The sequence below is a fragment of the Escherichia sp. S10b genome (genome assembly GCF_028421345.1).
In the GTDB taxonomy this organism is placed as follows: domain Bacteria; phylum Pseudomonadota; class Gammaproteobacteria; order Enterobacterales; family Enterobacteriaceae; genus ECMA0423.
On the sequence record NZ_JAHZSO010000097.1, the window covers coordinates 57,672 to 115,342 of the forward strand.

Sequence of the window (57,671 nt, forward strand, 5' to 3'; positions counted from 1 at the left end):
GAAACGCGCGATGGTGATGGCGACGCGAGCGTCCGGGGTAGCAACGTTAGCTTCAATAATGTTCATTTTCTTCCTTCGGGTTCGAGTATGGCCCCGCAGGGGGGCGGATTTTAGCATAATATTTCGTGCGCTGCTTCCCTTTCGAGCCGGGAGATCATGCACCCACTAAATGCAGGCAAACATCCGGGCCTACATGACGTATCTCTTTGAATTTAAATTGGGGGGCGTCGGCTAATTTCTCAAGCCCTGGCAGCGTGCATAATCCGCGGGCGTCGCTGCCTAATAGTTTAGGTGCGATATAGACAATCAGCTCATCGACTAAACCCGCCTGCAGCAATGCGCCAGCGAGCGTTGGCCCCGCTTCCACCCAGATGCTGTTAATTTGCTGTTTACCCAGTTGCATCATCAGTATAACCAGATCCAGATGACCTTTATGCTCTGGAATCAGCAAGGTACGCACCGTTTCCGGCCACTCACTAGAATCTTCCTGCGTACGCGCGAACCAGGTTTCGCCGGGCTGCTGCACAATGCGATGTTCCGGCGTCACGCGATTTTGGCTATCAATCACAATACGTACTGGCTGGCGGAGATTTTGTTGCGGGTAGAGCGCCTGAGTTTGTTCATCCAGTTCAGACCAACGCACTGTTAAGGCTGGATCATCCGCCAGCACCGTGGCGCTGCTGGTTAAAATGGCATGACTTTGTGCGCGCTGTCGTTGTACGTCGCGCCGCGCCTGAGGCGAAGTGATCCACTGGCTTTCGCCGCTCGCCATCGCCGTGCGGCCATCAAGCGATGCGCCAAGTTTTAACTGAATATAAGGAAAGCCGGTGCGCATCCGCTTGAGAAAGCCTTTATTCAATTGCTCGGCTTCACTCATCATCAGCCCGTGGCTGACGTCAATGCCAGCCTGTTGCAGACGGTAAAGTCCACGCCCAGCGACCTGCGGGTTAGGATCTTGCATCGAGGCAACCACGCGCGCTACGCCAGCGGCGATGAGTGCGTCACAGCACGGTGGCGTACGACCATGATGGCTACAGGGTTCGAGTGTGACATAGGCGGTCGCACCTTTGGCTTTTTCACCCGCCATACGCAACGCGTGTACTTCGGCATGTGGTTCACCCGCACGTTGGTGGTAACCTTCACCGACAATTTCGCCATCTTTGACAATGACGCACCCGACATTCGGGTTGGGATGCGTGGTAAAACGTCCTCGTTGCGCCAGCTTTAGCGCCCGCGCCATGTAATACTCGTCCTGCACGGCTTAGTCCTCCAGGCGCGCGATCTCTTCGCCAAATTCTTTGATATCTTCGAAACTGCGGTAGACAGAGGCAAAACGGATATAGGCGACTTTATCGAGCTTTTTCAATTGCTCCATCACCAGATTGCCAATCATCTTGCTCGGCACTTCGCGCTCACCGGTGGCGCGCAGCTGCGATTTAATATGATTGATTGCCATTTCGACGTCATCGGAACTCACCGGACGTTTTTCCAGCGCCCGCAGCATTCCGCTACGCAATTTCTCTTCATTAAACGGTTCACGCACGTCGTTGCTTTTTACAACACGCGGCATAACCAGCTCCGCCACTTCAAAGGTGGTGAAACGTTCATTACACACCAGACACTGCCGACGGCGGCGTACGGATGAACCCTCGCCCACGAGACGAGAGTCAATTACCTTAGTGTCCACGGCGAAACAGAATGGGCAATGCATACGGCGTCCTGACCAGGTGGTTAACAGAAATCTATTTTACCCTGAACTGACGATACAACAAAGGCGCAACGCTTTTGAGATAAAGGATCGATGCTTTCGCTGCTTTTACCCTCTACCATTAGGCTAATTGCGACGAGAAAGGGACGACCTATGAATACTAACGTTTTTCGACTGCTCCTGCTGGGAAGCCTGTTCAGCCTTAGCGCCTGTGTGCAGCAGAGCGAAGTGCGACAGATGAAACACAGCGTCAGCACGCTGAACCAGGAGATGACGCAACTCAATAAAGAAACGGTCAAAATCACTCAGCAAAACAGGCTGAATGCAAAATCCAGCAGTGGGGTTTACCTTCTGCCTGGAGCGAAAACACCGGCAAGACTGGAAAGCCAGATCGGTACTTTACGTATGTCGCTGGTGAATATTACGCCTGATGCAGATGGCACCACCCTGACGCTACGTATTCAGGGCGAGTCGAATGATCCCTTGCCCGCATTCAGCGGAACTGTTGAATATGGGCAAATTCAGGGAACAATAGACAACTTTCAGGAAATCAATGTGCAGAATCAATTGATTAATGCCCCTGCCAGCGTCCTCGCCCCCAGCGATGTTGATATTCCGTTACAATTAAAGGGGATTTCTGTGGATCAGTTAGGCTTTGTACGTATCCACGACATTCAACCTGTTATGCAGTAAACGTATTTCGGGACGATTTTGTGCGTCCCGCAACATATTTACCCGTCATTTTGTTACTCTGCTTACATCACCTGGATTGATAGTAAAAGTTTGCAACAAGGGCGAAAGTCAGTACAATCCCCGCCCGAATGTGTGTAAACGTGAACGCAATCGATTACGTAAATGATAGAACTGTGAAACGAAACATATTTTTGTGAGCAATGATTTTTATAATAGGCTCCTCTGTATACGAAATATTTAGAAACGCAATTTGCGCCTTTTTCACTCCCGCAAGGGATTTTCAAACAGTGGCATACATATGAAAAAAACATTACTGGCAGCCGGTGCGGTACTGGCGCTCTCTTCGTCTTTTACTGTCAACGCAGCTGAAAACGACAAACCGCAGTATCTTTCCGACTGGTGGCACCAGAGCGTTAACGTTGTCGGAAGCTATCACACCCGTTTTGGACCGCAGATCCGCAACGATACCTACCTTGAGTACGAAGCATTCGCTAAAAAAGACTGGTTCGACTTCTATGGTTATGCGGATGCGCCGGTATTCTTCGGCGGTAACTCCGATGCCAAAGGTATCTGGAACCACGGCTCTCCGCTGTTTATGGAAATCGAACCACGTTTCTCCATCGACAAGCTGACCAATACTGACCTTAGCTTCGGTCCGTTCAAAGAGTGGTACTTCGCGAACAACTACATTTACGACATGGGTCGTAATAAAGATGGTCGCCAGAGCACCTGGTATATGGGTCTGGGTACCGACATCGATACTGGTCTGCCGATGAGCCTGTCCATGAACGTCTATGCGAAATACCAGTGGCAGAACTATGGCGCAGCGAACGAAAACGAGTGGGACGGTTACCGTTTCAAAATTAAATACTTTGTGCCGATTACCGATCTGTGGGGCGGTCAGCTGAGCTACATCGGCTTCACCAACTTCGACTGGGGTTCCGATTTAGGGGATGACAGCGGTAACGCAATCAACGGTATTAAGACCCGTACTAATAACTCTATCGCTTCCAGCCATATTCTGGCTCTGAACTACGATCACTGGCACTACTCTGTCGTAGCTCGTTACTGGCACGACGGTGGTCAGTGGAACGACGATGCAGAACTGAACTTCGGCAACGGCAACTTCAACGTTCGCTCTACCGGCTGGGGTGGTTACCTGGTTGTAGGTTACAACTTCTGATTATGAAAATGCCGGGATTTATTCCCGGCATTTCAGATTGTTAACAACGTGCGCTTTGTTCATGCCGGATGCGGCGTAAACGCTTTGTCCGACCCACAAAAGCACGTAAATTCAATATATTGCTGAAATAACGTAGTCCTGATAAGCGTAGCGCATCAGGCAATTTTACGTTTTAATCACTTCTTCTTGTTCATCATCGCTTTCAGGTCAGCGAATGGGTTGTACTTCGCTTCACCGACATCTTTCTGCGCATCTTCCCCTGCGATAACGGTCGTACCATACTGATCCGCTTCGGTATATTTCGAATGCTCATGATCGTGGCAATAGAGACAAAGCAATTCCCAGTTACTGCCATCTTCCGGGTTATTGGTATGGTCGTGATCAATGTGGTGAACAGTAAGTTCACGCAGGTTGGAATAGACAAACTCGCGGGAACAGCGACCGCAGACCCACGGATAGATTTTTAATGCTTTTTCGCGATAGCCGCTTTCTAACCGCGCATAGTTTTTTGGGATGATAGCCATGAAAAGTTACCTGGATGAAATGTAGGGTTACGCGCAGTTTCCCAAGATGCGGGGATTTTCGCAATCTCCATACATCAAAAAAAATCCCGATCTTCTGACCGGGATTTTCAACATCAACGGGAACTTGATTAAGGCAGAATTGACGGCTGATCCGCCCCTTCTTTTTCCACTTTCTGCTGCAACATGTGTTCGCGCTTCATACCCAGTTTCAGAGCCAACGCAGATGCCACATAGATGGAAGATGCAGTACCGATGGAAACACCGATAAGCATGGTCAGCGAGAAGCCTTCCAGTACCGGACCACCGAAGAGGTACAGCATCAGGATAACCATCAAGGTAGTACCGGATGTGATCAAGGTACGGTGCAGCGTCTGGGTCAAGGACACGTTAAAGATTTCGTAAGGCGTACCGCGACGGATCTTGCGGAAGTTTTCACGAATACGGTCCGATACCACGATACTGTCGTTAAGCGAGTAACCGATAACCGACATCAACGATGCCACAATGGTCAGGTCAATCTCGATATGGAATAACGACAAAATACCCAGCGTAATGATAACGTCGTGCGCCAGCGCAATAACCACCCCTGCCGCCAGTCGCCACTCAAAGCGGAAACCTACGTACACGAGGATAGACAGCAGCGCTGCCATCAACGCCATCGCACCGGTTTGCGCAAGGTCTGCCCCCACGCTCGGACCGACGAACTCAATACGCTTCACTGCTGCATTCTGATTGGTGGATTCGTTAATCACCTTCAGAACCTGGCTGCCCAGCACCTGACCGCCGGTTTCGCCTTCAGCAGGCGGCATACGGACCATGATGTCGTGGCTGCTACCAAAGTTTTGCAGCATTGGCTCTTCAAAACCGGCTTTTTGCAATGCATCACGCATTACGTCAATTTCAGCCGGTTTTTCGAGCGTAATTTCGATAACCGTACCACCGGTGAAATCCAGCCCCCAGTTAAAGCCGCGCACGCCCATAATAACGATAGCGGCGATTAACAGCAGACCAGAGATGCCGAAAGCCCAGTAGTCCCAGCGCATAAAGTCATAGACTTTACGGCCGTGGTTTAGTTGTTCAACAGTATATTCCTGTGCCATATCGCACTCCTCAGATTGACAGCTTCTTGACGCGCTTGCCGCCATATAGCAGGTTTACGATGGCACGCGTACCGACAATCGCGGTAAACATCGACGTCGCCACACCGATACCGGTAGTAATCGCGAACCCTTTAATTGCCCCGGTACCCACTGCGTACAGGATGATGACTTTAATCAGCGTGGTGATGTTCGCATCGAAGATAGAACTGAATGCGCCACGATAACCTTCATCAATTGCCTGTTGAACAGTACGTCCGTTGCTCAACTCTTCTTTAATACGTTCGTTGATCAGTACGTTCGCATCGACCGCCACCGCAAGGGTTAAGACGATACCCGCGATACCTGGCATACTCAGCGTTGCGCCTGGCAACAGCGACATAATGCCGACGATTAAGATCAAGTTGGCAATCAGAGCACTGGTCGCAATCAGACCAAACTTCTTATAGAAGATGATCATGAACAGAATAGAAACCAGCAGACCGGCAAGGCAAGCCTCCAGCCCCTGTTCAATGTTCTGCATACCCAGGGTTGGGCCAATGGTACGTTCTTCAACAATCTGAATCGGCGCGATCAACGCACCGGCACGCAGCAGCAGTGACAGCTGACGGGCTTCGTTCGGGTTGTTGATGCCGGTGATACGGAAGCTGTTACCCAGACGAGACTGGATGTTGGCGATGTTAATCACCTCTTCCTGTTTCACCAGAACCGCACGACCATTTGCATCTTTCTTACCGCTGTCTTTGTACTCCACAAACAGGGTTGCCATCGGTTTGCCGATGTTGTCCTTAGTGAAGTTAGACATGATGTTACCACCAGCGCTATCGAGCGAGATGTTAACCTGCGGTTGGTTGTATTCGTCCTGGCTGGAAGTGGAGTCGGTGATATGGTCACCGGTCAGAATTACGCGTTTGTACAGCACAACTGGCTGACCTTCGCGGGTCTGTTTCACTTCAGAGTCGCCCGGTACGCGACCGGATGCCGCAGCGGCCTGGTCAACGTTGGTGTTTACCAGACGGAATTCCAGCGTTGCCGTCGCACCCAGAATCTCTTTCGCACGCGCAGTGTCCTGAATACCTGGCAGTTCAACAACGATACGGTCAGCACCCTGACGCTGAACCACCGGCTCCGCCACGCCAAGTTGGTTTACACGGTTACGCAGGATATTGATGTTCTGCTGCACCGCATATTCACGCGCTTCACTCAGACGAGCATCGCTCATTACCGCACGCAGCTGGTTGCTGCCCTGGCTACTAATCACCAGGTCCGGATGGCGCTTGCTCAGATACGCAATGGCTTCATCACGAGCTTTAGCATCGCGGAAAGTAATGCTCAGGCCGTAGTTGTTTTCTTTACGAACGGTGGTATACGGGATGCCCTTTTCACGCAGATCGCTGCGCAGGCTATCGATATTTTGTTCCTGGAGTTTGCCAAGCGCGGTGTCCATATCCACTTCCATCAGGAAGTGAACGCCGCCACGCAGGTCAAGGCCGAGCTTCATCGGCTCAGCGTGAATAGCTGCCAGCCAGCGCGGCGTTGCCGGGGCAAGGTTAAGCGCCACGACGTATTTGTCACCCATAACGCCCATTAATGCTTCACGAGCGCGCAGCTGGGTGTCAGTGGAGTCGAAGCGCGCAAGAATAGCGCCCTCTTCCAGTGCCACAGACTTAGCAGTTATTTTTTCTTCTTGTAACGTTTTCTGGACCTGGATCAGCGTTTGCTCACTGGCGGCGACTCCGCGCGCACCAGTGATCTGAACAGCCGGATCCTCACCAAACAGGTTGGGAAGCGCATACAGCAGACCGATGACAATCACCACGATCAGCATGACGTACTTCCACAAAGGATAACGGTTTAACACGGCAATTCCCTTAGGGAAAAATTTTAATTACAGCGCCTTCATGGTGCCTTTCGGCAGGACGGCAGCTACGAAGTCACGTTTAATAACTACTTCAGTGGTGTCATTCAGCGCGATAGCAATGTAGCCGTTTTCCGCTACTTTGGTTACGCGACCAACCAGGCCACCGTTCGTCAGAACTTCATCACCTTTGGCAATGGAGTCCATCAGCTTTTTGTGTTCTTTGGTGCGCTTCTGCTGTGGACGCAGGATCATGAAATAGAAAATCAGACCGAATACCACCAGCATCAAAATCAAAGACATCGGGCTACCTTGCGCCGGTGCACCCGTTGCCGCTACCGCATCAGAAATAAAAAAGCTCATTAAATTTCCCTCATTATTAATATTAATCAACGTTCAAAGGTGGTACTTCTCGCCCCTGACGCTGGTAAAAATCAGTTACGAAGCTCTCTAATTTACCCTCTTCAATAGCCTTGCGTAAACCCGCCATCAAACGCTGGTAGTAACGAAGGTTATGAATGGTGTTGAGTCGCGCGCCTAATATTTCGTTGCAACGGTCAAGATGATGCAAGTAAGCGCGTGAATAATTGCGACAGGTGTAGCAATCACACTCAGGATCGAGTGGGCCAGTATCGCTCTTATACTTCGCATTGCGGATTTTCACCACGCCATCGGTCACGAACAAATGACCATTTCGGGCGTTGCGGGTTGGCATTACGCAGTCAAACATATCGATACCACGACGTACGCCTTCAACCAGGTCTTCTGGTTTACCAACGCCCATCAGGTAACGCGGTTTGTCTGCCGGAATTTGCGGGCATACATGCTCCAGAATGCGGTGCATATCTGCTTTCGGCTCACCCACAGCCAGACCGCCGACAGCGTAGCCATCAAAACCGATATCTACCAGGCCTTTAACAGAAATATCACGTAAATCTTCGTAAACGCTGCCCTGAATGATACCAAACAGCGCATTTTTGTTTCCGAGACTGTCAAAACGCTCACGGCTACGCTTCGCCCAACGCAGAGACATCTCCATGGAGCGTTTTGCGTAATCCCAGTCAGCAGGATACGGCGTACACTCATCAAAGATCATGACGATATCCGAACCAAGATCGTACTGAATCTCCATTGATTTTTCAGGATCGAGGAAAATCGGATCGCCGTTGATCGGGTTACGGAAGTGCACGCCCTGTTCGGTGATTTTACGAATATCGCCAAGGCTGAAGACCTGGAAGCCGCCGGAGTCGGTGAGGATCGGCCCCTTCCACTGCATAAAATCGTGCAGATCGCCGTGCAGTTTCATGATTTCCTGGCCCGGGCGCAGCCACAGGTGGAAGGTGTTGCCGAGGATAATTTGCGCGCCAGTGGCTTCAACTTCTTCCGGCGTCATCCCTTTTACGGTGCCGTAGGTGCCAACAGGCATAAAACAAGGCGTTTCCACTACGCCACGATCAAAGACCAGGCGGCCACGGCGTGCGCGACCGTCGGTGGTGTCCAGTTCAAATTTCATTTTTTCTCCACTACGTCAGAAAAACAGTCCAACGTTTTAAACCAGCGCCGCGGAATTACTCCCCGACGCGCTCATTAATTGCCTGCGGATTGTACGTGATAAACATCGCATCACCGTAACTAAAAAAGCGATATTTCTCTTCTACCGCTGCTTTATAGGCGTTCATGGTGTGTTGATAACCGGCAAAGGCCGAAACCAGCATAATCAGCGTCGACTCTGGCAAGTGGAAGTTCGTCACCAGCGCATCGACCACTTTGTACTGGAAGCCCGGATAGATAAAGATTTGGGTATCGTCGAAGAACGGTTCAATGAGATCGTTTTTCGCTGCCTGAGCCGCGCTTTCCAGCGAACGTACTGAAGTGGTGCCAACCGCAATCACCCGGTTACCGCGCGCTTTCGCCGCCAGTACCGCGTCTACCACATCCTGCGGTACTTCAGCGTATTCCGAGTGCATGATGTGATCTTCAATGGTGTCGACGCGCACCGGCTGGAAGGTGCCCGCACCAACGTGCAACGTCACAAACGCCATCTCCACGCCTTTGGCGCGCAATTTTTCCAGCAAAGGCTCGTCAAAATGCAGACCAGCGGTCGGGGCTGCAACCGCGCCCGGTTTTTCGCTATAAACGGTTTGATAAAGTTCGCGGTCAGCGTCTTCGTCCGGACGGTCGATATACGGCGGCAGCGGCATATGGCCGATACTGTTGAGGATATCCAGTACCGAACGATCATCATTGAATTCGACTTCAAACAGTGCGCCGTGGCGCGCGGTCATTGTTGCGTTAATACTTTCGTCATCGCCCAGCAGCAGTTCTGCGCCAGGTTTTGGCGCTTTCGAGGCGCGAATATGCGCAAGAATGCGTTTGTCGTCGAGCATCCGTTCAACCAGCACTTCAATCTTGCCGCCGCTGGCTTTACGCCCAAACAGGCGCGCCGGGATCACGCGGGTATTATTAAAAACCAGAAGATCGCCGGGGTTGAGCTTATCAAGTAAATCGGTGAAAGTACCGTGCGTCAGCGCGCCCGTCGGCCCGTCCAGCGACAGTAAACGACAGCTACTGCGTTCAGGCATGGGATAGTGGGCAATCAGGGATTCGGGCAATTCAAAGGAGAAATCGGTAACGCGCATGACACTGACTCAGACTAAAATAAGAGGCGGGTAGTCTAGTGCCGGGGCGCTCTCCCTGCAACCTTTACCCCCTTTTGGATAGAATATAATCGATGAATTTTTTAGCTCACCTGCATTTAGCCCATCTCGCGGAAAGCTCGCTTTCCGGCAATTTACTGGCTGATTTCGTACGCGGAAATCCTGAAGAAAGTTTTCCGCCCGACGTCGTGACTGGCATTCATATGCATCGACGTATCGACGTATTAACCGACAATCTGCCGGAAGTCCGCGAAGCACGGGAATGGTTTCGTAGTGAAACTCGCCGCGTTGCGCCTATTACGCTGGATGTCATGTGGGATCACTTTCTTTCCCGCCACTGGTCGCAGCTGTCGCCGGACTTTCCGCTACAGGAATTTGTCTGTTATGCCCGCGAGCAAGTGATGACGATTTTGCCGGACTCACCGCCACGTTTTATCAATCTGAACAATTACTTGTGGTCAGAGCAGTGGCTGGTGCGCTATCGCGATATGGATTTCATCCAGAACGTGTTAAACGGCATGGCAAGCCGCCGCCCACGTCTGGATGCCCTGCGTGACTCCTGGTACGATTTAGACGCTCATTATGACGCCCTCGAAACCCGCTTCTGGCAGTTTTATCCGCGGATGATGGCGCAGGCGTCACACAAGGCGTTATAAAACGTTAGTTCATCCATACCGTAGCCGAAATGGCAGGCAAAGCCAGAATCCCGTCAGTCAGTTGCCCATGCCCTTCTTTGCATTGCCATTGCACGGCATTGAGCAACGGTGACGCGGGTAGCACGACTTCACAAGCTTCGCCACGGTTGATTGCCACCAGTACACGCTGCTGATTCAGCACGCGGACAAATACCACCACGTTATCTTCCGCATACAGCACCTGACAGCCGCCATGACGTAGCGCCTGACTTTTCTTACGCAGCGCAATCATTCGCTGGTACAGCGCGAATAACGCCGTATCCTGCTTTTCCACCTGCCAAGGGAACGGTTTACGGCAAAACGGATCGTTTTTGCCATCCAGTCCTACTTCATCACCGTAATAAATGCACGGTACACCAGGCCAGGTGAACAGCCAGACCACCGCCAGCGGCAGGCGCGCAATATCCCGACCGAGCAGCGTTTTAAATCGCGCAGTATCGTGGCTGTCGAGCTGATTAAACATACGTAATTGTTGTTGATGAGAAAGCCCTGCGCGGTAATTATCCATCCAGGCCATACAGGTTTGGGCATCAATTTGCTGCGGATCGTAAGAGATATCGGTATTGGCAAGAAATCCCCACAACGGGAATGTGAAGCCACGATAGTTCATGGCGGCATCTTCCACATCGGCCTGTAACCATTGCCGTGCATCGCCAAAATGTTCGCCGACAATATACGCTTCCGGCTGGGTTTCTTTCGCCGCTTCGGTGATCCCAGCAACGTGCTGCATATTATTGCGCGCCCCACCCGCCTCCCCCAGCATATGCACCACATCCAGCCGCCAGCCGTCCATACTCCACGGCGCTTTCAGCCAATGGCGGACAATACTGTCTTCCCCGCGATAAATTTCATTCACCAGACTTTCCGACTGATAATCCAGCTTCGGCAAGCTGGCATAGCCAAGCCAGTCGAGCGCCGTGCCATCATCACTAAACGAGTACCAGTCGCGCCAGGGCGATTCAGGGTTGTGACAAGCTCCCCCCGTGCCACGATTGTGCCTGTCAAACCAGGCATGGGAATCGCCACTGTGGTTAAACACGCCGTCCAGCACCAGCCGCATTCCCAGCTGCTGCGTATTGTGTCGCAAACGCAGCAACGCCCCATCACCGCCAAACTGCGGATCGACATGGCGATAATCCTCGGTATCGTATTTATGTACGCTGGGAGCTTTAAACACCGGATTGAGATACAGCGCCGTCACGCCAAGCTTTTTCAGATACGGCAGTTTTTCGCTTATCCCGTCCAGATCGCCGCCATAGAACGTTGATCCGCCCGCCTGCGCCGTGACCGGTTCATCCCAGTCACGCAAGATGATCTCTTGTCCGGCTGCATGATGGTAATAGACATGATCCTGTTCAGCTTCACGAGGAAGACTACGCGCAAAACGATCAGGGAAGATCTGATAAAAAATCTGATCCGCAGCCCATTGTGGGCCGATATCCGGTACATCGACGGCAAACTGCTCCAGTCGTGCCGGCGGCATTCGGCTGAAGCCCTGCGGTGTAAACCAACGCTGGCGATCGTGCCACAGCAGTTTGAAACTGTAACGCCGCCGGGGTTGTCCGCTGGAGAGATCAATCGCCGCACGCCATGCGGTGACGCCAGGCTGCTGCTGACTGCGCTGCTTATGCATCGATACTGACATTTCTTCGTTATCGTGTTCTGTACGCAGCATAATGCGCTGCGGTGGGTCTTCGCCCGTCAGCCACAGTGTAATGAGCAGTTGATCTTTGCTTTGTTTAACAAATGGGGGCACCGGCAGGTGCCATGCATTTAACATCATAATTCCCCTGTGATGAAAATCTGATCACCTTGCCATAGCCTAATGCAGGATCACTCATCATCTGAAGGATATTTGGGGGAGGAGGACGGGGGCGGATAACTTTCGGAATAGCCGGATCAGGATTTCCTCCTGAACCGGCTTACAGAACGCAAGTATTATTGGTTTTCAGCCAGCTGACGATCGTGGCGGCGTTTAAACATCCAGCCAATCAACAGCACAACAATCCACGCGAAACCGACATACAGCGAGATACGCGTATCCGGGTGATAACCAATCAACCCGATAATAAAGAGCAGGAAAATCAGCCCGCCGATGGTCGTTGCTACCCCACCCGGCACTTTAAATTTCAGCGCCTTAACTTCTTCTGGCGGCAAACGGCGACGGAAGGCAATTTGCGACAGCAGGATCATAATCCACACCCACACCGTGGCGAAGGTTGCCAGCGAAGCGATCACCAGGAAGACGTTTTCCGGCATGATGTAGTTCAGATACACCGCAAACAGCAGCGCGGTAGTCATCACCAGCACCGTAACCCACGGAATACCGCGACGCGACGTTTTGCTGAAAATTTTCGGCGCGCTGCCCTGCTCTGCCATACCGTGGAGCATACGGCCTACGCCAAATACATCACTGTTAATTGCCGACAGCGAAGCAGTCAGCACAACAAAGTTAAGAATGCTGGCGGCAAAGGTAATGCCCATATGCTGGAACGTCAGCACGAACGGGCTACCGGCAGTGCCAACCTGATTCCACGGGTAGATAGACATAATGACGAACAGCGTACCGACGTAGAACACCAGAATACGCATCGGCACGGAGTTAATCGCACGCGGTATCGATTTCTCAGGATCTTTCGCTTCACCGGCGGTAATCCCGATAATTTCGATCCCACCGTAAGCAAACATCACCATTTGCAACGACATTACCATGCCAAGCCAGCCGTTACTGAAGAAGCCGCCGTTGCTCCACAGGTTATGAATACCAGTCGGTTGCCCGCCGTTGCCAATCCCCCAGATGATGATGCCGAAACCGGCGACAATCATGATGATGATGGTGGCGACTTTAAAGAACGAGAACCAGAATTCCAGCTCACCGAATACCTTCACGCTCATCAGGTTTACGGCGCAAATGATCAGCACCACGCTCAGTACCCAAATCCAGTGCGGCACCGTCGGGAACCAGACACCCATATAGATACCAAAAGCGGTCACATCGGCGATGGCGACAATAAGGATTTCAAAGCAGTAGGTCCAGCCGGTAATGTAACCTGCCAGCGGGCCGAGGTTTTCCTGCGCATAACGCGAGAAAGAGCTGGCGGCCGGGTTATGTACCGACATTTCCCCCAGCGCACGCATAATGATATACGCCGCGATACCACCGATAATATAGGCCAACAACACGCTCGGACCGGCCATTTTGATGGCGTCTGCCGAACCGTAAAACAGCCCGGTACCAATTGCTGAACCCAGTGCCATAAAGCGTATGTGGCGGGTACTTAGCCCACGCTTTAGCTTGTTCTTACTTTCCATCAATTCCTAACCCATCAACACAATAAAAAACCACGGGGCATCGCAGCCCCGTGGTTAAAACAAATGTTCAGTGATTTAGTGAGCGCTGGAGGTCACCTGACGACCTGCCGCGCGATCCCAGATAATGGCCAGAACCACCATCACCACTGTTGGCATTAACCACGCCAGACCTTGTTCGGCCAGCGGTAAACGCTGCGCCCAGGACGGTAAGATATCGCTGAATGCAGATGCTTTGATCCCGTCGAGAATACCAAAAAGCAGGCTGATAAACATCGGCGGAGCAATCACGCGGGACGAATTATGCCACCATGAGCGTGTAAAACTTAATACAACCAGTGCGATACACGGCGGATAAATAGCGGTCAGCACCGGTACGGAGATCTGGATCAGCTGGCTTAAGCCGAGGTTAGAAACCACCATCGAGAAGCCGCCGAGGATAAACACCAGCGTACGATAAGAGAGCGGTACGTACTGGGCAAAGAATTCTGCACAAGCACAGGTCAGGCCAACTGCCGTTACCAGGCAGGCGATGAAGATTAACGCCGCCAGCAGGAAGCTACCGCCGCCGCCAAAGGTGTGCTGAACGTAAGCATGCAGAATAGCAGCGCCGTTTGCAGACTGATCGACCAGCGACGCGCTGTCTGAACCCAGACGGAACAGCGCCAGGTACAGCAGAGTCAGACCAACACCCGCCATCAGGCCAGCCCAGACGGTATAACGGGTCAGCAGACGCGCTTCGGTAACGCCACGAGAACGCGCCGCGTTAACAATAACGATACCAAACACCATTGCGCCCAGCGTATCCATGGTCAGATAGCCGTTAACGAAGCCGTTAGAAAACGCAGCGTTTTGATAAGCCTCAGTCGCCGTGCTGATAGAACCCGCCGGCCAGACAATCGCGGCAACAGACAGGATGACCAGCGCGATAATTTTCAGCGGCGCAAGGAAGTTGCCCACGGTATCCAGCAGCTTGCCCGGATAGAGCGAAACCAGAATAACGATAGCGAAATAGACCAGGCTGTAGATAAACAGCGGCAGCGCGGAATCACCCGTCAGCGGCGCAATCCCCACTTCAAAGGAAACGGTAGCTGTACGCGGCGTAGCGAAAAGCGGCCCCACCGCCAGGTAACAAACCGTTGCCAGCAGCACGCCAGCGACTTTACCGATTGGCGTGCTGAGGCTGTCAACACCGCCGCCAACTTTTGCCAGCGCCACTACCGTTAATACCGGCAGGCCAACGGCAGTAATGAGGAAGCCGAATGCCGCAGTCCAGACGTGTTCGCCTGCCTGCAAGCCGACCATTGGAGGGAAAATAATGTTACCTGCGCCGACGAACAACGCAAATGTCATAAAGCCCAGAGCGATGATATCGCGCGATCTTAATTGATGGGTCATAAATCATACTGCCTGTGGATGTGGTGTTGTAACGTTAAATTTTTGTGCCAATCCCTGGGGATGATACAGCGGTATATTTAAACAATTTTAGCGGGAAATACTCCCAACCAGGCGCGGCGAAGAATAGTTTTTCGATTTACCGCGTTAATGCAGTCAGTATGACAGCACCTGAAGCGCAATTTAAACGCTTATAACGTTTTAAAGCAAGGAGGGATCTAAAAACCAGAGGTATATAGCGATAAGAAATCACCAACCAGTATAAAACACTATTTCCGTGAAAAAGACATGGCTAATCATGCGAACAAAAAATCACCAACCGTTGTAAAATCTAACGCCCGTATTTTGACTGCAAAGAAAATAAGCCAGCATCGACTGGCTTATGGCAATAAAAGATGACAAAGGCGGATTAATCGCTGTTTTTGGCAATTAAACGTTCCGGGATAACAAAACTGAAACGTGTTCCTTTTCCTACTGTACTCTCAATATTCAGGCGACTTTCGTGATGATTCACAGCATGTTTCACGATCGCTAACCCTAATCCGCTACCGCCGGTTTGCCGGGAACGCGCTTTATCAACGCGATAAAAACGCTCGGTCAGGCGCGGAATATGCTCCGGTGCAATGCCCGGTCCGTTATCTTCAACGCTAAATTCGGCACCGTGCGGCACTCGCTGCCAGCGTACGGTGATATGCGTGCCTTCTGGAGTATGATTCACGGCGTTATAGACCAGGTTCGAAATCGCACTGCGTAGCTGATCTTCGTTGCCAGACACTTTGAGGCCGTTATCTATCTCAAAGGTAAATGTCTGTTTTTTCTGACTCAGAGTCTGAGCCTCACGCTCAACAACGCGCAGCATCATCGGCACATCAACCTTTTCATTGAGCAAATGCGTCGGTGCGGCTTCTATTTTCGACAGCGTCAGCAACTGCTTCACCAGCCCTTCCATCCGCTGGGTCTGCTCGCGCATGGTGTGCAACGCTTTTTCGCGTACCGCGCCTTCCAGCGGCTGCTCATCCATCATCTCCAGGTAACCCTGTAACACGGTCAATGGCGTGCGTAACTCATGGCTCACGTTGGCAAAAAAGTTACGCCGCGCCCCTTCCAGTTGATGCATTTGCGTGACATCACGCGCCACCATCAGCAACTGTTTGTGGGTATAAGGCATGACGCGAATTTCCAGATGCCGCCCGGTGTTGAGCACCAGATTGAGCGGGCGAGAAAAATCACGCGTTTTCAGATATTGCGTAAACTCCGGGTAACGCAGTAGGTTAAGGATGTTCTGCCCGTTATCTTCCGGCCAGCGCAAACCAAGAATCTGTTGCGCCAGACCGTTACACCAGAAAATACCGCCCTCTTCCGTGGTCAGCACCACCGCGTCGGGCAGCGACTCCGCGCCGCTACGAAAGCGTTTAATCAGATTGCCCAGTTCGCGGCGGCGTTTTTTATTTCGCAGCTGCATCTGGTGTAAGCCGTATAGTAGCGGTTCCCAGCTACCACGCCCCGGTGGCGGGGTCATACTGCGATCCACCCACAGCCACCATGAAAGGCGCAATAAATTCCAGAAATGCCAGATAAGCAGTCCTGTTACCGATGCCAGCAAAAACCAGGGCAGGTAACCAAAAAATGCACCCAGGATGAAAGCCGGGAGGCAGCAAAGTAGCAGCTCCAGCACCAGCCTTTTCCACGACAGCCGTTCCAGCACGTAAGATACTCCAGTTAAGAAATCATAAGCCCTGCTCTGCGTCCGATGAGCAAGGCGTTAAAAGCGGGTTGAAAAACGATATCCTGTACCGCGCACGGTCTGCACCATGCGATCATGCCCGCCTGGCTCCAGTGCTTTACGCAGGCGACGAATGTGGACATCGACCGTACGATCTTCCACATACACGTTGGTTCCCCAGACGTGGTTTAACAGCTGCTCGCGGCTGTATACGCGCTCAGGATGCGTCATAAAAAAGTGCAGCAGTTTAAATTCTGTCGGCCCCATCTCCAGCGGCTCTTCACCCGCCATCACCCGGTGAGATGTCGGGTCGAGACTTAGCCCCTGCATCTCGATCACCTCTTCCACCGCCATTGGCGAAATACGGCGCATTACCGCTTTGATTCGCGCCACCAGCTCCTTCGGCGAAAACGGCTTGGTGATATAGTCATCCGCCCCGGTTTCAAGGCCGCGCACGCGATCTTCTTCTTCCCCTCTGGCGGTCAACATCACCACTGGAATATCCCGGGTCATCGACTCGCGCTTGAGGTGTTTGATGAACTGGATACCGGAGCCGCCAGGTAACATCCAGTCAAGGAGAATTAAATCCGGCCAGGGTTCATTCAGTTGATTCACAGCACTGTCATAATCTTCCGCTTCGACCGGCTGAAAGCCATTTTGTTCGAGCACGAAGCAGACCATTTCGCGAATTGGAGCTTCATCTTCTACGACCAGAATACGTCTCGCCATGATTTGCCCTGTTGTAATAAATAGGTTGCGATCATTAATGCGACGTCATTATGCGTCAGATTTATGACAGATTTATGAAAAGCTCGTCGCACATATCTTCAGGTTATTGATTTCCGTGGCGCAGAAAAAAGCAAATGGCACATCTGTTTGGGTATAATCGCGCCCATGCTTTTTCGCCAGGGAACCGTTATGCGCATCCTTCACACCTCAGACTGGCATCTCGGCCAGAACTTCTACAGTAAAAGCCGCGAAGCTGAACATCAGGCTTTTCTTGACTGGCTGCTGGAGACAGCACAAACCCATCAGGTGGATGCGATTATTGTTGCTGGTGATGTTTTCGATACCGGCTCGCCGCCCAGTTACGCCCGCACGTTATACAACCGTTTTGTTGTCAATTTACAGCAAACTGGCTGTCATCTGGTGGTACTGGCAGGAAACCATGACTCGGTCGCCACGCTGAATGAATCGCGCGATATCATGGCGTTCCTCAATACTACCGTGGTCGCCAGCGCCGGACATGCGCCGCAAATCTTGCCTCGTCGCAACGGGACGCCAGGCGCAGTGCTGTGCCCCATACCGTTTTTACGCCCGCGTGACATTATTACCAGCCAGGCGGGGCTTAACGGTATTGAAAAACAGCAGCATTTGCTGGCGGCTATTACTGATTATTATCAACAACACTATGCCGATGCCTGCAAACTGCGCGGCGATCAGCCTCTGCCCATCATCGCCACGGGACATTTAACGACCGTGGGTGCCAGTAAAAGTGACGCCGTGCGTGACATTTATATTGGCACGCTGGACGCGTTTCCGGCACAAAACTTTCCACCAGCCGACTACATCGCGCTCGGGCATATTCACCGCACACAGATTATTGGCGGCATGGAACATGTTCGCTATTGCGGTTCCCCCATTCCACTGAGTTTTGATGAATGCGGAAAGAGTAAATATGTCCATCTGGTGACATTTTCAAACGGCAAATTAGAGAGCGTGGAAAACCTGAACGTACCGATAACGCAACCCATGGCGGTGCTGAAAGGCGATCTGGCGTCGATTACCGCACAGCTGGAACAGTGGCGCGATGTATCGCAGGAGCCACCTGTCTGGCTGGATATCGAAATCACTACTGATGAGTATCTGCATGATATTCAGCGCAAAATCCAGGCATTAACCGAATCATTGCCTGTTGAAGTATTGCTGGTACGCCGGAGTCGTGAACAGCGCGAGCGTGTGTTAGCCAGCCAACAGCGTGAAACCCTCAGCGAACTCAGCGTCGAAGAGGTGTTCAATCGCCGTCTGGCACTGGAAGAACTGGATGAATCGCAGCAGCAACGTCTGCAGCATCTTTTCACCACGACGTTGCATACCCTCGCCGGAGAACACGAAGCATGAAAATTCTCAGCCTGCGCCTGAAAAACCTGAACTCATTAAAAGGCGAATGGAAGATTGATTTCACCCGCGAGCCGTTCGCCAGCAACGGGCTATTTGCCATTACCGGCCCAACCGGTGCGGGGAAAACCACCCTGCTGGACGCCATTTGTCTGGCGCTGTATCACGAAACTCCGCGTCTCTCTAACGTTTCACAATCGCAAAATGATCTCATGACCCGCGATACCGCCGAATGTCTGGCGGAGGTGGAGTTTGAAGTGAAAGGTGAAGCGTACCGTGCGTTCTGGAGCCAGAATCGGGCGCGTAACCAACCCGGCGGTAATTTGCAGGTGCCACGCGTAGAGCTGGCGCGCTGCGCCGACGGCAAAATTCTCGCCGACAAAGTGAAAGATAAGCTGGAACTGACGGCGACGTTAACCGGACTGGATTACGGGCGCTTCACCCGTTCGATGCTGCTTTCGCAGGGGCAATTTGCTGCCTTCCTGAATGCCAAACCCAAAGAACGCGCGGAATTGCTCGAGGAGTTAACCGGCACTGAAATCTACGGGCAAATCTCGGCGATGGTTTTTGAGCAGCACAAATCGGCCCGCACTGAGCTGGAGAAGCTGCAAGCGCAGGCCAGCGGCGTCGCGTTGCTCACGCCGGAACAAGTGCAATCGCTGACAGCGAGTTTGCAGGTACTTACTAACGAAGAAAAACAGTTACTTACCGCGCAGCAGCAAGAACAACAATCACTAAACTGGTTAACGCGTCTGGACGAATTGCAGCAAGAAGCCAGCCGCCGTCAGCAGGCCTTGCAACAGGCGTTAGCCGAAGAAGAAAAAGCGCAACCTCAACTGGCGGCGCTCAGTCTGGCACAACCAGCACGAAATCTTCGTCCGCACTGGGAACGCATCGCAGAACACAGCGCGGCGCTGGCGCATATTCGCCAGCAGATTGAAGAAGTAAATACTCGCTTACAGAGCACAATGGCGCTTCGCGCGAGCATTCGCCACCACGCAGCGAAGCAGTCAGCAGAATTACAGCAGCAGCAACAAAGCCTGAATACCTGGTTACAGGAACACGACCGCTTCCGTCAGTGGAACAACGAACTGGCGGGTTGGCGTGCGCAGTTCTCCCAACAAACCAGCGATCGCGAGCATCTGCGGCAATGGCAGCAACAGTTAACCCATGCTGAGCAAAAACTTAATGCGCTTGCGGCGATCACGTTGACGTTAACCGCCGATGAAGTTGCTAGCGCCCTGGCGCAACATGCTGAGCAACGCCCACTGCGTCAGCACCTGGTCGCGCTACATGGACAGATTGTTCCCCAACAAAAACGTCTGGCGCAGTTACAGGTCGCTATCCAGAATGTCACGCAAGAACAGACGCAACGTAACGCCGCACTTAACGAAATGCGCCAGCGTTATAAAGAAAAGACGCAGCAACTTGCCGATGTGAAAACCATTTGCGAGCAGGAAGCGCGCATCAAAACGCTGGAAGCTCAACGTGCACAGTTACAGGCGGGTCAGCCTTGTCCACTTTGTGGTTCCACCAGCCACCCGGCGGTCGAGGCGTATCAGACGCTGGAGCCTGGTGTTAATCAGTCTCGATTACTGGCGCTGGAAAACGAAGTTAAAAAGCTCGGCGAAGAAGGTGCGGCGCTGCGCGGGCAACTGGATGCATTAACGAAGCAGCTTCAGCGCGATGAAAACGAAGCGCAAAGCCTCCGACAAGATGAGCAAGCACTTACTCAACAATGGCAAGCCGTCACGGCCAGCCTCAATATCACCTTGCAGCCACAGGACGATATTCAACCGTGGCTGGATGCACAAGATGAGCACGAACGCCAGCTGCGGTTACTCAGCCAACGACATGAATTACAAGGGCAGATTGCCGCGCATAATCAGCAAATTATCCAGTATCAACAGCAAATTGAACAACGCCAGCAGCAGCTCTTAACGGCATTGGCGGGTTATGCACTGACATTGCCACAGGAAGATGAAGAAGAGAGCTGGTTGGCGACACGTCAGCAAGAAGCGCAGAGCTGGCAGCAACGCCAGAACGAATTAACCGCGCTGCAAAACCGTATTCAGCAGCTGACGCCGATTCTGGAAACGTTGCCTCAAAGTGATGATCTCCCGCACAGCGAAGAAACTGTGGCGCTGGATAACTGGCGGCAGGTTCATGAACAATGTCTCGCATTACACAGCCAGCAGCAGACGTTACAGCAACAGGATGTTCTGGCGGCGCAAAGTCTGCAAAAAGCCCAGGCGCAGTTTGACACCGCGCTACAGGCCAGCGTCTTTGACGATCAGCAGGCGTTCCTTGCGGCGCTAATGGATGAACAAACACTAACGCAGCTGGAACAGCTCAAGCAGAATCTGGAAAACCAGCGCCGTCAGGCGCAAACGCTGGTCACTCAGACAGCAGAAACGCTGGCACAGCATCAACAACACCGACCTGACGGGTTGGCTCTCACTGTGACGGTGGAGCAGATTCAGCAAGAGTTAGCGCAAACTCACCAAAAGTTGCGTGAAAACACCACGAGTCAAGGCGAGATTCGCCAGCAGCTGAAGCAGGATGCAGATAACCGTCAGCAACAACAAACCTTAATGCAGCAAATTGCTCAAATGACGCAGCAGGTTGAGGACTGGGGATATCTGAATTCGCTAATAGGTTCCAAAGAGGGCGATAAATTCCGCAAGTTTGCCCAGGGGCTGACGCTGGATAATTTAGTCCATCTCGCTAATCAGCAACTTACCCGGCTGCACGGGCGCTATCTGTTACAGCGCAAAGCCAGCGAGGCGCTGGAAGTCGAGGTTGTTGATACCTGGCAGGCAGATGCGGTACGCGATACCCGTACCCTTTCCGGCGGCGAAAGTTTCCTCGTTAGTCTGGCGCTGGCGCTGGCGCTTTCGGATCTGGTCAGCCATAAAACACGTATTGACTCGCTGTTCCTTGATGAAGGTTTTGGCACGCTGGATAGCGAAACGCTGGATACCGCCCTTGATGCGCTGGATGCCCTGAACGCCAGTGGCAAAACCATCGGTGTGATTAGCCACGTAGAAGCGATGAAAGAGCGTATTCCGGTGCAGATCAAAGTGAAAAAGATCAACGGCCTGGGCTACAGCAAACTGGAAAGTACGTTTGCAGTGAAATAACTATTCAGCAGGATAATGAATACAGAGGGGCGAATTATCTCTTGGCCTTGCTGGTCGTTATCCTGCAAGCTATCACTTTATTGGCTACGGTGATTGGTAGCCGTTCTGGTGGTTGTGATGGTGGTATGAAAAAAGTCATTTTATCTTTGGCTCTGGGCACGTTTGGTTTGGGGATGGCCGAATTTGGCATTATGGGCGTGCTCACGGAGCTGGCGCATAACGTAGGAATTTCGATTCCTGCTGCCGGGCATATGATCTCGTATTATGCGCTGGGGGTGGTGGTCGGTGCGCCAATCATCGCCCTCTTTTCCAGCCGCTACTCACTCAAACATATCTTGTTGTTTCTGGTGGCGTTGTGCGTCATTGGCAACGCCATGTTCACGCTCTCTTCGTCTTACCTGATGCTTGCCATTGGTCGGCTGGTATCCGGCTTTCCGCATGGCGCATTTTTTGGCGTCGGAGCGATCGTGTTATCAAAAATTATCAAACCCGGAAAAGTCACCGCCGCCGTGGCGGGGATGGTTTCCGGGATGACAGTCGCCAATTTGCTGGGCATTCCGCTGGGAACGTATTTAAGTCAGGAATTTAGCTGGCGTTACACCTTTTTATTGATCGCTGTTTTTAATATTGCGGTGATGGCATCGGTCTATTTTTGGGTGCCAGATATTCGCGACGAGGCGAAAGGAAAGCTGCGCGAACAATTTCACTTTTTGCGCAGCCCGGCCCCGTGGTTAATTTTCGCCGCCACCATGTTTGGCAACGCAGGTGTGTTTGCCTGGTTCAGCTACGTTAAGCCATACATGATGTTTATTTCCGGTTTTTCGGAAACGGCGATGACCTTTATTATGATGTTAGTGGGGCTAGGGATGGTGCTGGGGAATATGCTAAGTGGCAGGGTTTCAGGACGTTATTCACCACTGCGCATTGCGGCAGTGACTGACTTTATCATTGTACTGGCACTGCTGATGCTCTTTTTCTGCGGCGGCATGAAAATAACGTCGCTTATTTTTGCTTTTATTTGTTGCGCGGGATTATTTGCCCTTTCAGCACCTCTGCAAATATTGTTACTGCAAAATGCCAAAGGCGGAGAGTTATTAGGTGCCGCAGGTGGGCAAATAGCGTTTAACCTCGGTAGCGCCGTCGGCGCATATTGCGGAGGTATGATGCTGACGCTGGGGCTGGCATATAATTACGTGGCGCTGCCTGCCGCCCTGCTTTCGTTTGCTGCGATGTCGTCGTTGCTGCTGTATGGTCGCTATAAGCGCCAGCAAGCGGCGGATACTCCGGTGCTGGCGAAACCACTGGGGTAGGTTATAGTCTCGGTGCTCATTACTTATTGCCGGATGCGGCGTGAACGCCTTATCCGCCCTACGCGGTTCCGGCACATTTTGTAGGCCTGATAAGACGCGGCAAGCGTCGCATCAAGCATGATGCGCCAATTGCCTACGTTTTTTACTCTTGTGGCCATAACCACGCAGCGCCGCGTACGCCGCTGGAATCACCGTGCTTCGCCTTACGCACCGGCGTTTCACATTCGCCACCGAAGACAAATTGTTTAATCAACTGCCCAACCGTTTGATATAAACGGTCTACATTGCTCATCCCGCCCCCCAGGACAATCACATCCGGATCGAGAATATTCACGACATGTGCCAGCGATTTTGCCAGCCGCAGCTCGTAGCGACGCAATGCCAGTTCCGCTACCGGATCGCTTTCTTCAACCAGGCGGATAATTTCACTGCCTTTCAGCGCATGTCCGCTCAAACGACGATAATCAGTCGCGAATCCCGTGCCCGAAATAAAGGTTTCAATACAACCTTGTTTACCGCAATAACAAGGGACTTCCTCGCGATAACGCAGTTCGTCTTCGTCTATCCACGGTAGCGGATTGTGTCCCCACTCACCTGCCGTGCCATTGCCGCCGATATGCGCCCGCCCATTGAATGCCACGCCCGCGCCGCATCCCGTGCCGATAATCACGGCAAATACTGTCTGCGCTCCCGCTGCCGCGCCATCTACTGCTTCTGAAACCGCCAGACAGTTGGCGTCATTTGCCAGCCGCACTTCCCGCTGCAACCTCGCGCTTAAGTCTTTATCGAATGGCTGACCGTTGAGCCAGGTTGAATTGGCATTCTTCACCACACCGGTGTAAGGCGAAATTGAGCCAGGAATGCCCATACCTACCGTTCCGCGCTGCCCTGTCGCCTGCTCCGCCATATCAACCAACGTGGCGATCGTTTCAATAGTTTGCCGGTAATCATCACGCGGCGTGGGCAGACGATGGCGGTACAACTGCTCCCCTGCATCGCCCAGTGCAATCACTTCAGTTTTGGTGCCGCCTAAATCGATACCTATACGCACGGTACTCTCCTTATTTTTTTCAATATCAATAGCGTAGAGACGGACAACCGGATTGGCAATGCAAGGCCGCCGACAATTCGTTATCATGCCCGCTAAATTTAACGACAAGGCCGTGGAAATTATCATGCTGTGGTTCAAAAATTTAATGGTTTACCGTCTTAGCCGCGAGATTTCGCTGCGTGCAGAAGAGATGGAAAAACAGCTAGCCTCGATGGCATTTACCCCATGCGGCAGCCAGGACATGGCGAAGATGGGCTGGGTTCCTCCGATGGGATCGCACAGCGATGCGTTAACGCACGTTGCCAATGGTCAAATTGTTATCTGCGCGCGCAAAGAAGAAAAAATCCTCCCGTCTCCGGTGATTAAACAGGCGCTTGAAGCGAAAATCGCCAAACTGGAAGCGGAACAGGCGCGTAAGCTGAAGAAAACCGAAAAAGATTCGCTGAAAGACGAAGTGCTGCACTCTCTGCTGCCGCGTGCTTTCAGCCGTTTTAGCCAGACAATGATGTGGATCGACACGGTTAACGGTTTGATTATGGTGGACTGCGCCAGTGCCAAAAAAGCGGAAGATACGCTGGCATTACTGCGTAAAAGCCTGGGGTCGTTACCGGTTGTACCATTGAGCATGGAAAACCCGATTGAACTGACGCTGACCGAATGGGTTCGCTCCGGTAGTGCGGCACAGGGCTTCCAGCTGCTTGATGAAGCCGAGCTGAAATCGTTGCTGGAAGATGGCGGCGTGATCCGCGCGAAGAAACAAGATCTGACCAGCGAAGAGATCACCAATCACATTGAAGCCGGAAAAGTGGTGACTAAACTGGCGCTCGACTGGCAGCAGCGCATTCAGTTTGTGATGTGCGACGATGGTTCGCTTAAGCGTCTGAAGTTCTGCGACGAGCTGCGCGATCAAAACGAAGATATCGACCGTGAAGATTTCGCCCAGCGTTTTGATGCCGATTTCATCCTGATGACTGGTGAACTGGCAGCGTTAATTCAAAACCTGATTGAAGGATTAGGTGGCGAAGCACAACGTTAATTGCTGATTTTCCTTTAATGCCGGATGCGACGCCTGCCGCGTCTTATCCGGCGTACGAAGCCACACCAGGCATATAATTATTCGCTACGGCGGGCAATAATTTTTAGCGCAGCAATATTATGCGTTTTATGCTGTAACTGATCTAATCGCCTCATCCCTATTCGCCTGTCAGCAGCACGCAGAATATTCACTAACCCCCATTTATCGCTGGTAAATTGTTTTGTTAACAACTCCGCTTTTGGGGTGTCAATATATTCACGCAATAAATCAGAAATTGAACAAATATCCGTCAGGTAAGGATACCAGCAAGTTTCACCGTGAAAATTACGCACTCCACCGTTACCTGCAATAAAGTCTTTCGGGTAATCCCAGATCACGTTTTTATCCAACGTGATCCAATAACGCGGTAAATCGGTGCTTCCACCATTTTGGCTGCGCATGGGATAACGGGTACAGTGAATTTGCAGGTTGATCGTTGGCGTCAGTAAGTCATAGATCTCCCGCTGTAACTTGCTCCAGGGGGCGTTGTGTCATCAGTTCCGCAAAAAATACCTGGAGATCTTCACTGATATTTATATCAACCTTGATGAATTATGAATATATCGGAAATTGAAAAAATCGAAGCAAAGGAAATATTATTATGGGTTAAAGAGAGGATATTTCAGAAAAATGCCCTCCCGTTCAAGGGGAAGGCGAGGAATTACAGATAGCGGCACAGATAAGAGGTGGGTTCGGCAACTTGCAGATGAAACTCACTGTGACCGGGAACATTAAACACCGAACCGGCTTCATACACTTGCCAGTCGGTCGCGTCAGGCAGTAACACATTCAGCGCGCCACTGATTACCGTCATCTCTTCCGGCTCAGCGGTGCTGAAGGTGTATTCGCCTTCAACCATAACACCCACGCTGGCGCGACCAGTGCTGCTGCTGGAAAAGCCGATTGATTTCACTTTGCCGGAAAAGTACTCATTACTTTGAAGCATAAACTGGCCCTGTTTGGTAGTTGAACATCTACTTCACTATAGGGGCCAGAGGCGCTGACTGTCACGCAAAATTACACCAGTAATTCCGCAGCCAGCCGTGCAATCAATACGTTAGACAGCAAGACAGGAACATCGAGCTGTTTTTGCAGTAAATCGCGATGACGTTGGTGAAATCCTAAACAATCCAGCATGATGACATCAGCCCCTTTTGCCAGTAATTCTTTCCCGGCATCAATGATTTTTTGTTCTGAATCATGAATGGGGTTACCCAATGAAAATACCGGCGATTTCTGCAAAATTTGCCATTTTTGCGCCTGAACGGGCAGCATCTCCTCAACCGGAACGATAACCCCCACCTGATGATCTTCAACAATAGAGGAAACCAGTGGAGGCAATATTCGCGACGGCTCAAGAAAGATCGTATTACGCGCAGTCATACTACTAATGTTTGCTGTACTCATTAATAAAATGACGTCATAACCCTGATTATCGAGCACTTCAACCACACCTTGCAGGTCTCGCTCCACTTTACGACGCGAAACATGGGCCAGCTGGTTGTCATTTAATAATGTGAGAATGGTGTCTTCGCCTGCTTCTGGCGCGTACTCCGCCATCACTTCTTCACGACTTAACTTCCCCAGCAGGCTATGATGGGAAATATTATCTTCGTCAATGTATTCCGTCAGGAGCGGCAAAACCTCCTGCATAGGTACAATGCCGATGGTCAGGATCGCCAACGACGCACTCATTGTTCATCCACCTTACTTTTCTTTCGTCGTTAATTACCGGGCAAGTGTGAAGCACCACTGCTGACACTTACTTGTGCTACAAATGACAAAAAGCGTAGCAGCAGACGTGCACGGCATAATGTAAAGATTCCAAATGATTCCAGTAATGGATTGTTATTGTTTAATATTCTAATTATTAGAAAAACATGAATTATGAAAAATGTGACGCAGATCCCTTGTAGTGGCACTCAGAATCCCTTCCGAGCAGTCTGATGCGGTCACTCTTTGTCAGGGTCCTCATAGCGTTTTTTCGCATCCATCGCTTCCTGAGCCGTCGGATGTTCACTGATCAACGAGTCTGGTTTAGGATGATCGGCTCTGAGTTGGTACCAGGTTACCGTCTGTCCTGGCTTTCCTTTTTCAATCGTCACTATATATGCTTCACGAGGATAAGGCGGTTTCGTTGGCATCGTTCTTCCTTATTTCACGGGATGAACGTTAAGTATAGGCGCTCTAAAATCAACAATTGATCGTCTGTGCCAGGGCGCTACGAATTTCAGAAATCACCTGGCTGGGTTCGTTTGTTGCGTCGATGATAATATGCGCAACTTCGCGATATAGCGCATCGCGTTCTTCCAGCACTTCCTGAACTTCTTCGCTCAGCGGTTTTCCCGTTAAGGTTGGCCGTAAATCTTCTTCCGGTGCAGCTTGCAGTCGGTTAACCAGGACTGATACTGGCGCACACAAATAAACCACGATCCCGTTATTTTGCATAAAGTGACGATTAAATTCCGTCAGAATAATGCCGCCGCCTGTAGCGATAACGGTGGATGGCGCAGTTACCGCTTCCAGCGCCGCCGTTTCTCTGGCGCGAAATCCCGCCCACTCTTCCCTTTCGACGATCTCCGCGACCGTCATATTGAGCTGTGATTGCAACCACTGATCGGTATCGACAAACCGACGGTTAAGCGAATCGGCAAGGGCCATTCCGACCGTTGTTTTACCACAGCCCCGAGGCCCGATCAGAAAAAGAGGTTGTGTCATCGTGGGTTTTCCCCAATAGGTCGCAATGCGGCGAAAGCCGGTGTCATGAGAATAGCGATCATACCATCAAACTAGTACAATTTCGATTGTAAAGAAAAAATTCCACTTAAAGTGAAAATCTCAATACACCCCTTACTATACCAATAAATATTCAAGAATGAAGTGTAAATAATAAATTACATTTAGCCACGACTACGTTGCACTTCCAGCCACCACTTCTCCAGCTCCGCGGCAAAGGCCTGGCGGTCACGTTGTGAAAGGCTATCTGGTCCGCCGGTCTGGATCCCACTGGCACGTAAGGTATCCATAAAATCGCGCATCGTCAGGCGCTCACGAATGGTCGCTGGCGTGTAACGTTCGCCGCGCGGATTAAGCGCCGCTGCGCCTTTCTCGATGGCTTCAGCAGCCAAAGGTATATCTGCGGTGATCACCAAATCGCCCGCTTCACACTGCCGGACAATTTCGTTATCGGCAACGTCGAAACCTGCCGCGACGCGCAGCGTACGAATAAATCGCGATGGCGGCACGCGTAAACTCTGGTTTGCTACCAGTACCAGCGGCATCTGCATACGTTCCGCCGCGCGATACAAAATCTCTTTAATTACATTGGGACACGCGTCGGCATCCACCCAAATTGTCATAAAGTCATCCTTTGTTGGGTAATCCTCTATTGTGTCGCGCTTTTGCCTTCCGGCATAGTTCTGTTTATGCTTCTGCCAGCGATTATCAAAACAATGAATTTCACGGCAGGAGTGAGGCAATGGAAAAGAAAATCGGTTTTATTGGCTGCGGCAATATGGGAAAAGCCATTCTCGGCGGTCTGATTGCCAGCGGTCAGGTGCTTCCAGGGCAAATCTGGGTATACACCCCCTCCCCGGATAAAGTCGCCGCCCTGCATGACCAGTTCGGCATCAACGCCGCAGAATCGGCGCAAGAAGTGGCGCAAATCGCCGACATCATTTTTGCCGCCGTTAAACCTGGCATCATGATTAAAGTGCTTAGCGAAATCACCTCCAGCCTGAATAAAGACTCTCTGGTCGTTTCTATTGCTGCAGGTGTCACGCTCGACCAGCTTGCCCGCGCGCTGGGCCATGACCGGAAAATTATTCGCGCCATGCCGAACACTCCCGCGCTGGTTAATGCCGGGATGACCTCCGTAACGCCAAACGCGCTGGTAACCCCAGAAGATACCGCTGATGTGCTGAATATTTTCCGCTGCTTTGGCGAAGCGGAAGTAATTGCTGAGCCGATGATCCACCCGGTGGTCGGTGTGAGCGGTTCTTCGCCAGCCTACGTATTTATGTTTATCGAAGCGATGGCCGACGCCGCCGTGCTGGGCGGGATGCCACGCGCCCAGGCGTATAAATTTGCCGCTCAGGCGGTAATGGGTTCCGCAAAAATGGTGCTGGAAACGGGAGAACATCCGGGGGCACTGAAAGATATGGTCTGCTCACCGGGAGGCACCACCATTGAAGCGGTACGCGTACTGGAAGAGAAAGGCTTCCGTGCCGCAGTGATCGAAGCGATGACGAAGTGTATGGAAAAATCAGAAAAACTCAGCAAATCCTGATGACTTTCGCCGGACGTCAGGCCGCCACTTCGGTGCGGTTACGTCCGGCTTTCTTTGCTTTGTAAAGCGCCAAATCTGCCGATTTCAACCACTCACGATAGTGACTCATTTGTGGGTTCAGCGGCGCAACCCCCACACTAATCCGTAAAGTTACCTGTGGCGTATTCGGCAAGCGTAACGTGTTTAGCCCTTCACGCACCCGTAACATGGCGGTAATGGCGCTCTCAGCTGGCGTACCGGACATGATTACTGCAAACTCATCGCCGCCAAACCGACCAATCACATCGCTACCGCGCAGGGTAATTTGTAACTGTCGGGTAAGCGCCACAATCGCTTCATCGCCCACATCATGACCCCAGGTATCGTTGATGCTCTTGAAATGGTCGATATCGATAATCAGTAACGTTGCATCGCGATTATGCCGCCGACAGTTATCAAATTCATTACGTAACATAGTTTCCCAATGACGTCGGTTATACACGCCCGTCATGCCGTCGCGGGTACTCATGACCTGCAACCTGCGTTTATGTTCCGCCAGTTTGGTTGCCGTCTGGTAGCTGACCCAGCCAAACAGCAGAGGATAAACGACAATAATGGGAAGGGAGAGCCACCATTCCAGCGGCGCACTATTGAACGACACGGTAATGCCCGTAAGCTCGAGGGTGACAAGGCAGGAAACCACCATCAACACCAGACCCGCGACAAACAGACGGGGGCCGCCTGCCCCCATCAAATTCAGACACATAATCATCAACATAGCGGTGGAAGGCAGCACGTTTACGCCCATTACGCCTACCCACATTCCCGCTAATACTGCATCGGTTTTTAAGTTGTAAATTTCCCGGCTAAGCGGATCGACGGCCCTGCTCGCTATCTGCCAGGCTAAATGCGGCCAGACGAACGCCCAGCCGACCAACACCAGCCACCACCAGCCCGGCGGCGGGTGCGAAACCAGCGTTGAAGCAATCGGTAAGAACATGCCAGCCAGGCCAACCGCACGGGGTAGTCTGACGCGACGGGCGAAGCGCAGCCCGGACCGCTGATGTTCGTTTTGAGGAGTTAAAGGAGGTTCCTCCCCATGCGCCGCCGCTTTTTTGAAAAAGTTTTCATCATTCATTATTTTTGGGAACATTCAGAAACAATTTTCCCAAATTATAGAGACGGGGCTAAAGGCAGAAGTATGAAATTTCGGGTGAGCCACTTTCGTAGCTCACCCGTTAGCACTATCAGGTATCAGGCGGCTTTCTTGAGGCAGGCACTCATAAACTTATTACGATCATCACCTTTCAGAGATTGTTGCGTTGCTTGATTATTACATTCGCGCATCTTTTGCTGCTGTGGCGTCAAACTTTTTTCACCAGGCGCAGACTTGCTGTTCTTCAGGCAATCACTCATGTAGGTCTTACGAGCATCCCCTTTCAACGCCTGCGCCGTCGCCTGCTGATTACAGGATGTCATACGCTGTTGTTGTGGGGTTAAGGTTCTCTCGGCAGCGCCGACGGTGGTTAAAAAAACCAGACCAAAAAGCAAGGTAACCAGTAATGTTATTTTCATAGCACCATCCCTCTTCATGTTTTAACCATGAGCGTATGCGCCCGTGATCTGCCATTAAGTCTGGTTGCTAACAGCAAAAAAACCACCCGGCAGCGAAAATTCACTGCCGGGCGCGGTTTTATTTCAGCCCCAGGGCGGCTTTCATGGTGTAGAAGAGATCGGTCTGGTCGGTCAGTCCAACAACATTGGCGGCATGCGGGCCATACGCCGCAATACGCAACTGACTGCCGGTATGTTCTTGTGAATCCTCTTCGGAGTTCCCGTAGCTCATCACCATCACTGCGCCATCTTTGGTATTTAGCGCCTGGGTGAGGCCCGGAGCTTTGGTATCCGGCGCGACAATCTGGCTGGCGTGGGCGTGATCAGCGGTGACTATGACCAGCGTATTGCCATCCTTTTTAGCGAATTCCAGCGCCCGTTGTACGGCTTCATCGAGATCGACCGTCTCGCCAATTTGCCCACAAGGATTCGCAGCGTGATCCTGTTTATCGATTGACGCACCTTCAACTTGCAGGAAAAATCCTTTCTCATTTTTACTCAACAATTCAATGGCTTTGTCGGTCATCTGCGCCAGGGTTGGTACACTGTCATTACGTTGCGGATTAGGCGTACAGGTGACTGCGGGCTTATCGATATTGCCGTGGTACGTTGCTTTCGGTCCTAGCCAGCGCACTGGCATATTGCCGTCAGCAAACAGTCCAAGCAGAGGTTTTTGCTGATTCGCTTCCGTCACCGAATTCAGTGAGGCAGCATCGCTGACCAACTGATAACCACGCGCCTGTGCCTGTTCACGCAGCGTTTTTCCCTGCCATTCACCGGCGGTTGCCGTTTCAGCAAAGGTTTTTGCGCCACCGCCAAGCGTAACGTCGGCACGAGCGTTAAGCAGCTGTTCGGTAATCGATCCTTTTCCGCCTTTTTCCAGAGCGTTACCCGGACATTTTTCACTGGTCGCGCTCGGACCGTAGCATTTGCGCGAAGTCACATGTGCCACCAGCGCAGCGGGCGTGGCATCCTGCAACTCTGCGGTAGAAACGTTACCGGTCGCCAGACCTGCGGCTTTTGCCATTTCCAGAATCGTTGGGTGATCTTTTTCGTGAATATCGACGCCCAGCGCGCCGTTATAGGTTTTGACACCGGTTGACCAGGCGGTTGCTGATGCAGCCGAATCGGTGACGTAGTCCGGTTTGCCGGTTTTTTTATTCAGCGCATAGTGAGTGTATTGCCCGGTAAGCGGTAAGGCATCGATACCTTTAAAAAAGCCGCCCGCACCTTCGGCATAATTACGTGCGGCTGTAATTTCCGAATCCCCCATCCCATCGCCAATCAGCAAAATAATATTTTTTGCAGGTTTATCGCTAAGAGAATCACGCAGAGCGGCAGTCTGATCACCCGTTAAACGGCGAGCACCGCCGGGTGCAGTAATATCGCCCTGAGCAGCCCGGTTTTCCAGAACAGGCATTTCTGGTGTCCGGGCTTTTGTCACAGGGGTAAACAGTAACGATAAGAGTGCCAGTGCAATAGTGCTTTGTTTCACTTTATTTTCTCCATGTACAAATACATTAAAAAATAAAAACAAAGCGACTATAAGTCTCGGCCGTGACAACTTTATGACAGCTGTTGAAAAGATTAACTTTTTACTGACGAGGATGCTTCAATAACTTCTTTACGTAATCGCGCAGCAGCTCCGTATCGTCGTCAGGAATGCTGGCATCGGGCTTTACCTCGTACAGCGCCCCCTCTACCTGATCAATCAACCGCTGTTGGTCATTTTGCGCCATATTGCGAAGCATTGCAGTGACGATAATCTCCAAAGCTTCTACCTGCGCACACAGTTCTTTCGACTCTTCTTCTTTTTGGGCAAGCTTAAATAACAACTCAGCAATGAGATTTTTCATGTCTGTATTTCCTTATCCAAAGTATGGAGAAGTTAACATTATGTTTCACAACTTCATAGTGTCTGGAAGTATTATTTTTATGACAAAGGAAATACTTTGCGCAAATATTTTTTGTTTGATTACCAGCGAAACGTTTCTCTTATTTAAATAATTACCCACACAAAATATAGGCTTTTAATTATCAACCTTTATTATAAATAAAAGTTATGAAATATATTCTCTTCGTTAACTTATAATTAAGAGAAAAAAACTCACCGCATGGCCATTTAAGCCAGGAATAAATTAGCTTCCCGTTCATCATTTTTGTGATCTTGCGCACATCTTTGAGATAACGCACTTTCTTCACCAGTACGTTGCACGCTTCGTCAGCAGAAGATTGCAACAATCTTTCAGAAGGCCGCGAATCCCCCGTTTTGTCGTGGTAATGTATGCACTTTGTGTTAGACGGGATAGGTTTTTAAGATGGAAAAACTGCGGGTAGGAATCGTTTTTGGTGGTAAATCAGCGGAACATGAAGTGTCTCTGCAATCGGCAAAAAACATTGTCGATGCCATTGATAAAAGTCGCTTCGACGTTGTGCTGCTGGGCATTGATAAACAAGGGCAATGGCACGTCAGCGATGCCAGCAATTATCTGCTAAATGCAGACGATCCTGCCCATATTGCGTTACGCCCTTCGGCGACCAGCCTTGCGCAGGTGCCAGGTAAACATGAGCATCAGCTTATCGACGCGCAAAACGGTCAGCCGTTGCCGACGGTGGATGTCATTTTCCCGATTGTCCACGGTACGCTGGGCGAAGATGGTTCCTTGCAGGGAATGCTGCGGGTCGCCAATTTACCGTTTGTAGGTTCTGATGTTCTGGCTTCAGCAGCCTGTATGGATAAAGATGTCACCAAACGTCTGCTACGCGATGCCGGGCTGAACATTGCGCCATTTATTACTCTGACGCGCGCTAATCGTCACAACATCAGTTTTGCCGAAGTGGAGTCTAAACTGGGGTTACCACTGTTTGTAAAACCGGCTAATCAGGGCTCTTCTGTTGGTGTCAGCAAAGTAACCAGTGAAGAACAGTACGCAATTGCCGTCGATCTGGCGTTCGAGTTCGATCATAAAGTGATCGTTGAGCAAGGGATCAAAGGTCGTGAGATCGAATGCGCAGTTCTGGGCAACGACAATCCGCAAGCCAGCACCTGTGGCGAGATCGTACTCACCAGCGATTTCTATGCCTACGACACCAAGTACATTGACGAAGATGGCGCGAAAGTGGTAGTTCCGGCAGCCATTGCACCAGAGATCAACGATAAGATCCGGGCGATTGCCGTTCAGGCTTATCAGACGTTGGGATGCGCAGGCATGGCGCGTGTAGACGTGTTTTTAACCCCAGAGAACGAAGTGGTGATCAACGAGATCAACACACTGCCGGGCTTCACCAACATCAGTATGTATCCGAAGCTGTGGCAAGCCAGCGGTCTGGGTTACACCGATCTGATCACACGTTTGATTGAGCTGGCGCTGGAGCGTCACGCTGCGGATAACGCATTGAAAACCACAATGTAATATTTTAACGCCCGATAATATTCTTATTGGGCGTTTTCAGTTTCTTCATCGCGACGACGAATAATCAACCCCGCCAGCCAGAAACTAATCACCCACGTCACCAGACCGACGGCATAGGTCTGCCAACCTTTTGCTTCAAATCCCAGTAGCCCCACCACGCCATTAAGAATGAATATAAGGCCAATGGCGAACGCATAGTAGTGCCAGTCACGGCGGATTTTTACAGGCAGATTCATGGCAGCTCCGTTAACGAAAAACAACATCCTTGCATATTCTGTAACAACCGTCTGTGGTGTAGACAACATTTTTGTAATTGTTAATAAATTTAACTTAAGGTTGCCATTTTGTGACTCACAACGAAGATTCACGCTTCGGGAATATTCCCAACATCAATTTACCATGATTCTGATATTGACAATCTAAATGACCTGTCAGACTTGCCATAAGCCGCTGGTATCACACCAGAAGAGAAGCAGATGACTTCCGGAGGTTTTTATGGCTGATTTCACCCTGTCAAAATCGCTGTTTAGCGGAAAATATCGCAATGCCTCTTCAACGCCTGGCAACATTGCCTATGCGTTGTTTGTGCTGTTTTGCTTTTGGGCTGGGGCGCAATTGCTGAACCTGTTAGTGCATGCGCCCGGCGTCTATGAGCGTTTAATGCAGGTCCAGGAAACAGGTCGCCCACGGGTGGAAATTGGTTTAGGTGTCGGCACCATTTTCGGGCTGATCCCGTTTTTAGTAGGCTGCCTCATTTTTGCAGTGGTGGCGCTATGGCTGCACTGGCGACATCGCCGCCAGTAAGATTTACGTTGCCAGATACGGCCTAAAACGCCTTATCTGGCATGACATTCCTGTTTGATCACTGTTTCATACAACGCGCCCGCCGTTCGTCTACGCGCTTCGCAAACCAGGCCGTAGTCAGGTTGCGGGTGATTTTCGGGCTTTCCAGTTGAATGCCAGGCAACATTTCGCGGGGTAGTGATTTACCCGTTTTCGCTTCGGCAAGTTGATAAACTTTCTTGTACAGCGCCGTCTCCTCAAAAGAGAAGCTGTCACCTTTCTCTAACTGACGGCGAATTTCGCTGTCGCTCATCCCCAGTTTTGCCGCCAGTTTGCGCGTTGCCAGTTCGGTTTTCCCGGGTTCTTTACTGTCGTAACGAATTAAATCACCGTCCAGTGCCAGCTTCACGCTGCTGGCCTTACTGACTGCGTTCTGAAACGCGGCATTACGGCTGGCGTACCAGCCAGCGTTAAAATCAGCAAAGCGGTATATCGGTGCGCTATAGCTGGCGGGATAATTCAGTAAATGGTAAGTACCAAACCACAACCCGCCGCGGCGACTGAAGACTTCCTGACGAACTGTACCGTCCATTTTCCACGGATACCCTTTGGTATGCTGTTCGGCAAAAGCAATGCTGACCTGCATCGGCCCACCGGTGCGCACAGGATTAAGCGAACCAAACAGCGTCTGCCCCATTGGTACCATGCTGATCAGATCGTCAAAAATCGCGCTCAATTGCTTTTCTGTACGCACCGAATCTAACCGTTCGCTATAACTTTTGCCGTTTGGCGATTTGATTTTTAGCGCGGTATGAACCAGAAAAGCAGGAATGTGCATCCGTTCAGCACGACGGTCAATCTCTTGCCAGGCGATCTTGCTTAAGCCCGGAACGGCCGGATCTGCCTGATAATTTGACTCCTGCTGCGCCACCGCCAGCACCGAGCAGACGTTTTCCAGCGTCGGTGCCAGCCCCTGACTTTCAAAGGTGGTGGCGAGATCTTTCGCCCAGGCATCGCGGTCTTTCACGCTCGCAGGCATCTTCTGCCGCACGACGCTCGCTACATCTATCGCTTTTTCGCCCTTTTTCAACGGTTGCGGAGCCTGACTACTACACCCCGCTAAAACCAGAACCGCCAACAATGACAGCGAAGATAGATGATTGACGCGCGACATTACTTCTCCTTTTTAGCTCAAGGTATGGGTTACTTCCTGAATTTTGTCACCATCCAGCTCATGTTCAAAGCTGCGCAGACGTTTGTAGATAGACATCAACTCAACCAGTGTGGTCCATGAGTTAATCAGGTACTGGAAAGCACCGCGAACCTGACCAAAAACGTTGGTAATCTGCGTCATCAGGCCGAGCGTAATCGTACCGGCAACAATTGACGGAAACAGCAAGAACAAACCGAAAACGTTATCGACCTGCAAATAGAGAATGCGGGCGATGTTGAAATACATATAGTGAAAATAGAGGCGAAAATAGTTTTTCCGTACGGCGCTAAACAGCTCGCGTACCGTAGGCGGCGTCGCGCGCGTGGCATCGTCTTCACCATAAACCAGCTCTTTACGGTAGGCGGCCTCTACTCGCTGGTTTTTAAACTCCAGCCCCGGCAGTTTGATCCCTACCACTGCCAGCAATCCGGTCCCCATCAGCGACCAGACGATAGCGGCAATCACCAGACCATACGGAATGTGCCCGATAATCGGCAGCTCCGGCACATGCGCGGAGAGCGTTACCAGCACCGGCAGAAAGGCGATCAACGTCATGATGGCGTTGATAAAACTGACGCCCATATTCTCCAGCGTTGAAGCAAAACGCATGGTGTCTTCCTGCACACGCTGTGCGGCACCTTCGATATGACGCAGTTGTTGCCAGTTCGCCATGTAATATTCGTTCATCGCCGTACGCCAGCGGAACACATAGTGACTGACAAAGAAGTTGTTCAGTACACTGATCACCACCGCGATCAGCGCAATCCCCAGAAAGACGCCCACTTCGCGGTAAAATTGTTCGATAGTGACTTTATGCGGCGAACTTAGCGCGGTTTGAATCAGATCATAGAACGGTGCATACCAGGCGTTGACGGCGACCCCGACTTCCACCAAAAACCAGGTGACGAAGATGATCAGTGCAGTACCGAGTATTGACCAGTATTGCCAACGGTGCGGGCTGTAGATAAACCAGAAAAATGCAAAAAGTCCTACGCAAACAATGTAGTAAGCGTAAAAAATCAGGAAATCCAACGACCAGAAACGCGCGGCGCTAATCGGGATCTGCCCGGAAGCGCCGGTGATACGCGCCACCCAGTCACCCCCACCGGCTTGCCAGAAGATAACGGCAATCAATGCCCAAACAAAGGCCGAGAGAAAAAACGCTCCCGGCTTTGGGAAAAAAGACTTAAACATATGCACTCCTGCTAACTTCTTATCGTTTTAACAACTGCTGTGTATTAACCGCATGACCGCTACAAAGCGTCAGCCAAATGAAACCGCCCATTGTGACCCATAGCAAGGCGCTTAGTTCGCCAGCCTGACCATAAGAATTGTTTCGACGGATTTCACAAACCAAAGATTGTTTACATAAGCGGATTAACACGCGCAGGATCACAAATGCAGGCATTGGTGAGCAGGAAAAAGATCGTGTTTACGCGCCGTTACGTTTTTAACACTATTATTGCACTAATTCGCCCTTTGCAATCCATCAATGAGTAGTATAAATACGCTCAGTTACCTTCATTCAATCTATGGACACCACCGTTGAAACGTAGTCTGCTTTTTTCTGCCGTGCTGTGTGCGGCGTCATTGACCTCCGTCCATGCGGCGCAGCCGATCACTGAACCGGAGTTTGCCTCTGATATTGTCGATCGTTATGCCGATCATATTTTTTACGGCAGCGGTGCCACGGGGATGGCGCTGGTTGTTATCGACGGTAACCAGCGCGTCTTTCGCAGTTATGGCGAAACGCGACCTGGTAATAACGTTCGCCCGCAGCTGGATTCGGTCGTGCGTATTGCTTCCCTCACCAAGCTAATGACCAGTGAAATGCTGGTGAAATTGCTCGACCAGGGGACCGTGAAGTTAAACGATCCGCTAAGTAAATATGCTCCGCCAGGCGCACGCGTGCCAACCTACAATGGGACGCCCATTACCCTAGTGAATCTGGCAACCCATACCAGCGCCCTGCCCCGTGAACAGCCCGGTGGCGCGGCACATCGTCCGGTGTTTGTCTGGCCAACGCGCGAGCAACGCTGGAAATACCTTTCTACGGCGAAGCTGAAAGCCGCGCCAGGCAGTCAGGCGGCGTACTCTAACCTTGCGTTCGACCTGCTGGCAGATGCACTGGCGAATGCGTCCGGCAAGCCTTATACCCAGTTGTTTGAAGAGCAGATTACCCGTCCATTGGGGATGAAAGACACCACCTACACCCCCTCACCGGATCAGTGCCGCCGTTTAATGGTTGCTGAGCGCGGTGCCAGTCCGTGCAATAACACGCTGGCGGCAATTGGCAGCGGCGGCGTCTATTCCACGCCTGGCGATATGATGCGCTGGATGCAGCAGTATTTGTCATCTGATTTTTATCAGCGCAGTAACCAGGCAGATCGCATGCAGACGTTGATTTATCAGCGCGCGCAGTTTACGAAAGTGATTGGCATGGATGTCCCCGGCAAAGCGGATGCGCTTGGTTTAGGCTGGGTATATATGGCCCCGAAAGAGGGTCGTCCGGGGATTATTCAGAAGACAGGAGGTGGTGGCGGTTTCATTACCTATATGGCGATGATCCCGCAGAAGAATATTGGCGCGTTTGTGGTGGTCACTCGTTCGCCGTTGACGCGCTTTAAAAATATGAGCGATGGCATCAATGATCTGGTGACCGAGCTAAGCGGGAATAAACCGTTGGTTATCCCCGCATCCTGATTAATACTCTGAAGGCAAACGGTTGATAGCGACCAGTTTGCCTTTATTCATTTCGATATAGCCGCCTTTACGCAAAGCAGCGAGAACTTCTGCGACGACAGAACGCGATATGCGTGTACGTTGATGGATATAATTCATCACACCAATACGTGAGCGCAATTCTTCATTCCAGTCAATCATTGATAATAATGTTGCGCGGATTTGTTCGTAGGAATTATGCCCAATGAGCTGCACGTCGCGTAATTCCAGAATTCTATTTTGCCAGGCTAACCAGTAAAAAGCGTCTCGCCAGAGTTGATTTTGTTCAATAAGCGTAATGGTTTGTTTGGCTGGTAGATGATATCCCGTACAATTTCCTTCTGATATTAATTTGTATGGTATATCGTTTTTCATTAAACCATCAGCCAGCCCCATAATATAAGGAGCCTGGGTAATACCGATAAGTACGTTTTCTTCTCTACGCAGAGAGATAACGCCCTCTAAAATAACGAAAGTATCTTCGCTATTGACATCACTGGAAAATATAACTTGCTTTTCATTATTAAACTCGAAGCGCGTACCGTATCTGGACAAACATTTATCGAGCTTACCAAATTCCTGAAGAGGTTTAACTACAGATAACATTTGCGCGTCCTTTGCAGTAATGCCCGTCAAATCCTTGACGGGCATTATTTAGATTAAATTACCAGAATTTCTTCGGAGTGAAGAATATTACCAGGTATATTTAACACCCACGTTCGCGGACCAGTCTTGATCTACGTCACCACCACCGAGGTAGTTAGCATCGGTATAGGCGCTGAAGTTCTTGGTGAAGCTGAACTGAGTACCCAGACCAACACGTACCGCAGACCCTTCAGTACCGTTATCGATGGAATCACCGTTCACATCGTTATCGTTGTTAGAGTCGTCGTAGACGTAAGCCAGTTTGAAGTACGGAGTCAGAGCCTGGTCTTCGCTGTAGGTGAAGGTATAACCTGCATCTACACCCAGTTCATAACGCATGCTGTCGTAAGACTGACCGTCAACTTTCATGTCGTTGCTCAGCTGGTAGTCATCACCAGACTGGAACAGACCAGAAATGCTGCCGTAAGGAGTCACGTAACCAGCATCACCCAGTTTGAAGTCGTAACCGGCTTTCAAACCGAAGCCCCAAGCGTCGGAGTTGGTGCTACCGTCAACGTAAGTACCGTTGCTCATGGTTGCAGACAGGTCGTTGTTGAAGTGAGAGTAACTCAAGCTACCATCAACAAAGACGTTGTTCGCGAAGTGAGCAGAAGAGTAGATGTAGGCAGTCTGGCTGTCTTGATCCACCTGACCAGAACGGTCATTCATGTCACCTTTAGCGAAGCCTGCAGCCGCACCGACGATCCACTTAGCGTTGTTACCGTCAATTTTGGTATCAACACCGACCATGATGCCGTTAACATCCTGATCATAGTTGATGGTGCCGTTGTCGCCGTTGAAGTTACCACCGAAGTAGCTTACCCATGCGCCGCCGTTATCAGCCAGGCCATGACGAGAGTTGGTCAGACGAGTACCAACGGTGTCTTGTTCCAGGTTCCAGATATTGGTGTTCGCAGACGGGATGCTCAGCGCCATGTTAGCGTAGTCGGTCAGCTCCATCTGTTGCAGAACAACGGTGTTACCGCGCTGTTCAGCCTGATAGGTGTATGCACCCAGGTCAGCTTTGTTAGCAGCAGAGAAGGTCGCGTTGGTTTTGGTATCATCGATATAGATGAGCTGCTTACCTGCGTAATCAGCAATCGCGCCAGCACCAGTGGAGTTGTCGATACGAACTTTGTAGTTACCGGTTGCAGCTACAACGTTGTCAACAGAGCTGTTGTCAACTTCGTCGCCATTATTAATGTCGTTGTTACCATTAACGGTCAAGTGACCATCAGAGTTCATCGCAATAACACCATAACCATAGTTAGCTTTGCTGGTGTCGTTGGTACGATCGTTGACGAGATCTGCATTCAGGATGTAGTCATTACTATGAATGTCAAACACACCTGCGTAAACATTACCGTTGTTATCTTTAACGTTGCCACTGGTCAGTTCCAGAGTATCAGTTGCAAATACGCTGGAGATGTCATTCATGTTGGTGTTTACATCCAGCACACCACCGTTAGTAACGGTAATGGTGTTGGCGTACAGCGGTGCAGATGTCCAAGCTGAAGCAGTATCTTCACCGAAGTTAACAGTAGAGAAGGTATCAATGATCAGGTGATCAGTGTTAACTTCACCGTTAACTTCCATTGAAGAACTACCGTTCAGAGTGATGGTGTCGGAAGTCAGGGAAGAATCTGCACTCACGTTAACCTGAGAACCGCTGTTGATAGCCAGGGTATCGATCAGAGAATCTTTCGTGGTTTCCCAATCAGAACCATTGTTCAGAACAACATCGAATACGCCACTCTGGAATGCGTTAGCGTTATCAACACGATTCCAGCCATCTTCAGAGTAAGAAGCGTACGGGTTCAGGCTGTTTGGCGCAACGTCGTAGAAGGCTTCGTCAGCAACAACAACGTCATAATCAATATTCGCTGAACCAACCCATTTGGTGTTGTTCAGAGTCAGGTTCAGGTGATCGACGTTCTGATCGTCAGTAGCCCAACCGCCATGAGTGTAAGCAGTGGTAGAGTTGTCAATCAGGTGACCCGTCGCGTCAAAGTTAGCGTTCCAGGTACTGTCAAATACAACGTCGCCAAGCAACTGAGAATTGTTGAATGTAACGTTGTTGACCATACGATAATCAGAAGTGTCATCATCTATGAAGGCTAATGCAACATCATCAGCACCTGATGCACCATTACCATAGTCGCTTGGCTCAACAGAGTTGCCAAAATGACCACGATCTGATTGTTCGTCTTCTGAGAGCGAACCTGAAGTTACAGTGGAATTATTAACAACGATATTGTTGTCCCACTGATGACCTTCAGTATTGTAAGTCGCATTACCTAAATCGTTTTGAACCAGAGTAATACCTGCAACATGGGAGTTGTTGCTGATATTGATGTTACTTTCAACATCCAGAGTTACAGCGGTGCCAAGAGCAGCTGTTACCAGACGATCATAATCTGTTTTAGACGTTTTACCGTCTGCATCCAGATAAGTATCATTGAAGTAGAATGCATCAAAATCATCGTCAATTGTTGAGTTCGCGATGTTCAGAGTGAAAATATCGCCATCTACCCAATCATGACCAGTATAATCGCTACCGTTGGTCCAGACTTAATCACCGTATCCGATCTGATCGGAAGTAATCATACCGTGAATATTTGAGTTCGTAATATTCAGAGTATTAGCGGTATCTGTTCCATAGTCGTGATTCAGATAATAAGTAGAAATTACACCATTAACGGTATCGCCACTAAATACAGTATCAAAATAACCATCAGCCGCATGGTCGTATACATAGCCACCATACGTCAAATAGTCGTGATCAGTTTTAGTATTGTCGCCCCAATTGAATAGAGTGACTGCGTCATCGTGATACCCGAATGTATTATAAGTAGTTGCATTAGCCTGAGAGGTGATAGCCAGAGTGCAAGCCAATGCTAATTGTGATACTACAAGTTTCTTTTTCCAGGAGTGCATTTGTCATCCCTCCTCAGGGACGTAATAAGTTGATCCATCAATTATCAATGCATAGAAAACATATTATGTTTCGCGCTAATGATTATGCTGCGTTACAGACGAATGGTTCAATTATTCTTTCCCCTAAGTCCGAATGTGGACATATATAACCTATGGAGAAAAACACGCATCAAATTGATAAAAGGGCGATATTTCAACATGTTGCAGATAATGTTATTTTTGATACATACGCGTTATAAATATCAAAAACACAAACCAGATAAATATCTTATCAATATACAACAAAGTTTGAATTATTCAATTTATAGCAGCACAACCAAACGCCAAAAAATAATAACCAAGAGCTATAAATAAAGATTAAAAATATTTTCAGTGAATATGAAATTATTGCTATTTCTATTACAAAGATGTCCTGGTCTCTCTTTCATTCTCTTCTTGTCAACATCACGACAACTTTCGTAAAACACTCCTGCCCCGCTTCAGGTATACTGTGCACCTTAATTCCACAAACATCAGGCAGACCATGACAGACTTAATCCAACGCCCTCGTCGCCTGCGCAAATCTCCTGCGCTGCGCGCTATGTTTGAAGAGACAACACTTAGCCTTAACGACCTGGTGTTGCCGATCTTTGTTGAAGAAGAAATTGACGACTACAAAGCCGTTGAAGCCATGCCAGGCGTGATGCGCATTCCAGAGAAACATCTGGCACGCGAAATTGAACGCATCGCCAACGCCGGTATCCGTTCCGTAATGACTTTTGGCATCTCTCACCATACCGATGAAACCGGCAGCGACGCCTGGCGGGAAGATGGACTGGTGGCGCGTATGTCGCGCATCTGCAAGCAGACTGTGCCAGAAATGATCGTCATGTCAGACACTTGTTTCTGTGAATACACTTCTCACGGTCACTGCGGTGTGCTGTGCGAGCATGGCGTCGACAACGACGCGACTCTGGAAAATTTAGGCAAGCAAGCCGTGGTTGCAGCTGCTGCAGGCGCAGACTTCATCGCCCCTTCCGCCGCGATGGACGGCCAGGTACAGGCGATTCGTCAGGCGCTGGACGCTGCAGGCTTTAAAGATACGGCGATTATGTCGTATTCGACCAAGTTCGCCTCTTCCTTTTATGGCCCGTTCCGTGAAGCTGCCGGAAGCGCATTAAAAGGCGACCGCAAAAGCTATCAGATGAACCCAATGAACCGTCGCGAGGCGATTCGTGAGTCACTGCTGGATGAAGCCCAGGGCGCAGACTGCCTGATGGTTAAACCTGCTGGAGCGTACCTCGACATCGTGCGTGAGCTGCGTGAACGTACTGAATTGCCGATTGGCGCGTATCAGGTGAGCGGTGAGTACGCGATGATTAAGTTCGCCGCGCTGGCGGGTGCTATAGATGAAGAGAAAGTCGTGCTCGAAAGCTTAGGTTCAATTAAGCGTGCGGGTGCGGATCTGATTTTCAGCTACTTTGCGCTGGATTTGGCTGAGAAGAAGATTCTGCGTTAATTTTTTTCCTCTCAGAAAGGGGGAGTTAACCTGTTGAAAGTACGGTGAACGCCCCCTCACCCTAACCCTCTCCCCAAGGGGGCGAGGGAACCGTCCGCACTCGTATCACCCCGCCCGATAAAACGGTTTATCCCCAAGGATCGTCGCCCGATGCATAATCCGCCGCTGTGGCAGGTAATCGGCATTGGCATAGTGCTGAGTCACGCGGTTATCCCAAATCGCAATATCATTCGGTTGCCAGCGCCAACGCACCTGAAACTCCGGTTTAGTGATATGGGCGAATAAAAAGCCTAACAAGGCTTCGCTCTCTTTCTCGCTGACATCGACAATTCGCGTAGTAAAGCCTTCATTCACAAACAGCGCCTGTTTACCGCTCACCGGATGCGTTCGCACCACCGGATGTAGCAACGGAGGATTTTTCGCGACCGCCTCGCGCCAGCGTTGATGTTCCTCCTCGGTTTTGCGGTATTTGTATTCCGGGAACGATTTACGGAAATCATGCTCCGCACGCAGCCCGCTCAGCAGCTGGCGGAAGGGAACAGAGAGCGCCTCATAGGCCGCAATACCGCTGGTCCAGAGCGTATCACCGCCGGTCGAAGGTAACTCTTTAGCTGCCAGAATCGCCCCTGCGGGTGGCGTTTCAATAAATGTCACATCGGTATGCCAGTTGTCGTTATCCGGCGGATTATCGTTATGGGTATCCAGCACGATGATCTCGTCAACCCCTTCGGCATGAGGGTAAACAGGGTGAATATGCAGTTCGCCAAAACGCTGGGCCAGCGCGCGTTGCTGCTGCGGCGTAATAGTTTGATCGCGCAGAAACACCACCTGATGGCGCAGCACCGCATGGTAAAGCTGTTCAAACTGATTATCGCTTAACGGGCGCGTCAGGTCGGCACCCGAAATTTGTGCGCCGATATACGGCCCCAGCGGGGTAATGCTCAGACGTTCACTCATTGTACTTCTCCATGCCAGGGCGTCAGACGGCGCTGTAACGCGCGCAAACCCAGTTCTAAAAGAAAGGCGATAATCGCAATCACCGCGATTCCCGCCAGCACCACGTCAGTCGCGAGAAATTCACCCGCTGACTGAACCATAAATCCTAAACCGCGCGTCGCGGCAATCAGCTCCGCCGCTACCAGCGTAGACCAGCCCACACCCAGACCAATGCGTAATCCGGTGAGGATTTCCGGCAGCGCGCCGGGCAAAATGACAAACCACAGCACCTGCGCACGGCTGGCACCCAGCGACTGGGCGGCACGAATGCGAACCTGCTGCGCGCTTTTCACCCCCGCCAGCGCCGACATCGCCACCGGTGCAAAAATCGCTAAATAGATCAGTAAGATCTTCGAGGTTTCACCAATACCAAACCAGATCACCATCAGCGGCAAATAAGCCAGCGGCGGCACGGGACGATAAAGTTCGATTACCGGATCCAGAATGCCGCGCACCGTCGGGCTTAGCCCCATGGCGATCCCGACCGGAATACCGATCACCACCGCCGCGAGTAGCGCCAGCACAATGCGCGTCAGGCTGGCTGCCAGATGCTGCCACAGCGTGGCGTCCATAAATCCCTGCGGTCCGGCAATGGTGAGCAGTTTTGCCAGTACTTGTTGCGGCGGCGGCAAAAACAGCGGGCTAATCAGTTGCAGCGCCGCCACCGTCCACCATACAGTGAGTAAAACCGCTAACGTGCCAATGCTTAAGGTCACCTGACGCGAGAGCGGCCAGCGCCATTTCAGCCGCCGCGAATGCAGTTTTTCATTAATGAGCACACTCATGAGAACGCCTCCCGTTGCTCAAATACGCGGCTTAAAACATATTCGCGCATGGCGATGAATTGTGGATCGGACTTGATGCTGCGGCTCGACTCTCCCGCAACAAAGCGGCGAGCAAAGTTGAGCGGCAGCCGCTCCAGCACACGGCCAGGGCCGGATGAAAGCAGAACCAGTTCAGTCGCCATAAACACCGCTTCTTCTATATCGTGGGTAATCAACAGCACCTGCTTGCCCGTCTCCTGCCAGAGTTTCAGCAGCAGAGTTTGCATCTGGTCGCGGGTGAAGGCGTCCAGCGCACCAAACGGTTCGTCGAGTAATAACAGCTGGGGATTCGCCGCCAGCGCGCGGGCAATCCCCACCCGCTGACGTTGACCACCGGAAAGCTGCCAGATATAGCGTTTTTCTGCGCCTTCCAGCCCCACTTTTTTCAGCATCTGGTGCGCGATTTCCAGTCGCTGCATTTTCTCTATACCTGCCAATTGCAGGCCGAACGCCACGTTGTCCTGTACATTGCGCCACGGTAGTAGCCCTTCATTCTGAAAAACCACCCCGCGCTCTGCTCCCGGTCCCTCAATACGCTTACCCGCCAGTTGAATGCTGCCATGCTGATAAGGCACAAAACCGGCAATCAGATTCAGCAGGGTGGTTTTACCGCAGCCGGACGGCCCCAGCACCACCAGTAGCTCGCCGCTTTCCAGCGTCAGGTTGATATCTTCCAGTACCGGTTTGCCGCCATAATCGGCGTAAAGATGAGAGATTTGCAGCATCTGCGCCTCCTTTTATTGCACGAAGCGCGAGGTAACGTACTGGCTGTAATCATTCGCTACAGCCGGGACCTTGCCCTGCTCTTTCAAAAACTGCGCGGTGTCGATGATCGCTTTGTTCACCGGTCCGGTCAGTTCTACCGTTTGTTGCTGCGGCGTCAGATAGGTATTCCCCTTCACCAGCCCCGGAACGTCACCTTCCGGCACGCCGCTTAAACGCGCCAGTTTGCTGATGTTTTCCGGCTGTTTCAGCCACGCGTCTGGGTTAGCAATGTACGGTTGCTGAGCATCGATGGCGCTTTTAGCGAACGCTTTCACGACCTCAGGATGTTTCTCGGCAAAATCTTTGCGCACCACCCAGACGTCCAGCGTTGGCGCACCCCACTGCCCGACCTGTTCAGAATCGGTCAACACCTTGCCGTCTTTTTCCAGGGCGTTAACCGCCGGTGCCCAGACATAAGCACCATCAATATCACCCCGCTGCCATGCGGCGATAATCGCGGGCGGCTGCAGGTTCACAATCTCCACTTGCCCGGGTTTAATCCCCCAGTGTTTCAGCGCCGCCAGCAGGCTGTAGTGGGTGGTGGAGATAAACGGTACGGCTATGCGTTTGCCAATCAGATCTTCCGGTTTGCTGATAGTTTTCTTTACCACCAGCGCTTCGGAGTTACCCAGTTTTGACGCCAGCAAGAAAACTTCAATCGGCACCTGTTGGCTGGCTGCAACCGCTAACGGGCTGGAACCGAGGTTGCCGATTTGCACATCGCCAGAAGCCAGCGCCCGCACGATGCTGGCTCCGCTGTCAAACTTACGCCAGTCCACGGTTGCTCCGCTTTCTTTAGCAAAGGTGTTGTCGGCCTGAGCCACTTTCGCCGGTTCGGCTGAGGTTTGATACGCCACGGTGACGTTCACCGCCTGTGCCTGAAAAGCGATGAATGCCAGTGCGGCAAGAAGTGTGTTACGCGATGAAATTGCCATGATTGTCTGCTCCCCTGTCTTGTTATGGGAGCAGTATTCAGGAATAAAAACATTCATTAAAAGAATTAGTCGTTATCGCACAGATGATTTTATTCTTAGCAAAAAAACGGCTAAGGAAAGATTAAATATGCAATTACTCCGTTCTAACAATTGGGAAAATTACTACACTTCATTTTAGTGATGCATAAACAACCACATTACGAGATTTATGACTTCATTATTTCTATCAATATCAATACATATAATAAAACTATTATATTCGCATTGTATATATCACTGTATCATTCTCAATCACTCGCATATTACATTCACATAATGTATATAAACAATACTTGTTCACAGAACATATTTTTTAAATGCAATTAATTGACAAACTAAATCACATCTAAATACAATGTATAAAACAAAATAACTATACATACCAAACATACAAACACTTAACATATGAATTGCATAAAAACATTACCCAGTCGAACCTCCGGGTCTGAAAGCCCTTGCTTTTCAGTTATTAGCAACATTTAACATTTATAAATTAACATCTGGCTGCGCCAGAGATTACGTCTCTGAGTGCATCGTTGTGCTTGTAGTATAATAAATAAAATGGAGTGTCATTAAGTGGATAAGGTTTTAGATTCAGCCCTCCTTTCTTCGGCAAATAAAAGAAAGGGTATCCTTGCTATTGGCGCACATCCTGACGATATAGAATTAGGCTGTGGCGCATCGCTTGCTCGTCTTGCGCAAAAAGGAATTTATATCGCAGCAGTGGTGATGACTACCGGCAACTCTGGTACAGATGGAATAATCGATCGCCATGAAGAATCGCGCAACGCCCTAAAGATATTAGGGTGCCACCAAACTATTCATCTTAATTTTGCTGACACCCGCGCTCATTTACAGCTCAATGATATGATTTCCGCCCTGGAAGACATCATTAAAAATCAAATTCCTTCTGATGTTGAAATCATGCGGGTATATACCATGCATGATGCCGACCGCCATCAGGATCATCTCGCTGTTTATCAAGCTTCAATGGTTGCCTGCCGCACTATTCCACAAATTCTCGGCTACGAAACCCCAAGTACCTGGCTTTCATTTATGCCTCAGGTTTTTGAATCCGTTAAAGAAGAATATTTCACAGTCAAACTTGCTGCATTAAAAAAACATAAAAGCCAGGAACGACGTGATTATATGCGTCATGATCGCCTGCGTGCAGTTGCACAATTTCGCGGGCAACAGGTCAATAGCGATCTGGGTGAAGGCTTTGTAATTCATAAAATGATTCTTTGAGCAAATTGCATGAAAACCTGGATATTTATCTGTATGTCCATAGCAATGTTGCTATGGTTTTTAAGTACGCTAAGACGTAAACCCAGTCAAAAGAAAGGCTGTATTGACGCCATTATACCTGCGTATAACGAAGGCCCGTGTCTGGCGCAGTCACTGGATAATCTACTGCGTAACCCTTATTTTTGCCGGGTAATTTGCGTTAACGACGGCTCCACGGACAATACCGAAGCGGTCATGGCGGAAGTCAAACGCAAATGGGGCGACCGCTTTGTTGCCGTCACGCAAAAAAATACCGGTAAAGGTGGTGCGCTGATGAATGGCCTCAATTATGCCACCTGCGACCAGGTTTTTTTAAGTGATGCCGACACCTATGTTCCGCCCGATCAAGACGGAATGGGCTATATGCTGGCAGAAATTGAGCGCGGTGCTGATGCCGTAGGCGGCATTCCCTCTACTGCGTTGAAAGGCGCGGGGCTGTTACCGCACATCCGCGCGACCGTAAAGTTGCCGATGATTGTTATGAAGCGCACGCTACAGCAGCTCCTGGGCGGCGCACCGTTTATTATCAGCGGTGCCTGCGGGATGTTCCGTACTGATGTATTGCGTAAGTTCGGTTTCTCGGATCGTACTAAAGTCGAAGACCTTGATCTCACCTGGACATTAGTGGCAAACGGCTACCGTATTCGGCAGGCGAATCGCTGCATCGTATACCCACAGGAATGCAACAGTCCGCGTGAGGAGTGGCGTCGCTGGCGGCGTTGGATTGTGGGATACGCGGTCTGTATGCGCCTGCATAAAAGACTTTTATTTAGCCGCTTCGGTATCTTCAGTATATTTCCTATGCTGTTGGTTGTGATTTATGGCGTTGGGATTTATCTCACTACCTGGTTTAATGAATTCATCACCACCGGGCCGCATGGTGTGGTGTTGGCAATGTTTCCGCTTATCTGGATCGGCGTAGTTTGTGTTATTGGTGCTTTTAGCGCCTGGTTTCATCGTTGCTGGTTGTTGGTGCCTTTAGCGCCGCTTTCCGTTGTGTATGTATTATTAGCTTATGCCATCTGGATTATTTATGGACTTATTGCCTTTTTTACTGGACGCGAACCTCAGCGCGACAAACCCACCCGCTATTCCGCACTGGTGGAAGCGTCAACCGCTTATTCCCAACCTTCTGTCACAGGAACTGAAAAACTATCTGAAGCTTAATGTTAAAGAGAAAAATATTCAGATTGCAGACCAGGTAATTATTGATGAAACTGCAGGTGAAGTTGTTATCGGCGCGAATACCCGTATTTGTCATGGTGCCGTTATTCAGGGTCCGGTAGTGATTGGCGCAAACTGCCTGATAGGTAATTATGCGTTTATTCGTCCTGGCACAATAATCAGCAATGGTGTAAAAATTGGTTTTGCCACCGAAATTAAAAATGCGGTTATTGAAGCGGAAGCAACGATTGGTCCGCAATGTTTTATTGCCGACTCGGTAGTTGCAAACCAGGCATATTTGGGCGCACAAGTACGTACCAGTAATCATCGTCTGGATGAACAGCCTGTGTCTGTTCGAACTCCAGAGGGAATTATCGCTACCGGATGCGATAAATTAGGTTGTTATATCGGGCAGCGTTCACGCCTTGGCGTACAAGTTATAATTTTGCCTGGGCGAATTATTTCCCCGAACACGCAACTTGGCCCGCGCGTGATTGTAGAACGTAATTTACCTGCCGGAACTTATTCACTCCGACAAGAACTTATCCGTACAGGAGATTAAAATGATAAAACGGACGTTATTAGCGGCGGCCATTTTTAGCGCATTGCCCGCTTATGCCGGGTTAACTTCCATTACCGCGGGCTACGATTTTACCGATTATTCTGGCGATCATGGCAACCGTAATTTAGCGTATGCTGAACTGGTGGCGAAAGTTGAAAACGCAACGCTGCTTTTTAATCTTTCCCAGGGGCGTCGTGATTATGAAACTGAAAATTTCAATGCCACTCGCGGTCAGGGTGCGGTCTGGTATAAATGGAATAACTGGCTGACAACCCGAACGGGTATTGCCTTTGCGGATAATACGCCGGTCTTTGCCCGCCAGGATTTTCGTCAGGATATTAACCTGGCCCTGTTGCCAAAAACGCTTTTCACGACCGGTTATCGCTACACTAAATATTACGATGATGTCGAAGTCGATGCCTGGCAAGGCGGCGTATCACTCTATACTGGCCCGGTGATCACCAGCTACCGCTATACCCATTATGACTCCAGCGATGCAGGTGGTAGTTATAGCAATATGATTTCCGTGCGTCTGAATGACCCGCGCGGCACTGGTTATACGCAACTATGGCTAAGCCGCGGAACAGGCGCTTACACCTATGACTGGACGCCAGAAACACGCTACGGCAGCATGAAGAGCGTCAGTTTGCAACGTATTCAACCGCTGACTGAGCAACTTAATCTCGGGCTGACGGCAGGTAAAGTGTGGTACGACACCCCAACCGATGATTATAACGGTCTGCAACTTGCAGCCCATCTGACCTGGAAATTCTGATTCCTTCTGCCGCCCGCTATCCGGGGCGGCCTTCCCTGCCGATTAGCCCCCCCTTTCCTCTTTGTTTTCCGACCACATTCACCGGATAAATTTTATTCTCCAGTGTTATATACTATAGGGGGGTATGCATTGACATATAGCATACCCCCCTATAGTATATTGCGTGCAGATGATGAGGTGCGAAATGCCCAGTACTCCGGAAGAGAAGAAAAAGGTCCTTACTCGAGTTCGTCGTATTCGAGGGCAGATTGATGCTCTGGAACGGTCGCTGGAGGGTGATGCCGAATGCCGTGCCATACTCCAACAGATCGCTGCCGTTCGGGGCGCGGCTAACGGGCTGATGGCAGAAGTGCTTGAAAGCCATATCCGGGAAACGTTTGACCGAAATGACTGCTACAGCCGCGAAGTCAGCCAATCCGTTGACGACACTATTGAACTGGTTCGAGCCTATCTTAAATAGCTGAATCTATTACCATATTGAGGAAGAGCGAGAGATGAAATCACGTGCTGCCGTTGCATTTGCTCCCGGTAAACCGCTGGAAATCGTTGAAATTGACGTTGCACCACCGAAAAAAGGTGAAGTGCTGATTAAAGTCACCCATACCGGCGTTTGCCATACCGACGCATTTACCCTCTCCGGGGATGACCCGGAAGGTGTATTCCCGGTGGTTCTCGGTCACGAAGGGGCCGGCGTTGTGGTTGAAGTCGGTGAAGGCGTAACCAGCGTCAAACCTGGCGACCATGTGATCCCGCTTTACACCGCGGAGTGCGGCGAGTGTGAGTTCTGTCGTTCTGGCAAAACTAACCTCTGTGTTGCGGTTCGCGAAACCCAGGGTAAAGGCTTGATGCCAGACGGCACCACCCGTTTTTCTTACAACGGGCAGCCGCTTTATCACTACATGGGGTGCTCTACATTCAGTGAATACACCGTGGTCGCGGAAGTGTCTCTGGCCAAAATTAATCCAGAAGCAAACCATGAACACGTCTGTCTGCTGGGCTGTGGCGTGACCACCGGTATTGGCGCGGTGCACAACACAGCTAAAGTCCAGCCAGGTGATTCTGTTGCCGTGTTTGGTCTTGGCGCGATTGGTCTGGCAGTGGTTCAGGGCGCACGTCAGGCGAAAGCGGGACGGATTATCGCTATCGATACCAACCCGAAGAAATTCGATCTGGCGCGTCGCTTCGGTGCTACCGACTGCATTAACCCGAATGACTACGACAAACCGATTAAAGATGTCCTGCTGGATATCAACAAATGGGGTATCGACCATACCTTTGAATGCATCGGTAACGTCAACGTGATGCGTGCGGCGCTGGAAAGTGCGCACCGCGGCTGGGGTCAGTCGGTGATCATCGGGGTGGCAGGTTCTGGTCAGGAAATCTCCACCCGTCCATTCCAGTTGGTCACTGGTCGCGTATGGAAAGGTTCCGCGTTTGGCGGCGTGAAAGGTCGTTCCCAGTTACCGGGTATGGTTGAAGATGCGATGAAAGGTGATATCGATCTGGAACCGTTTGTCACGCATACCATGAGCCTTGATGAAATTAATGACGCCTTCGACCTGATGCATGAAGGCAAATCCATTCGAACCGTAATTCGTTACTGATTTCCCGCAGGTATACCCCGTCCACTTCAGACGGGGTTCTTAATACTCTCCCCGGGCAGCCGTCCGGGGGATTAACCGTGAGATAATGACTGATGGAACTCATTGAAAAACATGCCAGCTTTGGCGGCTGGCAAAATGTGTATCGGCATTATTCCCAATCACTGAAATGTGAAATGAATGTCGGCGTCTATCTCCCACCAAAAGCCGCGAATGAAAAATTGCCGGTGCTGTACTGGCTTTCGGGCCTGACCTGCAACGAGCAGAATTTCATTACTAAATCGGGGATGCAGCGTTACGCGGCTGAGCACAACATTATTGTTGTTGCGCCGGACACCAGTCCGCGAGGCAGTCATGTCGCAGATGCCGACCGTTACGATCTCGGGCAAGGTGCCGGGTTTTACCTGAACGCAACGCAAGCGCCGTGGAATGAACATTACAAAATGTATGACTATATCCGCAACGAGCTGCCGGATTTAGTGATGCAACATTTTCCGGCAACGACCAGAAAGTCTATCTCTGGTCATTCTATGGGCGGGCTGGGCGCGCTGGTGCTGGCGTTACGTAACCCAGATGAATATGTCAGCGTCTCGGCGTTTTCGCCCATTGTCTCCCCATCGCAAGTACCGTGGGGACAGCAAGCCTTTGCCGCATATCTTGGTGAAAATAAAGATGCCTGGTTGGATTACGATCCGGTGAGTCTTATTTCACAAGGTCAACGCGTTGCGGAAATCATGGTTGATCAGGGGTTGAGTGATGATTTTTACGCGGAACAGCTGCGGACTCCAAATCTTGAAAAGATCTGCCAGGAGATGAATATCAAGACGTTAATCCGTTATCACGAGGGTTACGACCACAGCTATTATTTTGTCTCCAGTTTTATTGGCGAGCATATTGCCTACCACGCCAATAAACTGAATATGCGTTGATAATAGTGCACGACTGCCGGATGCGGCGTGAACGCCTTATCCGCCTACATTTCGCCCGCAGGCCGTAGGCATGATAAGACGCGCATAGCGTCGCATCAGGCATCTGCGCACGACTTATCTATGTTTACCACATCAAATCATCAGGCACTTTGAAGTCGGCATACGGATCGTCTTCATCCTGCTCTTCGGCACTGAGCGCGCTGTGCAACACTATACTGCTGGCATCACGCTGAGCTATTTTATCGGCAACGCTGGCGGGAATAATGGCGTATTCACCTTCGCTATTGTTATCGACCAACAAGCGAGCAATCGCCAGACGACCATTAATCAACTGCGCTTGTGTGAGCTTATCGACAAAAATCTTCTTAATCAGATTGCCGTCAGTGAAGTTAAAACCAATATCGCCATTGGCAATGGTGATTCGGTTCATTTCAATGAGCTGCTTCACCTGAGCTTTATATTCTTTCGCCAACGCCGCTTGTTTTTGCTGTTCGCTAAGCTGTTTATCACGCTCAAGCTGTGCCTTTTTATTTTCTTCTACCGCCGCCCGAGCTTCACGCGCCTGAACGCGCGATTTTTTCGCCGTTCTCTCGACCTTCGCCGCTTTTTTGCTGGTGACTAATCCTGCTTTGAGCAACTGCTCTTGTAAGGTAAGTTTTGCCATCTTTGTTTCCAAACCCGCTGAATAATTTTTAGCGAGTATACCTGTAAACGCCGTGGGTGTATTGGGGGCAAGTCCCTTTCGCCCCTGCTTAATAAGGCGCGTCAGGCATCGGCACACGGCTGCATTCTTGATCTCCGACTCATCAAAATAAACACCGCCAACCCAGCAACAAGAATACCCGGTGCAGAAGCGGCCATTACGCCGACCGTGCCAGTGCCTAATGCCAGCATTTTCCCGGCCAGTAACGGACCGCTCATAGCCCCCAGACGCCCTACCGCCACGGCTGTTCCCACACCTGTTGCGCGGATCTGCGAACTGTAAAACAACGGTGCCAGGGCATACAAAACGCTTTGTCCACCTGTCGCAAACAACCCCGCGACAAATCCCGCCAGCAACATACCGTTAAATGACGACACCGTTCCAAGCGCCAGCAGCGAAGCTAACATGCCGCTATAAATCAGTAGCGACATGGTTACTGGACGCAGCTTATCCATCAATGCGCCCAACATTAACGTCCCGCTTGCCGCCCCCATTTGCAGGGCAAACATCACCCCTGCCGCCTGCGATGGCTGGAATCCTTGCTCCACCAAAAGTAGCGGTAGCCAGTTGATCAACATATAAACCACCAGCAGAGTGAAGAAATAACACAACCACAGCAGCAGCGTCGCGGTTGCCGTTTCTGGCGCAAATAAGGCACGCAGTGGTGGCGCAGCCTGTTTTTCGCCAGCGAAAACCGCTGACTCCGGCAGCCAGCGCATTAATAGCGGCACCAGAATCAACGGCACCACACCACCTACCCAAAACACCGTTTGCCATGCTAAGTTTGCCCCCGCGAAACCCAGTGTCGCCGCCAGCGCCGCGCCAATGGGAACACCGCAATACATCAGGCTCACTGCCGTCCCACGAAAACGTGGACCCGCGGCTTCAGACGTCAGGGCGATAAGATTCGGCAACGCCGCCCCCAGCCCGACACCGGTCATCAGCCGCGCAAAGACCAGTGAGGGGAAATCCCAGGCAATCGCCGTTGCCAGTGAGAACAAACCAAACAGCGCAACTGAGCCAATCAAAATACGCTTACGACCATAACGGTCTGCCAGCATCCCGCCAACCAACGCGCCGGGTAGCAAACCGAGTATTCCGGCGCTAAATATCCAGCCCATTTGCATTTTATCGAGTGCGAAAGCCTGGGCGATGCCACCCGCCGCAATGCCAGCCGCCTGAAGATCCAGCCCTTCCATCAGAGCGACCAAAAAACAAAGCCCGATGGTCAGCATCAGGCGGGATGAAGATGATGAAGGGGTACGAGTCGACATAAGATGAACCTCATTGCGAGTGCAGGTGAATCGCGACTGATACATTGCCAGCCGCGTAATCAGAACTATTTAATGACTGCCTACGGGCGAAATGTAGGCCGGATAAGGCGTTCACGCCGCATCCGGCAGTCGTGCTGGGATGGGCATACAAAATGCACGTTCTCGGCAGTCATCATTATTTGTTGTTGCGCAGATCCAGCGCCACGTCAACGATCATATCCTCCTGGCCGCCAACCATCCGGCGTTTGCCCAGCTCAACGAGAATATCCACCGCACTTAAGCCATAACGCGCCGCCGCCGTTTCACAGTGACGCAGGAAGCTCGAGTAAACACCAGCGTATCCCAGCGCCAGCGTTTCGCGATCGACTCGTACCGGTCGATCCTGCAACGGACGCACCAGGTCGTCGGCGGCATCCATTAACGCATAGAGATCGGTCCCATGCTGCCAGCCCAGTTTATCCGCGGCGGCAATAAACACTTCCAGCGGTGCGTTACCTGCGCCCGCGCCCATTCCCGCGAGGCTGGCGTCGATTCGGTCGCAGCCCTCTTCCACCGCCGCGATAGAGTTCGCCACGCCAAGACTCAGGTTATGGTGAGCGTGCATGCCAGTTTGCGTTTCTGGTTTCAGCTCTGCTTTCAGGGCGCGGAAACGGTCACGGATATCGCTCATGTTCATCGCACCGCCAGAATCCACCACATAAATACAGGTCGCACCGTAGCCTTCCATCAGCTTTGCCTGCTTTGCGAGATTCTCCGGCGTGGTCATATGGCTCATCATCAGAAAACCAACGGTGTCCATTCCGAGCTCGCGGGCATACTGAATATGCTGGGCGGAAACATCAGCTTCGGTACAGTGCGTTGCCACACGAACCACCCGCGCGCCAGCCTGCCAGGCATTTTTCAGATCGTGAATAGTGCCGATTCCTGGCAGCAACAACGTCGCGATTTTGGCGTGCTTCACCACATCCGCCGCTGCTTCAATCCATTCAAGGTCGCTATGTGCGCCGAAACCATAGTTAAAGCTGGAACCCTGCAAACCGTCGCCATGGGCCACTTCAATCGAATCCACGCGGGCATCGTCCAGTGCTTTGGCAATCTGGCGAACGTTTTCCAGCGAATACTGATGACGAATGGCGTGCATACCGTCACGCAACGTGACGTCCGAGATATAAAGTTTTTTACCGTTC

At 50.9% G+C, this 57,671-nt stretch carries 56 protein-coding genes and 3 pseudogenes (3 of these 59 running past the window's edge); 19 read left to right on the plus strand and 40 right to left on the minus strand.

Translation table 11 applies throughout. The features are described from left to right. The 3 genes from ribH to nrdR form a co-directional block, all read right to left on the minus strand. Window positions 1-66: the 5' end (the start) of a 6,7-dimethyl-8-ribityllumazine synthase gene (gene ribH, locus FTE26_RS07510; RefSeq protein ID WP_001021161.1), read on the minus strand. Its footprint begins 405 nt before the window's first position; 66 of the gene's 471 nt are visible here — the first part of the coding sequence; the start codon lies at window positions 64-66; its stop codon lies off the left edge, out of view. A gap of 88 nt (window positions 67-154) precedes the next feature. After that, window positions 155-1,258: a bifunctional diaminohydroxyphosphoribosylaminopyrimidine deaminase/5-amino-6-(5-phosphoribosylamino)uracil reductase RibD gene (gene ribD, locus FTE26_RS07515; RefSeq protein ID WP_001150470.1), complete on the minus strand. Its 1,104-nt coding sequence runs from the start codon at window positions 1,256-1,258 to the stop codon at window positions 155-157. A 3-nt stretch (window positions 1,259-1,261) separates the two neighbouring features. Further along, window positions 1,262-1,711: a transcriptional regulator NrdR gene (gene nrdR, locus FTE26_RS07520; protein ID WP_000543535.1), complete on the minus strand. Its 450-nt coding sequence runs from the start codon at window positions 1,709-1,711 to the stop codon at window positions 1,262-1,264. Between the two features lie 150 nt (window positions 1,712-1,861). Between nrdR and FTE26_RS07525 the strand changes: the two genes are divergently transcribed. Together FTE26_RS07525 and tsx are read left to right on the plus strand one after the other, a co-directional pair. After that, window positions 1,862-2,401, plus strand: a complete 540-nt coding sequence (locus tag FTE26_RS07525) for a DUF3251 domain-containing protein (protein WP_001297136.1) — start codon at window positions 1,862-1,864, stop codon at window positions 2,399-2,401. A gap of 298 nt (window positions 2,402-2,699) precedes the next feature. Further along, window positions 2,700-3,584, plus strand: coding sequence for a nucleoside-specific channel-forming protein Tsx (tsx, locus tag FTE26_RS07530; RefSeq protein WP_001295328.1), 885 nt, complete (start codon window positions 2,700-2,702; stop codon window positions 3,582-3,584). A gap of 176 nt (window positions 3,585-3,760) precedes the next feature. Here the strand turns inward: tsx and yajD are convergent, their stop codons facing one another. From yajD to queA, 6 genes are all read right to left on the minus strand, one after another. Then, window positions 3,761-4,108, minus strand: coding sequence for an HNH nuclease YajD (gene yajD / locus FTE26_RS07535; RefSeq protein WP_000974813.1), 348 nt, complete (start codon window positions 4,106-4,108; stop codon window positions 3,761-3,763). Between the two features lie 128 nt (window positions 4,109-4,236). Then, window positions 4,237-5,208: a protein translocase subunit SecF gene (gene secF, locus FTE26_RS07540; RefSeq protein WP_000046637.1), complete on the minus strand. Its 972-nt coding sequence runs from the start codon at window positions 5,206-5,208 to the stop codon at window positions 4,237-4,239. A gap of 10 nt (window positions 5,209-5,218) precedes the next feature. Continuing rightward, the gene (secD, locus tag FTE26_RS07545) at window positions 5,219-7,066 is read right to left on the minus strand and encodes a protein translocase subunit SecD (protein ID WP_000934822.1); all 1,848 of its coding nucleotides are present in this window, start codon (window positions 7,064-7,066) and stop codon (window positions 5,219-5,221) included. A 27-nt stretch (window positions 7,067-7,093) separates the two neighbouring features. Then, window positions 7,094-7,426, minus strand: coding sequence for a preprotein translocase subunit YajC (gene yajC / locus FTE26_RS07550; protein WP_000007629.1), 333 nt, complete (start codon window positions 7,424-7,426; stop codon window positions 7,094-7,096). 22 nt (window positions 7,427-7,448) lie between these two features. After that, a complete protein-coding gene (tgt, locus tag FTE26_RS07555; protein WP_000667319.1) occupies window positions 7,449-8,576 on the minus strand; it encodes a tRNA guanosine(34) transglycosylase Tgt in 1,128 nt (375 codons plus the stop codon). Between the two features lie 55 nt (window positions 8,577-8,631). Continuing rightward, window positions 8,632-9,702, minus strand: coding sequence for a tRNA preQ1(34) S-adenosylmethionine ribosyltransferase-isomerase QueA (queA, locus tag FTE26_RS07560; RefSeq protein ID WP_001266492.1), 1,071 nt, complete (start codon window positions 9,700-9,702; stop codon window positions 8,632-8,634). 92 nt (window positions 9,703-9,794) lie between these two features. Here queA and acpH point away from each other — a divergent pair, with 92 nt between their 5' ends. Next, window positions 9,795-10,376, plus strand: a complete 582-nt coding sequence (gene acpH, locus FTE26_RS07565) for an ACP phosphodiesterase (protein WP_001009890.1) — start codon at window positions 9,795-9,797, stop codon at window positions 10,374-10,376. Between the two features lie 4 nt (window positions 10,377-10,380). Here acpH and malZ read toward each other — a convergent pair whose 3' ends face one another. The 5 genes from malZ to phoB form a co-directional block, all read right to left on the minus strand. Next, complete coding sequence (malZ, locus tag FTE26_RS07570; RefSeq protein ID WP_001297133.1) at window positions 10,381-12,198, minus strand: maltodextrin glucosidase; 1,818 nt, start codon at window positions 12,196-12,198, stop codon at window positions 10,381-10,383. Window positions 12,199-12,353: 155 nt separating this feature from the next. Next, window positions 12,354-13,727 (minus strand): proline-specific permease ProY, encoded by a 1,374-nt coding sequence (gene proY, locus FTE26_RS07575; protein ID WP_001295329.1) that lies wholly within the window; start codon window positions 13,725-13,727, stop codon window positions 12,354-12,356. Window positions 13,728-13,802: 75 nt separating this feature from the next. Further along, window positions 13,803-15,122, minus strand: coding sequence for a branched-chain amino acid transporter carrier protein BrnQ (gene brnQ / locus FTE26_RS07580; RefSeq protein WP_000149639.1), 1,320 nt, complete (start codon window positions 15,120-15,122; stop codon window positions 13,803-13,805). A gap of 406 nt (window positions 15,123-15,528) precedes the next feature. Continuing rightward, a complete protein-coding gene (gene phoR, locus FTE26_RS07585; RefSeq protein ID WP_000893603.1) occupies window positions 15,529-16,824 on the minus strand; it encodes a phosphate regulon sensor histidine kinase PhoR in 1,296 nt (431 codons plus the stop codon). A 57-nt stretch (window positions 16,825-16,881) separates the two neighbouring features. Further along, a complete protein-coding gene (phoB, locus tag FTE26_RS07590; RefSeq protein ID WP_000113933.1) occupies window positions 16,882-17,571 on the minus strand; it encodes a phosphate response regulator transcription factor PhoB in 690 nt (229 codons plus the stop codon). A gap of 189 nt (window positions 17,572-17,760) precedes the next feature. Here phoB and sbcD point away from each other — a divergent pair, with 189 nt between their 5' ends. From sbcD to araJ, 3 genes are all read left to right on the plus strand, one after another. After that, window positions 17,761-18,963 carry an exonuclease subunit SbcD gene (gene sbcD, locus FTE26_RS07595; RefSeq protein WP_001221342.1) on the plus strand — a complete coding sequence of 401 codons (1,203 nt, stop codon included), beginning with the start codon at window positions 17,761-17,763 and terminating at the stop codon, window positions 18,961-18,963. After that, a complete protein-coding gene (sbcC, locus tag FTE26_RS07600; protein WP_000698969.1) occupies window positions 18,960-22,103 on the plus strand; it encodes an exonuclease subunit SbcC in 3,144 nt (1,047 codons plus the stop codon). The genes sbcD and sbcC overlap by 4 nt, the downstream gene beginning before the upstream one ends. A gap of 125 nt (window positions 22,104-22,228) precedes the next feature. Continuing rightward, window positions 22,229-23,413, plus strand: coding sequence for an MFS transporter AraJ (gene araJ / locus FTE26_RS07605; protein ID WP_001348382.1), 1,185 nt, complete (start codon window positions 22,229-22,231; stop codon window positions 23,411-23,413). A 142-nt stretch (window positions 23,414-23,555) separates the two neighbouring features. Here the strand turns inward: araJ and mak are convergent, their stop codons facing one another. Then, the gene (gene mak, locus FTE26_RS07610) at window positions 23,556-24,464 is read right to left on the minus strand and encodes a fructokinase (protein WP_001219303.1); all 909 of its coding nucleotides are present in this window, start codon (window positions 24,462-24,464) and stop codon (window positions 23,556-23,558) included. A gap of 124 nt (window positions 24,465-24,588) precedes the next feature. On the opposite strand from mak, the gene rdgC reads away from it, so the two are divergent. Further along, window positions 24,589-25,500 carry a recombination-associated protein RdgC gene (rdgC, locus tag FTE26_RS07615; RefSeq protein WP_001298537.1) on the plus strand — a complete coding sequence of 304 codons (912 nt, stop codon included), beginning with the start codon at window positions 24,589-24,591 and terminating at the stop codon, window positions 25,498-25,500. Between the two features lie 77 nt (window positions 25,501-25,577). On the opposite strand, the pseudogene FTE26_RS07620 reads toward rdgC, so the two are convergent. From FTE26_RS07620 to FTE26_RS07645, 6 genes and pseudogenes are all read right to left on the minus strand, one after another. Then, window positions 25,578-26,034: pseudogene (locus FTE26_RS07620) on the minus strand (SF0329 family protein). Between the two features lie 166 nt (window positions 26,035-26,200). Next, window positions 26,201-26,485 carry a pyrimidine/purine nucleoside phosphorylase gene (ppnP, locus tag FTE26_RS07625; RefSeq protein WP_000941942.1) on the minus strand — a complete coding sequence of 95 codons (285 nt, stop codon included), beginning with the start codon at window positions 26,483-26,485 and terminating at the stop codon, window positions 26,201-26,203. 71 nt (window positions 26,486-26,556) lie between these two features. Continuing rightward, entirely contained in the window at window positions 26,557-27,234 is a 678-nt protein-coding gene (locus FTE26_RS07630) for an AroM family protein (protein ID WP_001276420.1), read from the minus strand. Between the two features lie 257 nt (window positions 27,235-27,491). Then, window positions 27,492-27,683 carry a protein YaiA gene (yaiA, locus tag FTE26_RS07635; RefSeq protein WP_001142439.1) on the minus strand — a complete coding sequence of 64 codons (192 nt, stop codon included), beginning with the start codon at window positions 27,681-27,683 and terminating at the stop codon, window positions 27,492-27,494. A 49-nt stretch (window positions 27,684-27,732) separates the two neighbouring features. Continuing rightward, window positions 27,733-28,257 (minus strand): shikimate kinase AroL, encoded by a 525-nt coding sequence (gene aroL / locus FTE26_RS07640; protein ID WP_000193393.1) that lies wholly within the window; start codon window positions 28,255-28,257, stop codon window positions 27,733-27,735. A 182-nt stretch (window positions 28,258-28,439) separates the two neighbouring features. Next, a complete protein-coding gene (locus FTE26_RS07645) occupies window positions 28,440-28,898 on the minus strand; it encodes a YaiI/YqxD family protein (protein WP_000158159.1) in 459 nt (152 codons plus the stop codon). Window positions 28,899-29,017: 119 nt separating this feature from the next. On the opposite strand from FTE26_RS07645, the gene proC reads away from it, so the two are divergent. Beyond that, window positions 29,018-29,827, plus strand: a complete 810-nt coding sequence (proC, locus tag FTE26_RS07650) for a pyrroline-5-carboxylate reductase (protein ID WP_001295331.1) — start codon at window positions 29,018-29,020, stop codon at window positions 29,825-29,827. A 16-nt stretch (window positions 29,828-29,843) separates the two neighbouring features. On the opposite strand, the gene adrA is transcribed toward proC, so the two are convergent. From adrA to FTE26_RS07675, 5 genes are all read right to left on the minus strand, one after another. After that, a complete protein-coding gene (gene adrA, locus FTE26_RS07655; RefSeq protein ID WP_000484055.1) occupies window positions 29,844-30,959 on the minus strand; it encodes a diguanylate cyclase AdrA in 1,116 nt (371 codons plus the stop codon). Window positions 30,960-31,060: 101 nt separating this feature from the next. Further along, window positions 31,061-31,381 (minus strand): phosphate starvation-inducible protein PsiF, encoded by a 321-nt coding sequence (gene psiF / locus FTE26_RS07660; RefSeq protein ID WP_001295332.1) that lies wholly within the window; start codon window positions 31,379-31,381, stop codon window positions 31,061-31,063. A 118-nt stretch (window positions 31,382-31,499) separates the two neighbouring features. Beyond that, window positions 31,500-32,915 carry an alkaline phosphatase gene (gene phoA / locus FTE26_RS07665; RefSeq protein WP_001297128.1) on the minus strand — a complete coding sequence of 472 codons (1,416 nt, stop codon included), beginning with the start codon at window positions 32,913-32,915 and terminating at the stop codon, window positions 31,500-31,502. Window positions 32,916-33,015: 100 nt separating this feature from the next. Continuing rightward, window positions 33,016-33,276, minus strand: a complete 261-nt coding sequence (iraP, locus tag FTE26_RS07670; protein WP_000792970.1) for an anti-adapter protein IraP — start codon at window positions 33,274-33,276, stop codon at window positions 33,016-33,018. A 181-nt stretch (window positions 33,277-33,457) separates the two neighbouring features. Beyond that, window positions 33,458-33,661, minus strand: a complete 204-nt coding sequence (locus FTE26_RS07675; protein WP_001297130.1) for a hypothetical protein — start codon at window positions 33,659-33,661, stop codon at window positions 33,458-33,460. Between the two features lie 77 nt (window positions 33,662-33,738). On the opposite strand from FTE26_RS07675, the gene ddlA reads away from it, so the two are divergent. After that, entirely contained in the window at window positions 33,739-34,833 is a 1,095-nt protein-coding gene (gene ddlA, locus FTE26_RS07680) for a D-alanine--D-alanine ligase (RefSeq protein ID WP_000413677.1), read from the plus strand. 23 nt (window positions 34,834-34,856) lie between these two features. Here ddlA and FTE26_RS07685 read toward each other — a convergent pair whose 3' ends face one another. Continuing rightward, window positions 34,857-35,069 (minus strand): DUF2754 domain-containing protein, encoded by a 213-nt coding sequence (locus FTE26_RS07685; protein WP_001295334.1) that lies wholly within the window; start codon window positions 35,067-35,069, stop codon window positions 34,857-34,859. A 259-nt stretch (window positions 35,070-35,328) separates the two neighbouring features. On the opposite strand from FTE26_RS07685, the gene FTE26_RS07690 reads away from it, so the two are divergent. Continuing rightward, window positions 35,329-35,637, plus strand: coding sequence for a YaiY family protein (locus FTE26_RS07690; protein ID WP_000763151.1), 309 nt, complete (start codon window positions 35,329-35,331; stop codon window positions 35,635-35,637). A 58-nt stretch (window positions 35,638-35,695) separates the two neighbouring features. Here the strand turns inward: FTE26_RS07690 and yaiW are convergent, their stop codons facing one another. Continuing rightward, entirely contained in the window at window positions 35,696-36,790 is a 1,095-nt protein-coding gene (gene yaiW, locus FTE26_RS07695; protein WP_000092045.1) for a surface-exposed outer membrane lipoprotein YaiW, read from the minus strand. Between the two features lie 12 nt (window positions 36,791-36,802). Beyond that, window positions 36,803-38,023, minus strand: coding sequence for a peptide antibiotic transporter SbmA (gene sbmA, locus FTE26_RS07700; RefSeq protein WP_001297134.1), 1,221 nt, complete (start codon window positions 38,021-38,023; stop codon window positions 36,803-36,805). A gap of 351 nt (window positions 38,024-38,374) precedes the next feature. Here sbmA and ampH point away from each other — a divergent pair, with 351 nt between their 5' ends. Further along, window positions 38,375-39,532 carry a D-alanyl-D-alanine-carboxypeptidase/endopeptidase AmpH gene (gene ampH / locus FTE26_RS07705; protein ID WP_000830741.1) on the plus strand — a complete coding sequence of 386 codons (1,158 nt, stop codon included), beginning with the start codon at window positions 38,375-38,377 and terminating at the stop codon, window positions 39,530-39,532. On the opposite strand, the gene iprA is transcribed toward ampH, so the two are convergent. Continuing rightward, window positions 39,533-40,156 carry a hydrogen peroxide resistance inhibitor IprA gene (gene iprA / locus FTE26_RS07710; RefSeq protein ID WP_001295817.1) on the minus strand — a complete coding sequence of 208 codons (624 nt, stop codon included), beginning with the start codon at window positions 40,154-40,156 and terminating at the stop codon, window positions 39,533-39,535. It lies immediately after the preceding gene. 87 nt (window positions 40,157-40,243) lie between these two features. After that, window positions 40,244-43,132 (minus strand): annotated as a pseudogene (locus FTE26_RS07715) (autotransporter outer membrane beta-barrel domain-containing protein). Window positions 43,133-43,655: 523 nt separating this feature from the next. On the opposite strand from FTE26_RS07715, the gene hemB reads away from it, so the two are divergent. Continuing rightward, complete coding sequence (gene hemB, locus FTE26_RS07720) at window positions 43,656-44,630, plus strand: porphobilinogen synthase (protein ID WP_001295337.1); 975 nt, start codon at window positions 43,656-43,658, stop codon at window positions 44,628-44,630. A gap of 105 nt (window positions 44,631-44,735) precedes the next feature. On the opposite strand, the gene tauD is transcribed toward hemB, so the two are convergent. Genes tauD through tauA form a run of 4 tightly spaced genes read right to left on the minus strand, consistent with a single transcriptional unit; the run spans window position 44,736 to window position 48,150 of the window. Next, entirely contained in the window at window positions 44,736-45,587 is an 852-nt protein-coding gene (gene tauD / locus FTE26_RS07725) for a taurine dioxygenase (RefSeq protein ID WP_000004049.1), read from the minus strand. Continuing rightward, window positions 45,584-46,411, minus strand: coding sequence for a taurine ABC transporter permease TauC (tauC, locus tag FTE26_RS07730; protein WP_000114607.1), 828 nt, complete (start codon window positions 46,409-46,411; stop codon window positions 45,584-45,586). Before tauC ends, tauD begins: the two co-directional genes overlap by 4 nt. Continuing rightward, complete coding sequence (gene tauB / locus FTE26_RS07735; RefSeq protein ID WP_000939395.1) at window positions 46,408-47,175, minus strand: taurine ABC transporter ATP-binding subunit; 768 nt, start codon at window positions 47,173-47,175, stop codon at window positions 46,408-46,410. The genes tauC and tauB overlap by 4 nt, the downstream gene beginning before the upstream one ends. Window positions 47,176-47,187: 12 nt before the next feature. Next, window positions 47,188-48,150 carry a taurine ABC transporter substrate-binding protein gene (tauA, locus tag FTE26_RS07740; protein ID WP_001297135.1) on the minus strand — a complete coding sequence of 321 codons (963 nt, stop codon included), beginning with the start codon at window positions 48,148-48,150 and terminating at the stop codon, window positions 47,188-47,190. A 615-nt stretch (window positions 48,151-48,765) separates the two neighbouring features. Between tauA and FTE26_RS20200 the strand changes: the two are divergent. Beyond that, window positions 48,766-49,176 (plus strand): annotated as a pseudogene (locus tag FTE26_RS20200) (PIG-L deacetylase family protein); the annotation flags it as partial. Window positions 49,177-49,302: 126 nt separating this feature from the next. On the opposite strand, the gene FTE26_RS20205 reads toward FTE26_RS20200, so the two are convergent. Beyond that, entirely contained in the window at window positions 49,303-49,422 is a 120-nt protein-coding gene (locus tag FTE26_RS20205; RefSeq protein ID WP_122995270.1) for a hypothetical protein, read from the minus strand. A 24-nt stretch (window positions 49,423-49,446) separates the two neighbouring features. Between FTE26_RS20205 and FTE26_RS07750 the strand changes: the two genes are divergently transcribed. From FTE26_RS07750 to fghA, 6 genes are all read left to right on the plus strand, one after another. After that, complete coding sequence (locus FTE26_RS07750) at window positions 49,447-50,643, plus strand: glycosyltransferase (protein ID WP_000860438.1); 1,197 nt, start codon at window positions 49,447-49,449, stop codon at window positions 50,641-50,643. Next, window positions 50,621-51,202: an acetyltransferase gene (locus tag FTE26_RS07755; protein ID WP_024194469.1), complete on the plus strand. Its 582-nt coding sequence runs from the start codon at window positions 50,621-50,623 to the stop codon at window positions 51,200-51,202. Before FTE26_RS07750 ends, FTE26_RS07755 begins: the two co-directional genes overlap by 23 nt. Window position 51,203: 1 nt before the next feature. Further along, the gene (locus FTE26_RS07760; RefSeq protein WP_000596094.1) at window positions 51,204-51,977 is read left to right on the plus strand and encodes a YaiO family outer membrane beta-barrel protein; all 774 of its coding nucleotides are present in this window, start codon (window positions 51,204-51,206) and stop codon (window positions 51,975-51,977) included. A 184-nt stretch (window positions 51,978-52,161) separates the two neighbouring features. Beyond that, window positions 52,162-52,437, plus strand: a complete 276-nt coding sequence (gene frmR / locus FTE26_RS07765; RefSeq protein WP_001141271.1) for a formaldehyde-responsive transcriptional repressor FrmR — start codon at window positions 52,162-52,164, stop codon at window positions 52,435-52,437. A 34-nt stretch (window positions 52,438-52,471) separates the two neighbouring features. Next, window positions 52,472-53,581: an S-(hydroxymethyl)glutathione dehydrogenase gene (gene frmA, locus FTE26_RS07770; RefSeq protein WP_000842102.1), complete on the plus strand. Its 1,110-nt coding sequence runs from the start codon at window positions 52,472-52,474 to the stop codon at window positions 53,579-53,581. 92 nt (window positions 53,582-53,673) lie between these two features. Further along, on the plus strand, window positions 53,674-54,507 hold the full coding sequence (fghA, locus tag FTE26_RS07775; protein WP_000419049.1) for an S-formylglutathione hydrolase: 834 nt from the start codon (window positions 53,674-53,676) through the stop codon (window positions 54,505-54,507). Window positions 54,508-54,631: 124 nt separating this feature from the next. Here the strand turns inward: fghA and FTE26_RS07780 are convergent, their stop codons facing one another. Further along, on the minus strand, window positions 54,632-55,171 hold the full coding sequence (locus FTE26_RS07780; RefSeq protein WP_001096705.1) for a DUF2058 domain-containing protein: 540 nt from the start codon (window positions 55,169-55,171) through the stop codon (window positions 54,632-54,634). A gap of 101 nt (window positions 55,172-55,272) precedes the next feature. Continuing rightward, window positions 55,273-56,484: a 3-(3-hydroxy-phenyl)propionate transporter MhpT gene (mhpT, locus tag FTE26_RS07785; protein ID WP_000107624.1), complete on the minus strand. Its 1,212-nt coding sequence runs from the start codon at window positions 56,482-56,484 to the stop codon at window positions 55,273-55,275. A gap of 175 nt (window positions 56,485-56,659) precedes the next feature. After that, window positions 56,660-57,671, minus strand: the 3' portion of a protein-coding gene (gene mhpE, locus FTE26_RS07790) for a 4-hydroxy-2-oxovalerate aldolase (RefSeq protein ID WP_001013499.1). Its footprint extends 2 nt past the window's final position; 1,012 of the gene's 1,014 nt are visible here — the last part of the coding sequence; the start codon is cut by the window's right edge — 1 of its three bases falls inside, at window position 57,671; it ends in the stop codon at window positions 56,660-56,662. After that, window positions 57,670-57,671: a 2-nt sliver of an acetaldehyde dehydrogenase gene (gene mhpF / locus FTE26_RS07795; protein WP_000044314.1), read on the minus strand. 949 nt of this gene lie beyond the right edge of the window; only 2 of the gene's 951 nt are visible here; its start codon lies off the right edge, out of view; only part of the stop codon is in view: it crosses the right edge, with 2 bases visible at window positions 57,670-57,671. The genes mhpE and mhpF overlap by 4 nt, the downstream gene beginning before the upstream one ends.

Coding starts and splice junctions, on each gene's coding strand:
- nrdR (WP_000543535.1), bottom strand. CDS start 1,711: ATGCATTGCCCATTCTGTTTCGCCGTGGACACTAAGGTAATTGACTCT.
- FTE26_RS07525 (WP_001297136.1), top strand. CDS start 1,862: ATGAATACTAACGTTTTTCGACTGCTCCTGCTGGGAAGCCTGTTCAGC.
- tsx (WP_001295328.1), top strand. CDS start 2,700: ATGAAAAAAACATTACTGGCAGCCGGTGCGGTACTGGCGCTCTCTTCG.
- yajD (WP_000974813.1), bottom strand. CDS start 4,108: ATGGCTATCATCCCAAAAAACTATGCGCGGTTAGAAAGCGGCTATCGC.
- secF (WP_000046637.1), bottom strand. CDS start 5,208: ATGGCACAGGAATATACTGTTGAACAACTAAACCACGGCCGTAAAGTC.
- yajC (WP_000007629.1), bottom strand. CDS start 7,426: ATGAGCTTTTTTATTTCTGATGCGGTAGCGGCAACGGGTGCACCGGCG.
- tgt (WP_000667319.1), bottom strand. CDS start 8,576: ATGAAATTTGAACTGGACACCACCGACGGTCGCGCACGCCGTGGCCGC.
- queA (WP_001266492.1), bottom strand. CDS start 9,702: ATGCGCGTTACCGATTTCTCCTTTGAATTGCCCGAATCCCTGATTGCC.
- acpH (WP_001009890.1), top strand. CDS start 9,795: ATGAATTTTTTAGCTCACCTGCATTTAGCCCATCTCGCGGAAAGCTCG.
- malZ (WP_001297133.1), bottom strand. CDS start 12,198: ATGATGTTAAATGCATGGCACCTGCCGGTGCCCCCATTTGTTAAACAA.
- proY (WP_001295329.1), bottom strand. CDS start 13,727: ATGGAAAGTAAGAACAAGCTAAAGCGTGGGCTAAGTACCCGCCACATA.
- brnQ (WP_000149639.1), bottom strand. CDS start 15,122: ATGACCCATCAATTAAGATCGCGCGATATCATCGCTCTGGGCTTTATG.
- phoB (WP_000113933.1), bottom strand. CDS start 17,571: ATGGCGAGACGTATTCTGGTCGTAGAAGATGAAGCTCCAATTCGCGAA.
- sbcD (WP_001221342.1), top strand. CDS start 17,761: ATGCGCATCCTTCACACCTCAGACTGGCATCTCGGCCAGAACTTCTAC.
- sbcC (WP_000698969.1), top strand. CDS start 18,960: ATGAAAATTCTCAGCCTGCGCCTGAAAAACCTGAACTCATTAAAAGGC.
- araJ (WP_001348382.1), top strand. CDS start 22,229: ATGAAAAAAGTCATTTTATCTTTGGCTCTGGGCACGTTTGGTTTGGGG.
- rdgC (WP_001298537.1), top strand. CDS start 24,589: ATGCTGTGGTTCAAAAATTTAATGGTTTACCGTCTTAGCCGCGAGATT.
- ppnP (WP_000941942.1), bottom strand. CDS start 26,485: ATGCTTCAAAGTAATGAGTACTTTTCCGGCAAAGTGAAATCAATCGGC.
- FTE26_RS07630 (WP_001276420.1), bottom strand. CDS start 27,234: ATGAGTGCGTCGTTGGCGATCCTGACCATCGGCATTGTACCTATGCAG.
- yaiA (WP_001142439.1), bottom strand. CDS start 27,683: ATGCCAACGAAACCGCCTTATCCTCGTGAAGCATATATAGTGACGATT.
- aroL (WP_000193393.1), bottom strand. CDS start 28,257: ATGACACAACCTCTTTTTCTGATCGGGCCTCGGGGCTGTGGTAAAACA.
- FTE26_RS07645 (WP_000158159.1), bottom strand. CDS start 28,898: ATGACAATTTGGGTGGATGCCGACGCGTGTCCCAATGTAATTAAAGAG.
- proC (WP_001295331.1), top strand. CDS start 29,018: ATGGAAAAGAAAATCGGTTTTATTGGCTGCGGCAATATGGGAAAAGCC.
- adrA (WP_000484055.1), bottom strand. CDS start 30,959: ATGTTCCCAAAAATAATGAATGATGAAAACTTTTTCAAAAAAGCGGCG.
- psiF (WP_001295332.1), bottom strand. CDS start 31,381: ATGAAAATAACATTACTGGTTACCTTGCTTTTTGGTCTGGTTTTTTTA.
- iraP (WP_000792970.1), bottom strand. CDS start 33,276: ATGAAAAATCTCATTGCTGAGTTGTTATTTAAGCTTGCCCAAAAAGAA.
- ddlA (WP_000413677.1), top strand. CDS start 33,739: ATGGAAAAACTGCGGGTAGGAATCGTTTTTGGTGGTAAATCAGCGGAA.
- FTE26_RS07685 (WP_001295334.1), bottom strand. CDS start 35,069: ATGAATCTGCCTGTAAAAATCCGCCGTGACTGGCACTACTATGCGTTC.
- FTE26_RS07690 (WP_000763151.1), top strand. CDS start 35,329: ATGGCTGATTTCACCCTGTCAAAATCGCTGTTTAGCGGAAAATATCGC.
- yaiW (WP_000092045.1), bottom strand. CDS start 36,790: ATGTCGCGCGTCAATCATCTATCTTCGCTGTCATTGTTGGCGGTTCTG.
- sbmA (WP_001297134.1), bottom strand. CDS start 38,023: ATGTTTAAGTCTTTTTTCCCAAAGCCGGGAGCGTTTTTTCTCTCGGCC.
- iprA (WP_001295817.1), bottom strand. CDS start 40,156: ATGTTATCTGTAGTTAAACCTCTTCAGGAATTTGGTAAGCTCGATAAA.
- hemB (WP_001295337.1), top strand. CDS start 43,656: ATGACAGACTTAATCCAACGCCCTCGTCGCCTGCGCAAATCTCCTGCG.
- tauD (WP_000004049.1), bottom strand. CDS start 45,587: ATGAGTGAACGTCTGAGCATTACCCCGCTGGGGCCGTATATCGGCGCA.
- tauC (WP_000114607.1), bottom strand. CDS start 46,411: ATGAGTGTGCTCATTAATGAAAAACTGCATTCGCGGCGGCTGAAATGG.
- tauB (WP_000939395.1), bottom strand. CDS start 47,175: ATGCTGCAAATCTCTCATCTTTACGCCGATTATGGCGGCAAACCGGTA.
- tauA (WP_001297135.1), bottom strand. CDS start 48,150: ATGGCAATTTCATCGCGTAACACACTTCTTGCCGCACTGGCATTCATC.
- FTE26_RS20205 (WP_122995270.1), bottom strand. CDS start 49,422: ATGAATTACAAAGCCTTCACCCAGATCGCTATTGACCTGTTGCCCGCG.
- FTE26_RS07750 (WP_000860438.1), top strand. CDS start 49,447: ATGAAAACCTGGATATTTATCTGTATGTCCATAGCAATGTTGCTATGG.
- FTE26_RS07760 (WP_000596094.1), top strand. CDS start 51,204: ATGATAAAACGGACGTTATTAGCGGCGGCCATTTTTAGCGCATTGCCC.
- frmR (WP_001141271.1), top strand. CDS start 52,162: ATGCCCAGTACTCCGGAAGAGAAGAAAAAGGTCCTTACTCGAGTTCGT.
- frmA (WP_000842102.1), top strand. CDS start 52,472: ATGAAATCACGTGCTGCCGTTGCATTTGCTCCCGGTAAACCGCTGGAA.
- fghA (WP_000419049.1), top strand. CDS start 53,674: ATGGAACTCATTGAAAAACATGCCAGCTTTGGCGGCTGGCAAAATGTG.
- FTE26_RS07780 (WP_001096705.1), bottom strand. CDS start 55,171: ATGGCAAAACTTACCTTACAAGAGCAGTTGCTCAAAGCAGGATTAGTC.
- mhpT (WP_000107624.1), bottom strand. CDS start 56,484: ATGTCGACTCGTACCCCTTCATCATCTTCATCCCGCCTGATGCTGACC.